This window comes from Rudaea sp., from assembly GCF_036560865.1.
Lineage (GTDB): Bacteria > Pseudomonadota > Gammaproteobacteria > Xanthomonadales > Rhodanobacteraceae > Rudaea.
In genome coordinates, this window is the sequence record NZ_DATBQK010000131.1 from 1 (window position 1) to 57,671 (window position 57,671).

At 62.4% G+C, this 57,671-nt stretch carries 54 protein-coding genes (1 of these 54 running past the window's edge); 36 read left to right on the forward strand and 18 right to left on the reverse strand.

Going from position 1 to position 57,671, the window contains the following annotated elements:
- Positions 1-450 precede the first annotated feature (450 nt).
- Both VIE67_RS12650 and VIE67_RS12655 read left to right on the forward strand, forming a co-directional pair.
- A complete protein-coding gene (locus VIE67_RS12650) occupies positions 451-1,224 on the forward strand; it encodes a hypothetical protein (protein ID WP_332026767.1) in 774 nt (257 codons plus the stop codon).
- An 81-nt stretch (positions 1,225-1,305) separates the two neighbouring features.
- On the forward strand, positions 1,306-2,361 hold the full coding sequence (locus VIE67_RS12655; protein ID WP_332026769.1) for a hypothetical protein: 1,056 nt from the start codon (positions 1,306-1,308) through the stop codon (positions 2,359-2,361).
- Here VIE67_RS12655 and VIE67_RS12660 read toward each other — a convergent pair.
- Positions 2,339-3,535, reverse strand: coding sequence for a metallophosphoesterase (locus VIE67_RS12660; protein ID WP_332026771.1), 1,197 nt, complete (start codon positions 3,533-3,535; stop codon positions 2,339-2,341). The genes VIE67_RS12655 and VIE67_RS12660 overlap by 23 nt on opposite strands.
- 326 nt (positions 3,536-3,861) lie before the next feature.
- Between VIE67_RS12660 and VIE67_RS12665 the strand changes: the two genes are divergently transcribed.
- Both VIE67_RS12665 and VIE67_RS12670 read left to right on the forward strand, forming a co-directional pair.
- A complete protein-coding gene (locus VIE67_RS12665; protein ID WP_332026773.1) occupies positions 3,862-5,268 on the forward strand; it encodes an alpha/beta hydrolase family protein in 1,407 nt (468 codons plus the stop codon).
- Positions 5,269-6,060: an iron chaperone gene (locus VIE67_RS12670; RefSeq protein WP_332026775.1), complete on the forward strand. Its 792-nt coding sequence runs from the start codon at positions 5,269-5,271 to the stop codon at positions 6,058-6,060.
- A gap of 166 nt (positions 6,061-6,226) precedes the next feature.
- On the opposite strand, the gene VIE67_RS12675 is transcribed toward VIE67_RS12670, so the two are convergent.
- Positions 6,227-6,961, reverse strand: coding sequence for an energy transducer TonB (locus tag VIE67_RS12675; RefSeq protein ID WP_332026777.1), 735 nt, complete (start codon positions 6,959-6,961; stop codon positions 6,227-6,229).
- Positions 6,962-7,242: 281 nt separating this feature from the next.
- Here VIE67_RS12675 and VIE67_RS12680 point away from each other — a divergent pair, with 281 nt between their 5' ends.
- The 5 genes from VIE67_RS12680 to VIE67_RS12700 all read left to right on the forward strand — a co-directional run bounded on the left by VIE67_RS12680 (position 7,243) and on the right by VIE67_RS12700 (position 11,743).
- A complete protein-coding gene (locus VIE67_RS12680; RefSeq protein ID WP_332026779.1) occupies positions 7,243-8,310 on the forward strand; it encodes a hypothetical protein in 1,068 nt (355 codons plus the stop codon).
- Between the two features lie 177 nt (positions 8,311-8,487).
- Positions 8,488-9,501 carry a D-alanine--D-alanine ligase family protein gene (locus tag VIE67_RS12685; RefSeq protein ID WP_332026781.1) on the forward strand — a complete coding sequence of 338 codons (1,014 nt, stop codon included), beginning with the start codon at positions 8,488-8,490 and terminating at the stop codon, positions 9,499-9,501.
- An 86-nt stretch (positions 9,502-9,587) separates the two neighbouring features.
- Positions 9,588-10,478 (forward strand): dienelactone hydrolase family protein, encoded by an 891-nt coding sequence (locus tag VIE67_RS12690; RefSeq protein WP_332026783.1) that lies wholly within the window; start codon positions 9,588-9,590, stop codon positions 10,476-10,478.
- A 28-nt stretch (positions 10,479-10,506) separates the two neighbouring features.
- Complete coding sequence (locus VIE67_RS12695) at positions 10,507-10,752, forward strand: hypothetical protein (protein ID WP_332026785.1); 246 nt, start codon at positions 10,507-10,509, stop codon at positions 10,750-10,752.
- Between the two features lie 70 nt (positions 10,753-10,822).
- Positions 10,823-11,743, forward strand: a complete 921-nt coding sequence (locus VIE67_RS12700; RefSeq protein ID WP_332026876.1) for a M14 family metallopeptidase — start codon at positions 10,823-10,825, stop codon at positions 11,741-11,743.
- 175 nt (positions 11,744-11,918) lie between these two features.
- Here the strand turns inward: VIE67_RS12700 and VIE67_RS12705 are convergent, their stop codons facing one another.
- Together VIE67_RS12705 and VIE67_RS12710 are read right to left on the reverse strand one after the other, a co-directional pair.
- Complete coding sequence (locus tag VIE67_RS12705) at positions 11,919-13,220, reverse strand: metal-dependent hydrolase family protein (protein ID WP_332026787.1); 1,302 nt, start codon at positions 13,218-13,220, stop codon at positions 11,919-11,921.
- A 143-nt stretch (positions 13,221-13,363) separates the two neighbouring features.
- Positions 13,364-13,909 (reverse strand): peroxiredoxin, encoded by a 546-nt coding sequence (locus tag VIE67_RS12710; RefSeq protein WP_332026789.1) that lies wholly within the window; start codon positions 13,907-13,909, stop codon positions 13,364-13,366.
- Between the two features lie 422 nt (positions 13,910-14,331).
- Between VIE67_RS12710 and msrB the strand changes: the two genes are divergently transcribed.
- The 5 genes from msrB (at position 14,332) to VIE67_RS12735 (ending at position 18,806) form a co-directional block, all read left to right on the forward strand.
- Entirely contained in the window at positions 14,332-14,781 is a 450-nt protein-coding gene (gene msrB / locus VIE67_RS12715) for a peptide-methionine (R)-S-oxide reductase MsrB (protein ID WP_332026791.1), read from the forward strand.
- Complete coding sequence (gene msrA, locus VIE67_RS12720; protein WP_332026793.1) at positions 14,778-15,302, forward strand: peptide-methionine (S)-S-oxide reductase MsrA; 525 nt, start codon at positions 14,778-14,780, stop codon at positions 15,300-15,302. Before msrB ends, msrA begins: the two co-directional genes overlap by 4 nt.
- A gap of 50 nt (positions 15,303-15,352) precedes the next feature.
- Positions 15,353-15,736, forward strand: coding sequence for a hypothetical protein (locus VIE67_RS12725; protein ID WP_332026795.1), 384 nt, complete (start codon positions 15,353-15,355; stop codon positions 15,734-15,736).
- Positions 15,737-15,886: 150 nt separating this feature from the next.
- A complete protein-coding gene (locus VIE67_RS12730; protein ID WP_332026797.1) occupies positions 15,887-17,914 on the forward strand; it encodes an amidohydrolase family protein in 2,028 nt (675 codons plus the stop codon).
- Between the two features lie 109 nt (positions 17,915-18,023).
- Positions 18,024-18,806, forward strand: a complete 783-nt coding sequence (locus VIE67_RS12735) for a lytic transglycosylase domain-containing protein (protein WP_332026799.1) — start codon at positions 18,024-18,026, stop codon at positions 18,804-18,806.
- Between the two features lie 48 nt (positions 18,807-18,854).
- Here VIE67_RS12735 and VIE67_RS12740 read toward each other — a convergent pair whose 3' ends face one another.
- A complete protein-coding gene (locus VIE67_RS12740; RefSeq protein WP_332026801.1) occupies positions 18,855-19,220 on the reverse strand; it encodes a hypothetical protein in 366 nt (121 codons plus the stop codon).
- The gene (locus tag VIE67_RS12745; RefSeq protein ID WP_332026803.1) at positions 19,217-19,750 is read right to left on the reverse strand and encodes a bactofilin family protein; all 534 of its coding nucleotides are present in this window, start codon (positions 19,748-19,750) and stop codon (positions 19,217-19,219) included. The genes VIE67_RS12740 and VIE67_RS12745 overlap by 4 nt, the downstream gene beginning before the upstream one ends.
- A 185-nt stretch (positions 19,751-19,935) precedes the next feature.
- Between VIE67_RS12745 and VIE67_RS12750 the strand changes: the two genes are divergently transcribed.
- Positions 19,936-20,202, forward strand: a complete 267-nt coding sequence (locus VIE67_RS12750; RefSeq protein ID WP_332026805.1) for a DksA/TraR family C4-type zinc finger protein — start codon at positions 19,936-19,938, stop codon at positions 20,200-20,202.
- Between the two features lie 28 nt (positions 20,203-20,230).
- Here VIE67_RS12750 and VIE67_RS12755 read toward each other — a convergent pair whose 3' ends face one another.
- Positions 20,231-20,668 carry a hypothetical protein gene (locus tag VIE67_RS12755; protein ID WP_332026807.1) on the reverse strand — a complete coding sequence of 146 codons (438 nt, stop codon included), beginning with the start codon at positions 20,666-20,668 and terminating at the stop codon, positions 20,231-20,233.
- 139 nt (positions 20,669-20,807) lie between these two features.
- Between VIE67_RS12755 and VIE67_RS12760 the strand changes: the two genes are divergently transcribed.
- Both VIE67_RS12760 and VIE67_RS12765 read left to right on the forward strand, forming a co-directional pair.
- Positions 20,808-21,506, forward strand: a complete 699-nt coding sequence (locus VIE67_RS12760) for an SGNH/GDSL hydrolase family protein (RefSeq protein WP_332026809.1) — start codon at positions 20,808-20,810, stop codon at positions 21,504-21,506.
- Positions 21,507-21,602: 96 nt separating this feature from the next.
- Positions 21,603-21,857: a DUF3297 family protein gene (locus VIE67_RS12765; protein ID WP_332026811.1), complete on the forward strand. Its 255-nt coding sequence runs from the start codon at positions 21,603-21,605 to the stop codon at positions 21,855-21,857.
- A 20-nt stretch (positions 21,858-21,877) separates the two neighbouring features.
- Here VIE67_RS12765 and VIE67_RS12770 read toward each other — a convergent pair whose 3' ends face one another.
- On the reverse strand, positions 21,878-22,861 hold the full coding sequence (locus tag VIE67_RS12770) for an NAD-dependent epimerase/dehydratase family protein (RefSeq protein ID WP_332026812.1): 984 nt from the start codon (positions 22,859-22,861) through the stop codon (positions 21,878-21,880).
- A gap of 255 nt (positions 22,862-23,116) precedes the next feature.
- Between VIE67_RS12770 and VIE67_RS12775 the strand changes: the two genes are divergently transcribed.
- A complete protein-coding gene (locus tag VIE67_RS12775; protein ID WP_332026814.1) occupies positions 23,117-23,965 on the forward strand; it encodes a gluzincin family metallopeptidase in 849 nt (282 codons plus the stop codon).
- An 83-nt stretch (positions 23,966-24,048) separates the two neighbouring features.
- Here VIE67_RS12775 and VIE67_RS12780 read toward each other — a convergent pair whose 3' ends face one another.
- The gene (locus VIE67_RS12780; protein ID WP_332026816.1) at positions 24,049-25,857 is read right to left on the reverse strand and encodes a DUF885 domain-containing protein; all 1,809 of its coding nucleotides are present in this window, start codon (positions 25,855-25,857) and stop codon (positions 24,049-24,051) included.
- A gap of 170 nt (positions 25,858-26,027) precedes the next feature.
- On the opposite strand from VIE67_RS12780, the gene VIE67_RS12785 reads away from it, so the two are divergent.
- The 10 genes from VIE67_RS12785 to VIE67_RS12830 all read left to right on the forward strand — a co-directional run bounded on the left by VIE67_RS12785 (position 26,028) and on the right by VIE67_RS12830 (position 37,067).
- On the forward strand, positions 26,028-26,885 hold the full coding sequence (locus VIE67_RS12785) for a PA4780 family RIO1-like protein kinase (protein ID WP_332026818.1): 858 nt from the start codon (positions 26,028-26,030) through the stop codon (positions 26,883-26,885).
- 225 nt (positions 26,886-27,110) lie between these two features.
- Positions 27,111-28,715: a TPR end-of-group domain-containing protein gene (locus VIE67_RS12790; RefSeq protein WP_332026820.1), complete on the forward strand. Its 1,605-nt coding sequence runs from the start codon at positions 27,111-27,113 to the stop codon at positions 28,713-28,715.
- A gap of 108 nt (positions 28,716-28,823) precedes the next feature.
- On the forward strand, positions 28,824-30,497 hold the full coding sequence (locus VIE67_RS12795; RefSeq protein WP_332026822.1) for a sialidase family protein: 1,674 nt from the start codon (positions 28,824-28,826) through the stop codon (positions 30,495-30,497).
- A gap of 101 nt (positions 30,498-30,598) precedes the next feature.
- The gene (locus VIE67_RS12800) at positions 30,599-31,357 is read left to right on the forward strand and encodes a glycine zipper 2TM domain-containing protein (RefSeq protein ID WP_332026824.1); all 759 of its coding nucleotides are present in this window, start codon (positions 30,599-30,601) and stop codon (positions 31,355-31,357) included.
- A 114-nt stretch (positions 31,358-31,471) separates the two neighbouring features.
- Positions 31,472-33,124: a M28 family metallopeptidase gene (locus VIE67_RS12805; RefSeq protein ID WP_332026826.1), complete on the forward strand. Its 1,653-nt coding sequence runs from the start codon at positions 31,472-31,474 to the stop codon at positions 33,122-33,124.
- Between the two features lie 111 nt (positions 33,125-33,235).
- Entirely contained in the window at positions 33,236-33,817 is a 582-nt protein-coding gene (locus VIE67_RS12810) for a hypothetical protein (protein ID WP_332026828.1), read from the forward strand.
- A 99-nt stretch (positions 33,818-33,916) separates the two neighbouring features.
- A complete protein-coding gene (locus VIE67_RS12815; RefSeq protein WP_332026830.1) occupies positions 33,917-34,702 on the forward strand; it encodes an N-formylglutamate amidohydrolase in 786 nt (261 codons plus the stop codon).
- Positions 34,703-34,779: 77 nt separating this feature from the next.
- Positions 34,780-35,058 (forward strand): GNAT family N-acetyltransferase, encoded by a 279-nt coding sequence (locus VIE67_RS12820; protein ID WP_332026832.1) that lies wholly within the window; start codon positions 34,780-34,782, stop codon positions 35,056-35,058.
- A gap of 28 nt (positions 35,059-35,086) precedes the next feature.
- Positions 35,087-35,551, forward strand: a complete 465-nt coding sequence (locus VIE67_RS12825; protein WP_332026834.1) for an OsmC family protein — start codon at positions 35,087-35,089, stop codon at positions 35,549-35,551.
- Positions 35,552-35,642: 91 nt separating this feature from the next.
- On the forward strand, positions 35,643-37,067 hold the full coding sequence (locus tag VIE67_RS12830) for a M20/M25/M40 family metallo-hydrolase (protein ID WP_332026835.1): 1,425 nt from the start codon (positions 35,643-35,645) through the stop codon (positions 37,065-37,067).
- 59 nt (positions 37,068-37,126) lie between these two features.
- On the opposite strand, the gene VIE67_RS12835 is transcribed toward VIE67_RS12830, so the two are convergent.
- Positions 37,127-37,846: a YebC/PmpR family DNA-binding transcriptional regulator gene (locus tag VIE67_RS12835; protein ID WP_332026836.1), complete on the reverse strand. Its 720-nt coding sequence runs from the start codon at positions 37,844-37,846 to the stop codon at positions 37,127-37,129.
- 171 nt (positions 37,847-38,017) lie between these two features.
- Here VIE67_RS12835 and VIE67_RS12840 point away from each other — a divergent pair, with 171 nt between their 5' ends.
- Positions 38,018-40,093, forward strand: coding sequence for a M13 family metallopeptidase (locus VIE67_RS12840; RefSeq protein ID WP_332026837.1), 2,076 nt, complete (start codon positions 38,018-38,020; stop codon positions 40,091-40,093).
- Positions 40,094-40,159: 66 nt separating this feature from the next.
- Positions 40,160-40,774, forward strand: a complete 615-nt coding sequence (thpR, locus tag VIE67_RS12845) for an RNA 2',3'-cyclic phosphodiesterase (RefSeq protein WP_332026838.1) — start codon at positions 40,160-40,162, stop codon at positions 40,772-40,774.
- A gap of 62 nt (positions 40,775-40,836) precedes the next feature.
- Here thpR and VIE67_RS12850 read toward each other — a convergent pair whose 3' ends face one another.
- The 6 genes from VIE67_RS12850 to VIE67_RS12875 form a co-directional block, all read right to left on the reverse strand.
- Positions 40,837-41,526, reverse strand: a complete 690-nt coding sequence (locus VIE67_RS12850) for a UDP-2,3-diacylglucosamine diphosphatase (RefSeq protein ID WP_332026839.1) — start codon at positions 41,524-41,526, stop codon at positions 40,837-40,839.
- Between the two features lie 68 nt (positions 41,527-41,594).
- On the reverse strand, positions 41,595-42,239 hold the full coding sequence (locus tag VIE67_RS12855) for a peptidylprolyl isomerase (RefSeq protein WP_332026840.1): 645 nt from the start codon (positions 42,237-42,239) through the stop codon (positions 41,595-41,597).
- Between the two features lie 59 nt (positions 42,240-42,298).
- Positions 42,299-43,831, reverse strand: coding sequence for an exopolyphosphatase (ppx, locus tag VIE67_RS12860; protein WP_332026841.1), 1,533 nt, complete (start codon positions 43,829-43,831; stop codon positions 42,299-42,301).
- Between the two features lie 155 nt (positions 43,832-43,986).
- Positions 43,987-47,112: an efflux RND transporter permease subunit gene (locus VIE67_RS12865; RefSeq protein WP_332026842.1), complete on the reverse strand. Its 3,126-nt coding sequence runs from the start codon at positions 47,110-47,112 to the stop codon at positions 43,987-43,989.
- Positions 47,109-48,302 carry an efflux RND transporter periplasmic adaptor subunit gene (locus tag VIE67_RS12870; RefSeq protein ID WP_332026843.1) on the reverse strand — a complete coding sequence of 398 codons (1,194 nt, stop codon included), beginning with the start codon at positions 48,300-48,302 and terminating at the stop codon, positions 47,109-47,111. Before VIE67_RS12870 ends, VIE67_RS12865 begins: the two co-directional genes overlap by 4 nt.
- Positions 48,292-49,866: an efflux transporter outer membrane subunit gene (locus VIE67_RS12875; RefSeq protein WP_332026844.1), complete on the reverse strand. Its 1,575-nt coding sequence runs from the start codon at positions 49,864-49,866 to the stop codon at positions 48,292-48,294. Before VIE67_RS12875 ends, VIE67_RS12870 begins: the two co-directional genes overlap by 11 nt.
- A 199-nt stretch (positions 49,867-50,065) precedes the next feature.
- Between VIE67_RS12875 and VIE67_RS12880 the strand changes: the two genes are divergently transcribed.
- Positions 50,066-51,322: a multidrug effflux MFS transporter gene (locus VIE67_RS12880; RefSeq protein ID WP_332026845.1), complete on the forward strand. Its 1,257-nt coding sequence runs from the start codon at positions 50,066-50,068 to the stop codon at positions 51,320-51,322.
- Here the strand turns inward: VIE67_RS12880 and VIE67_RS12885 are convergent.
- Positions 51,308-51,787, reverse strand: a complete 480-nt coding sequence (locus tag VIE67_RS12885) for a hypothetical protein (RefSeq protein ID WP_332026846.1) — start codon at positions 51,785-51,787, stop codon at positions 51,308-51,310. The two genes, VIE67_RS12880 and VIE67_RS12885, sit on opposite strands and share 15 nt — an antisense overlap.
- A gap of 56 nt (positions 51,788-51,843) precedes the next feature.
- Positions 51,844-52,449: a GNAT family N-acetyltransferase gene (locus tag VIE67_RS12890; protein WP_332026847.1), complete on the reverse strand. Its 606-nt coding sequence runs from the start codon at positions 52,447-52,449 to the stop codon at positions 51,844-51,846.
- Positions 52,450-52,740: 291 nt separating this feature from the next.
- Between VIE67_RS12890 and VIE67_RS12895 the strand changes: the two genes are divergently transcribed.
- The 5 genes from VIE67_RS12895 to VIE67_RS12915 all read left to right on the forward strand — a co-directional run.
- Entirely contained in the window at positions 52,741-53,901 is a 1,161-nt protein-coding gene (locus VIE67_RS12895; RefSeq protein ID WP_332026848.1) for a sensor histidine kinase, read from the forward strand.
- Between the two features lie 26 nt (positions 53,902-53,927).
- Complete coding sequence (locus tag VIE67_RS12900) at positions 53,928-54,569, forward strand: response regulator (protein WP_332026877.1); 642 nt, start codon at positions 53,928-53,930, stop codon at positions 54,567-54,569.
- A gap of 217 nt (positions 54,570-54,786) precedes the next feature.
- Entirely contained in the window at positions 54,787-55,842 is a 1,056-nt protein-coding gene (locus VIE67_RS12905) for a hypothetical protein (RefSeq protein WP_332026849.1), read from the forward strand.
- Positions 55,843-56,099: 257 nt separating this feature from the next.
- Positions 56,100-57,056: an ABC transporter ATP-binding protein gene (locus tag VIE67_RS12910; RefSeq protein WP_332026850.1), complete on the forward strand. Its 957-nt coding sequence runs from the start codon at positions 56,100-56,102 to the stop codon at positions 57,054-57,056.
- Positions 57,057-57,219: 163 nt separating this feature from the next.
- Positions 57,220-57,671, forward strand: the 5' portion of a protein-coding gene (locus tag VIE67_RS12915) for an ABC transporter permease (protein ID WP_332026851.1). 283 nt of this gene lie beyond the right edge of the window; the window shows 452 of its 735 coding nt (coding positions 1-452); the start codon lies at positions 57,220-57,222; its stop codon lies off the right edge, out of view.

Here is a 57,671-nt window from a genome sequence, read left to right on the forward strand (position 1 = left end):
TGCGTGCGAGCAGTGGAATGTATTGAATCACGGTCTTCTCCTCATAGTGGAAGGCGGGGTCCGTTTCTCCCCACTCCTTGAGACGGTCCTTTCGGACTCACGGAAGGCCGCTCAAAGTAGTTAATTCATCGAGGGCGCATCGAGGTTCATCGCCAGCGTATTCGGTTTATTTTGTGTTCAGCGCGCTGGGCTGCCAGCCCAGCTCACATCGTGAGGCACCAGCGCCGACCGCTTTTTAAAATGCTGGGCTTGGCAGCCCAGCCTACGTGCTGAAAAGCCCAGCGTTCGCAAGGATGCTCGGTGGGCGAGCTTCCACCCGCCGCTGTAGCTTCTCGCTTCCATGGACGAGACAGAAAACGCATTTTTGACCCTCTTTCGATGTAATCCTTGCTTGCGTTGCCTTAATCTAGGCAAAAGCTGACACTGTCGCGTTGAGGGGAGAAGTGTGCCGTGTCGGAATCTGTGCCGGAACGTAACCCAATACCCGCTGGAGCGCCTTCCGGCGGATTGCACGAACATCGCCTCGTCGGCATTCGCCTGTTCCGGCGCCTGCTCGTATACCACGCGCTACTTGCGACCTGCCTGGTGCTGGCCTCGGTCGCGTTTCCCGATTTCAGCCGTGAACTTCCGATTGGTGGCGTCAAGCAACTGGTCGAAGGGGGGGTGGTTGTACGCAAGAACGAGAAGACCGAGCTGGCCACGGGTTCCGCCGAAGCGGGCCACCTCGATGGCTCTCCTTCGGCCACCAATGCGGTGGACCGCTTCAGCTCCGCGCGTCAGCTGTCCATCATCCTTGTCGGAATCTGGTTGCTGATGTTGCCGGTCTCCTGGGTGCACAAGGGTATCCATCGCTCCAATGTCCACGATCATTCGCTCGACGAGGCCGTGCTGATTCTGCCGGGCATCGTCGCTGCCCTCGTGCTGGTCGTCCAGCACAGCCTGGCACTGGCCTTCAGTCTGGCGGGCATCGTTGCCGGTGTGCAGTTCCGACGAGCGCTGCAGGATACGTTTGATGCCCTCTTCATCCTGGTGGCAATCGGCGCCGGTATCGCGGCAGGAATACGGGCTCTGGAGATCGCCGCCGTGCTGACGGTTTTCTTCACCTACTCGACGCTCTATGTCAATTACTTCGGCGATGGCCTCGAGTCGGACTTCCAGGCCAGGAAAAAAGAGGAAAAGAAACGGCGCAAGCATGCGGATCAGCAGGACGACGACGCGGATTGATTGAGCCGCTTGTGGTCATCTCCGAAGGAACCGAAAAAAATGTACGCGATAGCTGAAGATCCGAAGTCGAAGATCGCCCTTGTGCTGGCCGGGTTGCTTTTCGCCGCACACCCGGCGCTCTGGTCGGGAACCGCATGCGCCAAACCCGCGGGCGCAGATCAGGAAAAACCGGCAAACGTTTTTGCCACCGACGCCACGCTGTCGCTGAAGCTTACCGGGCCGTGGCGGGATTTCATGCACGACAAGAGTGCGAAGAAGAAGTATTCGGGGACGCTCGAGTACGTCGATGAAAGCGGGGCGAAGCATTCCATGCCGGTGGCGTTCGAGGCGCGCGGCCACAACCGCCTGAAGGTCTGCAAGCTCCCTGGAATCAAGCTGATCTTCCAAAAAGGAGCCGTCGAGGGCACGCCGTTTCACGGCGAAACGTCGCTCAAGCTGTCGACGCATTGCAGCAGCGGTGAACGTTGGGAACAGTACGTCGTCAAGGAGATGCTGGCCTACCATATCTACAACCTGGTGACGGAGCGCAGCTTCAAGGTGCGGGCGTTATCGGTCTCCTACGTCGACAGCGCCGATCCCTCGCCCGACGCGCCGCATTTCGGTTTTCTGATCGAGCACGATTCCGCGATGGCCAAGCGCAATCACCTCAAGAAGCTCGACATGCCGAAAATTGCGCTGGACCAGCTGGAGCCGCTGGAGGCCAGCCGGTTCGCGCTGTTCGAGTACCTGATCGGCAACACGGACTTCGCGCAGCTGAGCGGTCCCACGCCCGACCGCTGCTGCCACAACAGCGTATTGATCGGCGAAAACCCGCAATCGAAGTTGTACACCGTGCCCTATGACTTCGACTCGTCCGGCCTGGTCGACGCGCAATATGCGGTGCCCAATGCGATCCTCAAAATCAGCAGTAACCGCGAACGCCTGTTCCGGGGATTCTGCGCCTACAACGCAACGCTGCAGACGGCGCGCGGCGAAATCCTGCGGCTCGAACCGAAGATATTGGAACTTGCGCGCGCGGAAAGTCGCCTCACGGCCGACAGCAGGGAAGCGGTGACCAACTACCTGACGAAAGGTTTCGAACTGTTGCGCGACGACGCGAAGTTCGCCCGCGACGTCACGGAGAAATGCCGCAAATAGGCAGTGCCGCCGCTGCCGGCGCGTTCGCCGGATCGGCGTCGGCCTGCGTGGTCTCTGGCGCGATGTTCGTGTCGTTGCCATGCGCCTGCTCCAAGGCCGACAGTTGCTTCTGCAGACCCGTGTTTCCCGGTTGCAGGGCAATGACCTGTTTCAGGTAGTCGATGCGCGAGGCATCGTCGGACGGCAGCCGGATTTTGCCTGACGCATAGCCGGCAAAGAGCCCGTCTTTTGTCTCTTCCAGCCAGGCCACATGACCTCCGTAGTAGGCGCTCATGCCAGTGTCGATCTGGATCACTCGTCCGGAGTAGCGCGGCCAGATCGCGCCAGCGGTCGGCGTGTGTGCGATCACCATATGTTTCGCGCCAAGATGATCAAGGATCGCCTGTACCGATTCCGGCGCTGCGACCGGCTCGAAACCGGCCAGGCCCCGATACCAGAGCGGGCCATTCGGATCGGTCAGCACGCTCGGCGTCGCCGGATCGCTCGCGCGCAACGCCGTGCGTGCCATCTCGGTCAGCGACGCCAGGCTGTTCTGGCAGTAGGCGCCACTGATGCCGCCGTGGAGAAAAACGAGGTCGTTGATCTGGATCGAAACGTCGTCCTGCAGCGCCCACTCGTAGTACTCGCCTTTCGGATTCCACTTCGGGTTCCAGGCGCGCTGATGCTCGACCCAACCGAGCGGGTGGCTGGCGTTCCACGTATCACGGAAATCGCCCGGCAACTGCGCAAATCGCTCCGGTTCGCGCGCCTTGATATCGGCCAGCATTTTCGCGTAGTAGGCGTCGCGCCATTCTTTCGAGTCGCGGCCGGCAAGTTCGGCGTAGTCGCCGGCGCTGACATAGCGCAAGTCGCCATAGGTGTTCATCGCCTCGTGGTTACCGAGCAACGTGTGTACCTGGCCGCCTTTCGAGCGCGCCTGCGCGACCAGCTTTTTCAGATGCGCAATGATCTTGGACGCGTCGTCACCGCGATCCGGAACATCGCCGAGCTGCACGAGGTGGGTCTCTCCAGCGATCCACTGGCCCCGCGCGTTGATGATGCCGGCGGCCTGCAGCACTTTAAGGTAGTTTGCGTAGTCGCCATGCAGATCGCCGATCGCGACGACGCGATCAACGTGATCCCAGTGGTAATCGTCGATCTTGGTCGGCGCCGCCAATAGGTTCTGGCACTGCACTGCCGCGCACAGCAGTACTACGGATGTGAACCATTGACCCTTTGCAAGCCGGGCCGACGCCTTCGCAGACGAACGAAAACACGAATGGCGAATGGTCATGGCGCCCTCTTGGAAAGCTGCATCGAGAGCACGCCGAAGCGATTTGCCTTGGACGGTTTATTTGGCATCTGCCGCCATGATACGCCCAACAACGGAGTCCGAGAGGGGAAGAGGTTGGACTCTGAATCGGGCGGCTACGATGCGGGCCCCGTGACCTTGTGCACTGGAGCAAGTCCTTGCGCAAAAGATAACGTAACGATCCCAGGTTGTTGTGTGGGATTTTTACGATGAACACGATCCAGTCATGGCGGCATCGCCGCTTTCGCACCTTCATCGCTCCGATGTTCGGCGTGATCGGTCTGCTGGCCACCGTGGCTTGCGCGCGGGCCGAGGCGGCGCGGGCCGGCGACGGCAAGCCCGACTGCCATGTCGGTATCTATCAATTGCGCGACGGTGGCTTCGTCGATATCGGCGCGTCCGACAACGATCACCTGCGCTGGCGGCGCAAGGATGGCACCACGGGCCTGCTCGCCGCGGACAAGGACGGAACCTGGACGAGCACGCTGGGGTGGACCGAACGGCCAGACGGCAAACACGTGTCGTTCGACGATTGCAGCACGGGACGGATCGCGTTCGACGGCGTGCCGGGCCAGCGCGTCGCGCTCGACGTGACCGAGACGACGTTCGACGGCGCGGGCGTGCGTCTCGCCGGGCGGCTCGTCATGCCCAAGGGCCACGGCAAGCTGCCCATCGTCGTGATCGTGCACGGCTCGGAAGATTCGTCGGCGCTCAACAACTACCCGATACAGCGTCAGTTGCCGACCGAAAACATCGGCGTGTTCGTGTACGACAAACGCGGCACGGGCAACTCGACCGGCGTCTACACGCAAAACTATTTGCTGCTTGCGAATGATGCGATCGCCGCGGTGAAAGAGGCGAAGCGCCTCGCCGGCAACCGAGCCGGCAAAGTCGGTTATCAGGGCACCAGTCAGGGCGGATGGGTGGCGCCGCTGGCGGCGAAGATTGATCCGGTCGATTTCATCATCGTCGGCTACGGCCTCGCCGTCTCGCCGATCGAGGAGGACCGCGAGGCCATCGCGCTCGACATGACACACGAGGGTTACGATGCGCAGGTGATGACCAAGGCGATGCAGGTCGCCGATGCCATCGCGAACATCATTCGCAGCGATTTTCGCGCCGGTTTCGACCGGCTCGCGGCGCTGCGCGACCAGTACGGCGGCGAAGCGTGGTTCAAGCACGTGCACGGCGATATCGCTTTTTATCTGATCGAGAACCCCGAGGCGCAGGTGCGCGAGAAAGGACCGGCGCTGCTCGCCGGCATCCCGGCCGACTACGATCCGATGCCGGTACTGCGCAATCTCGACATCCCGCAATTGTGGATACTCGGCGGAGAAGACCGCGACGCGCCGAGCGCCGAGACCGCACGCCGTCTGCGCGAACTGATCTCTCGCGGCAAGCCGATCACGCTGGCTGTCTTTCCGCACGCGGAACACGGCATCTACGAATTTGAAATGACGCCTGACGGCAAGCGCGTCGACACGCGCAATTCGGACGGCTATTTCGCGATGATGCGCGACCTCATCAGCAACGGAAAAGTGAGCGGCGCCTATGGCAACAGCACCATCGTCGCAGCCCACGCGGCGCTGCCGCGCTCAGCCAGCGCGCAGCCATGATTGAAAAAGAGTCGGGTTTATTTTCCGATTGCTGCGATCCTGCGAGCAATTTGCTCCGCGTCCGGGAGCGGGGCCGAGGTTTCACCGAGTTATCATGCGTCAACGGGAAGTTTTGAATCCGTTCGGGCTGAGCGTAGCGCTGCAGGCGCGAAGTCGAAGCCCGCTGGTGATGCACTTCGAATTCGCCGCTTCACGGCGCAGCCTGTCCTGAGCAAAGTCGAAGGGCTCAGTGCGAACGGTGACATCGAATCGCCGAATCGAACGGTAAAACTACAAATCACCGGATCATGTAAGGAGTTTCTTATGAGCCAACCAGCAAAGAAAAGCACGCGCAAATCCGTCAAGAGCGCCAGCGCGAGCGGCAAAACGTCCAAGGGATTCACGGACGCCGAGCGCGACGCGATGAAGGCGCGCGTCCAGGAGCTGAAGGCAGAGGCGCGCGCGAACAAGAACAAGGCGGAAGGGGAAAGCGCGGCACTCGCGGCGATCGCCGCGATGAAGGAACCGGATCGCGGCCTGGCGAAACGGGTGCATGCCATCGTCACAGCCAGCGCGCCAAACCTCTCGCCGAAAACCTGGTATGGAATGCCCGCGTATACCAAGGACGACAAGGTCGTCTGTTTTTTTCAGAGCGCACAGAAGTTCGGCACGCGGTACGCAACGCTCGGCTTCAGCGCCACGGCGAAACTCGACGACGGCGTCATGTGGCCGGTCGCCTTCGCGCTGAAGGAGTTGAACGCCGCAGAAGAGGCAAGGATCAGCGCACTGGTGAAGAAAGCCGTGGGTTCATAGGATGGGTTGAGCGAGGCGATACCCATCATATGCCTCAGTGTTGGGTATCGCTTCGCTCAACCCAACCTACAGTGCTCAATCCCTCCACGAATTTCATTTACGGCAACGCAGACGAAAACGGCGCGCCCGCTGGGGCGCGCCGTCGCATCCATCATCTGTCGAGTAACTACTGGTCGAGGCGATAGCTGACCGGCACCTGGACGCTGGCGACGATCGGCTGACCGTCATGCAGCGCCGGTGAGAACGTCCAGCGACGCACTTCGTTCGAAGCGGCACGGTCGAGAATGCTGTAGCCACTGCGCCGAACGACGCGCGCGTCGCTGACGTGGCCATTCACATCGACTTGTGCCAGCACCAGCACAGTGCCCTGTTCGCGCGTGCGCAGCGCCTGCGCCGGATAGACCGGCTGCGGACGCGTCGCGAGCACGACCTGGCGATCGATCTTCGCAACGACCGGGGCCGACTTCGCCGGCTTGGTGGCCTTCGCCAGCCTGGCCTTCGGCTTCGCGGCTGGCGCCCGCATTTGCTCGGGCTTCGGGTGCACGGTGACGATGATGTCGGGCTCGCTGTTGCTGGCGGTCTGCGCGACCGGCGTCGCGGAATCCGGGTCGCTGCCATTGGTGGCAAGCGAAGCCGATCCGTGCGTGGCCGCCTCGTTCGTCGCGGAGACCGGCGGCGAGGCCGCGCCCAGCGCGTCGCGTTGGCCCTGGTGATAGAAGAACCAGGCGCTCGCTGCGAACAGCAACGCCATCAGCACGGCGAGCATTGGGATCATTGCGGAGCGTTCGGCAGGCACGACATCATTGGCAAGTGCTGCACTATCGAGTGCAGCATGATTTGGTGAAGCACGATCGGCCGTCGTGGAACGCGCGGGCACAGTGGACTGTTTAAATTGAGCCATGTTGCCTCTCCTCAAGAAGTGGGATGCTGCTAACACGTCCTACCCCTGAGCGGCGAGCTTGGCACGGCGCCGGCTCGACAACGTTTGAATTTCGTTATGGCCGCGTGTTCAGGCGACGCTTGTTCAGGCTGCGGACAGCCCCAGGAGAAAGGGCCAGAGTGCGGTTTCTAGCTCTCGCTTATCGGAAACTGTAATCTGATCCCGGTTCTTGGCCCTGTTTTTGGTGTGCCCGAGCAGCAGCTGCCCCGCAGCCCTCGCCCAGGAGTGGAGGACGAAGCGAAATGCCCGACGGACAGGATGCTGCGAAGGTACCGATCGATCCGGCCGCGAGGCCGGCGCCCGATCTGGCGACGATCCCCGAAAACGAACTGCTTGGCTTGCGCCTGTCGGAGCTGCCGGTGCGGATCGAAGGCACGTGGCTCGAGGCCCGCGTCGCGCAGCTGCACCACGAGCTCAAGGCAAGAAACATCCTGTTCGAACCGCGCTGCTATCTGGCCGATGAATGGCTGACACCCGAGGGCGAGCCGGTGATCGGCGTTCCGTTCTATCTGGCGCATCCGCGGCTGATCGAGCTGCAGAAGAAGATGATGCTCGAAGCCGAAGGCGACACCAACGACTGGTGCATGAAGCTGCTGCGCCACGAAGCCGGCCATGCACTCAGCTATGCGTTTGATCTCAATCGCCGGCGCAGTTGGCAGCGCGTGTTCGGACGTTCGTCCGAAGCCTACGAGGAAACCTATCGCTTTCGCCCGTACAGCAAAAGCTTCGTGCGTCACCTCGACTACTACTACGCGCAGTACCACCCGGACGAGGATTTCGTCGAGACCTTCGCGGTCTGGCTGACACCGGGACTGGACTGGCGCAAGAAATACGCCGGCTGGAAGGCGCTCGACAAACTGATCTTTGTCGACAAGCTGATGGCGAGCATCGCCGGCAAGCCGCCGCTGCGCGCCAGCGGCCGCCAGTTGTGGAAGATCACGACCATCCGCAGCACGCTCAAGCGCTATTACCAGAAGCGCCGCGTCGCCGAAGCCGAGGATTTTCCGGATTTTCACGACGACAATTTACGCCGCATGTTCAGCGAGGGCAGGGCGAAGGGCGAAACACAGCGCCCGGTCGCCAAGTTGCTGCAGTCGCACCGCAAGTCGCTGCTGGCGACGGTATCGAGCTGGACCGGCGAGCAACGCTTCATGGTCAACGAGGTATACAAAGCGGTTCTCCAGCGCAGTCGGGCGTTGCGCCTGGTCACCGAGGATGCGGACACAGTGGCAGTGTTGCAGCTTGCGACCTATCTGACGACGCTGATGATGAACTACCGTTACACGACCCGCCTGCGAGGGAAGCTCTAGTGTGGTGTCCAACAAGAAACTCAACGATATCCGTTCGCCCTGAGCCCTTCGACTTTGCTCAGGACAGGCTGCGCGCCGCAGGCGCGAAGTCGAAGGGCATCAGCCGTTTCGACTTCGCCCGCTACGCGAGCTACGCTCAACGCGAACGGCAAACAAATTGCGGAACTCCGCACTGACATGGCCACGCGTGTGCTGATGGTTTTCGATCTGCCGTATGCGGTGAAGCCCGGCTACGACTACGCCGCGGAATTCGCCGATCCGGACGGAAGCTATACCGAGAACGATGTTTACCAGGCGCTGCTCGAATGCGGCTACGAGGTCCATCGTCTGAGCCTGTACGACGACGTGCGGCCGCTGCTCGACGCGGTGCGCGACCTCAGGCCAGAAGTGATCTTCAATCTCTGCGAGACCTTCCACGAGATCACGCATTGGGACAAGAACATCCTCGCGGTGATGGAGCTGCTCGGCATCCCGTGCACCGGCGCCACATCGAGTTCACTGTTCCTGTGCAACGACAAGGGGCTGTGCAAGAAGATCCTGCGCTTCCACCGTGTGCGCACGCCGCGCTTCCATGCCTTCTACCGCGGCCACAAGGTGTGGCTTCCGAAAACGCTGAAGTTGCCGTGCATCATCAAGCCGTTGACCGAGGAAGCCTCGCGCGGGATTTCGCAGGCCTCGATCGTCGACGACGAAAAGAGCTTTCTCGCCCGCGTGCAGATGATCCACGAACGCATGAATCTGGATGCGATCGCCGAGGAGTACATCGACGGGCGCGAGCTGTATGTCAGCATCATCGGCGACCACGCGCTGCGCATGCTGCCCGCGCGCGAGATGACCTTTGGGCAAATGGCGGAAGACGAACCGCGCATCGCCACGTACAAGGCCAAGTGGGACGACGCCTATCGCAAGCGCTGGGGCATCAACAACCATTTCGCGAAGACGCTGGAACCGGAACTGCAGAAACGCATCGCCGATGTCTGCAAGCGTGCCTATCGCGCTCTCAACATCCGCAGCTATGCGCGCTTCGACCTGCGCGTGACGGCATCCGGCCAGGTCTACGTGATCGAGCCCAACGTCAATCCCTGCATCGCGAAGGACGATGAGCTTGCTCAATCGGCGCTGAAGGCTGGCATCAGCTACCCAAGCCTGATCCGCAAAGTGGTCAATCAGGCGCTGCGCCGAAAGGGCTGAAGAAATATGGAGAACATTTCGTGCCTCTGCAATTTCCAACGGCAACACCCGGTCGCTTTCTATCGGGCACAGACCAGGAGTCGCCAATGACCCGCAAGACCGCCAACGATTTTCATCCGCAAGCGCTGAAGCTGTTCGATCAGTATGTGCATGGACAATTGTCGCGGCGCGACTTTCTGCAGCGCGTGGCAGGATTCGCCGCAGCGGGCGTGACGGCCGAGGGGTTGTTGGCGGCGTTGAGTCCGCGTTTTGCCGAGGCGACGCAGGTGAAGGTCGATGACGCGCGCATCAAGGCGCACTTTGTGGAATTTCCTTCGCCGAAAGGCTATGGCAAGGCGCGCGTCTACCTCGCGCAGCCGGCCAAGGCCAAAGGCAAACTGCCGACGGTGCTGGTGGCGCACGAAAATCGCGGGCTCAATCCGCATATCGAAGACATCGCACGGCGGCTCGCGCTAGCCGGCTTCATCGCATTCGCGCCCGATGCGCTGTTTCCTCTCGGTGGCTATCCCGGTGACGAGGACAAGGCGCGCGAACTGTTCGGCAAACTGGATCAGGCCAAGACGCATGAGGATTTCCTTGCGGCGGAGGATTATCTGAAACACCTGCCCGAAGGAAACGGCAAGGTGGGTGTGGTCGGTTTCTGCTACGGCGGCGGCATCGCCAATTTTCTGGCGACACGCGTGTCGGATCTGGCCGCGGCAGTTCCGTTCTATGGCGCGCAGCCTTCGGCGGAAGATGCCGCGAAGATCAAGGCGCAGCTGCAGCTGCACTACGCGGAAAAAGATGAGCGCATCACCTCTGGCTGGCCGGCCTACGAGCAGGCGCTCAAAGCCGCGGGCGTGAAATATCAGGCGTACATTTACCCCGGCGTGGAGCACGGCTTCAACAACGACACCACGCCGCGCTACGACGAGGCTGCGGCAAAGCTTGCATGGCAGCGCACGATCGAGTTTTTCAACAAGCATTTGAGAACCTGATTCCTTAGGTCGGGCTGACGAGCTCAGCTTGATCAATTCGAGTCTGCGTATCTGCCATCACCGAATGCTGGAATATCAGGGGTCAGAGTACGCGAAGCAGTTGACCGGAAGGTCGTTACAATGGCCAAGAACCTTCTACACGCTGAAAGGGGAGTCGATGCGCATCGCAAGCGTGGGTCATGCGGTCTTTGCGGCGACCATGATCGGCCTCGGAATCCTCGGCCTGATCAAAGGCGATTGGATTCCTACCGCGACGTGCCTTGGCTCGCCGTGAACAAGCGCTGGCACAAGTGCTCTGACCTCGTGCTAGATTCAAGATGCCTTCGATTTGCGAGCGAGAGATGATGACATCCGAAACCTATCCGATCGGCACGCATGGACAGCCGTGGGGACCTGCGGAAGTTGCTGTATGGCAGGCGCGTCAGTCGCGCAAGCGCAGCTACGCCGCTGATGTATTGACGGTGATCGATCGGCTGCGTGGGCGTTTCGATGTCGTCGAGTACGGACACCTCGACTATGCGCCGGATAGGTATCCGCTATTTGCGATCCGCAGCCGCAACTGGAACGATGCGCTGCCGACCGCGTTGATCACGGGCGGTGTGCACGGCTATGAAACGAGCGGCGTGCACGGTGCCTTGCAGTTCGTGGACTTGCACGCGGCGAGCTATGCGGGCCGCGTCAACCTGCTCGTCGCGCCGTGCGTCAGCCCTTGGGCCTATGAGCGGATTCACCGCTGGAATCCGCAGGCGCTCGATCCGAATCGTTCCTTCCGCGACAACAGCCCGGCGCTCGAGTCGGCAGCGCTGATGAAACTCGTCGCGCCGCTACGCGGCCGCTTCGTCGTGCATGTCGATCTGCACGAAACCACCGACAGCGACGAGTCCGAATTCCGCCCGGCGCTGGCGGCGCGCGACGGTAAACCCTACGAGCCCGGCGAGATTCCCGACGGCTTCTATCTGGTCGACGACAGCGAGAATCCACAACCCGAATTCCAGCAGGCGGTGATCGCGGCGGTGGCGAAGATCACGCACATCGCGCCGGCGGATGCCAAAGGCGAGATCATCGGCTCGACCGTGGTCTCGCCCGGTGTGATCCGCTATGCGTTCAAGCGGCTTGGCCTGTGTGCGAGCATCAGCGGCGCGCCGTACACGACGACCACCGAGGTGTATCCAGACAGCCCACGCGCGACCGCGGAACAATGCAACGCCGCGCAGGTGGCGGCGGTATGCGCGGCCATTGACTACGCGTTGGCGCGCAAGCAATAACAGGAGCCGGCCACGCTCGTTTTCGGTTTTCGCGTCAGGAAAATACCTGTAGGCTGGGCTGACAAGCCCAGCTTGTTTCGCAAAGCCGCCGATCGTAGTTGGCCAAACGCCGCGTGAGTGCTGGGCTTTGCAGCCCAGCCTACGGAACCCAGCCTGCGGGACCCAACGGTCGCCTTCAATCCATCCGTACCTTCGCGCCATGCTTCATCACCATCAACGGATGTTCCGTTGCGCGGATGTTCTTGAGCACATCGCCGGGCACGGCCACGATGTCGGCGTACTTGCCAGCTTCGAGGGTGCCGGTGTCGGCGTCGATGCCGAGCAGTTTCGCCGAGCCCTGGCTGCTGGTCATCAGCGCGGTGGCGGGCGTCATGCCGAGATCGACGTAGTCGCCGAACTCCTCGGCGTTCATGCCGTGCGGATACACCGCCGCATCGGTGCCGAACGCAATCAGCACGCCGACTTTCAGCGCGTTCTTCATCATCTCGCCGTGTGCGGCGGCGGCCGCGCGCGCCTTGGCGGCGATCTTCGGCGGATAGGTATCGGCTTTCTTGTTGACCCATAGCTGGGTCATGCGCGTCGGCACGAGGTAGACACCTTTCTGCTTCATCAGCTGCAGCGTCGGCACGGTGAGAAAGCTGCCGTGCTCGATCGAATCGATGCCGGCCTCGACCGCCTGCTTCGCGGCCAGATCCCCGTGCGCGTGCGCGGCGACCTTGCGCTTCCATGCGTGCGCTTCGCTCATGATCGCGGACAGTTCAGCGGGGGTGAGCTGCGGCACGTCGACCGGATCGGATTCCGACAGCACGCCGCCCGAGGCGCAGATCTTGATCCAGTCGGCGCCGTATTTCATCTGCTCGCGCACCGCCTGTCGACATGATTCCGGACCGTTGCAGACACCTTCGAGCGTACCCGACGGCTTCATGCGGTCGGGCGGCACGGGCGGGCTGTCGCAGTGGCCGCCGGTCGAGCCGATCGCGTGGCCGACGACGAACATGGTCGGACCTTCGGCGAGACCATCCTTGATCGCGTTGCGCAGGGCGACGTCGATGAAATCGCTGCTGCCGACATCGCGCACGGTAGTGACGCCCGCGCGCAGCGTCGTGCGCGCGTTGGCCCCCGCATGGAATGCCTGCTCTGGCACTGAGCGCAGCGTGTCCTCATAGAAGGCTTTCGCCCAGTTGTCGTCGTGGTCCGATGTGATATGGGTGTGCGCGTCGATGTAGCCGGGCACGAGCGTCGCATCGCCAAGATCGATTACTTTCGCGTCAGCAGGAATCGCCGCGTCCTTGCCGACCGCGACGATGCGCTCGTTCTTGACCACGAGGATGCCGGGCGAGGTGAGCGTGCCGCTTTTGCCATCGAACAGGTGCGCGGCCTTCAACACGGTGGTCGTCGGCGCCTTGATCGCGGGGCCTTCCGCGTGAGTCGCAACGGCCAGCATGAGACCTGCGGCAAGCGCGCTGATTCGCAGCATGCTTTTCCCCTCGTTCGAATGAGGAGAAAGTATAGGCGGAAACGCGCGCGCAGCGTCACGTAGGCCAGCTCGGGTGTGAAGGAATCGGGCCAGGCCCGATTCCGTTATCGATACGCCGAGAGGTCAGATCGCAATGCTGTTTCTTACTTCTTGAGCGCCTTCACTGCGCTCAGCATCTCTTTGACGTGACCGTCGGGGCTGAGCGACGAATACGCGTAGGCAATCGAACCCGATGGCGCGATCACATACGACGTGCGGTTGGACCAACCGGGCTTCATCGTCAGCAGGGAATCGTACTCCTTGGCGACTTTTGCGCCTTCGTCGGCAGCGACCGGGAACTTGCCGCTGCAGTGTTCGGTTTCCTTGGAGAAATCGGCCAGCTGATCGACATTGCCCGCGGTGACACCGATGACCGTGGCGTTTTCCGCCTTGAACTGATCGATGGCCTCGGAGAAATTGTGGGCTTCGATGTTGCAGCCGGACGTATGCGCGGCCGGGAAGAAGTAGACCACCACGGGACCCTTCTTCAACGCGTCCGCCAAGTTGAAGGTGAACGGCTGGCCGGCGAGATAGGCCGGCAACACGAAATCGGGCGCCTTTGTGCCGACTTTCAACTCAGCGCTCGCAGGCATCGAGAACGCAACGATGCCGAGCGTGGCGGCGGCAACAAGATTTTTCAGGTACTTCATGGTGGTGACTCCCGAGTGTGGATGGATTGGAACGCTACCGTGCGGGTTCGGAATGGGTGATCATGCAACCAGATACGTTATGTTTCCGCAATGGCCGTACAGAAGTGGCGAAAACCGGCCAGTGTGCCGTGACAACGTACCGAACGGCTGCACAGCGAAGCCTAAGACCTGCCTGAGCACAAAATTCTTGCAGTGAAAAAGTTGAATCCAACCCCATTTCAGAGTCCTGAACCGATTTCGGGAGAAAGAGTGCGTAGGCTGGGCTGCCAAGCCCAGCGATTCCCAGTGATCGTCGCCGGGAAGTGTCGCCATGTGAGCGCTGGGCTTGTCAGCCCAGCCTACGATCCGCGTGTGGGATTTATCGCAATGAAAAAAATTAATCCGGCCCTATTACGGACTTGGCCGTTCCAAGGAGAGAAGTCATGACTCAGTATAGAAAAACCGCAGAGGCGGTGGCGGCGCTGACGCCTGAGCAGTATCGCGTGACGCAGCAAAGCGCCACGGAGCGTCCGGGTACCGGCGCGCTGCTCGATAACAAGGAAGCCGGCATCTATGTCGACATCGTCTCTGGCGAGCCGCTGTTCGCGTCCTCCGACAAATTCGAATCCGGCTGCGGCTGGCCGAGCTTCACCAAGCCGATCGACCATGCGACAGTCAAGGAGCTGAAGGACTCGACGCATGGCATGATTCGCACGGAAGTACGATCGGCGGGCGGCGACAGTCATCTCGGCCACGTGTTCGATGACGGCCCGCGCGATCGCGGCGGTTTGCGTTACTGCATCAACTCCGCGTCGCTGCGCTTCGTGTCTCGCGCGGAAATGGAGGCGCAAGGCTACGGCGCGTACTTGGACCAGGTGGAGGACATCGCATGACTAGCGAACGGGCAATTCTCGCGGGGGGTTGCTTCTGGGGCGTGCAGGAACTGATTCGCAACATGCAGGGTGTGATCTCGACGCGTGTCGGCTATTCCGGCGGCGACGTCAAGAATGCCACGTATCGCAATCACGGCACACACGCCGAGGCGATCGAAGTGGTCTTCGATCCGGCGCAGATGAGTTACCGCCAGCTGCTGGAATTCTTCTTTCAGATCCACGATCCTTCGACGAAGAATCGGCAGGGCAATGATCTGGGCATGAGCTACCGCTCGGCGATCTACTGCACCTCGCCCGAACAGGAGCGCATCGCCGAAAACACTATCGCCGATGTCGACGCATCTGGTCTTTGGCCCGGCAAGGTCGCCACTGAGGTCGAACCGGCCGGCGATTTCTGGGAAGCCGAACCCGAGCACCAGGATTATCTGCAGCACTATCCGACCGGGTATACCTGCCACTTCGCGCGGCCCGGCTGGCGCCTGCCGGTGCGCGCCAAGGCAGCGGCTGCGGCAGGACAGTAAGACGGTTTTGGCTTCATTGCGCAAATGACCCTTTGACGGATCCTGCACCGATGGCGACCCGATCCGATGTTCGCAAGATCGCTCTGTCTTTTCCTGAAACGCAGGAAGGCGAGGGCCACTTCGCGTTCTCCGTGCTCAACGGCAAGAAGTACAAGGGCTTCGCCTGGGCGTGGATGGAACGCATCCATCCGCGCAAACCGCGCGTGGCAAATCCCGAGGTGCTTGCGGTGCGCGTCGCGAATCTCGACGCCAAGGAGATCCTGCTGATGGCGGATACGCAAAAGTTTTTCAACGAACCGCACTACGACGGATTTCCCGCGGTGCTGGTGAGGTTGAAGGAGATCGGCAAGCCTGAACTGCGCGTGTTGCTCGCCGACGCATGGGCAACGCAGGCTTCGAAGGCGCTTTTGGCGAAGGCGAAAGAGCTGGTGTAAGACCCCGGCTGAATAGTGAATGCAGGTCCGAACTCTTTCGGCAGATCGTTGGGACCCCATGACTCTCGCCACAGGCCCTGACCGGTGAAATCCGTCAGGCTGCGTTGTCGCAGGTATTCTCAGCTCGCCACCCTCATCACGGGACTACACATGAAAGTCATTCTCACTCTCGGATTGTGCATGTTCGTCGGTAGTACGGCGAACGCGGCGGAAACCACGCGCTACGTCGCGCTGGTCAACGGAGGCACGACCAAGGCGGGCCATGAATACGTCACGCGTACGGGAGACGGCACCACGCAGGTCGAATTCATCTTCAAGGACAATGGCCGCGGGCCGGAGCAGAAGGAGGAATTCAAGCTCGCCAAGGACGGTACGTTCACCAGTTATCACGTCGAGGGCCAGTCGACGTTCGGCGCTTTGATCAATGAAACGTTCACGCGCACGGGCGACAAGGCAGTGTGGAAATCCACGTCCGACAAGGGCGAGCAGGAAGTCTTCGGCACCGCGCTGTATACGCCGCTCGGCGGCACGCCGGAGGCGTTCTCGGTCGCGATCGAGGCGTTGGCCAAACGTTCCGACGGCAAGTTGCCGCTGATCCCGGGCGGCACGTTGACCTCGCGCAAGCTGGTCGAGAGTGAAGTGTCCAACGGAAAGGAAACACGCAAGGTGCAGTTGCTGGCGCTGACCGGCATCGGCTTCACGCCGAACTTCGTCTGGGCGACCACGGGCGAGTCGCCGCGCATGTTTGCGTATATTTTCCCCGGCGTCATCCAACTGCTAGAAGAAGGCTGGGAGAAAAACGGCGCCGAGCTGGAGACACAACAGAAGGCGGCGGAGAAGGAGCTGCTTCTGGCGATGCAGACGCGTCTCGCGCATCCGCTGCCCGGCAGAACGCTGATCCGCAATGCGCGCGTGTTCGACAGCGAAAAGGCGACGCTCGGTGCGGCGAGCGATCTGCTGCTGCAGGACGGCCGCATCATAGCGATCAGCAGTGCGGGCGACGAGAAGCGCAAGGCCGATCATGTGATCGATGCGGGCGGGCGCGTGCTGCTGCCCGGCCTGTTCGACATGCATGCCCACTTCAGTGCCTGGGATGGCGGCCTGCATCTGGCTGCCGGCATCACCTCGATCCGCGACATGGGCAACGACAACGCCACGTTGCAACAGCTGATCGCACAGGAAGAGGCGGGCACCTTGTTCTCGCCGCGGATCACACCTGCCGGGTTCATCGAAGGCGAAAGTCCGGACTCGGCGCGCAACGGCTTCGTGATCAAGAACCTCGACGAAGCCAAGCACACGATCGACTGGTATCACGAGCATCACTATCCGCAGATCAAGATCTACAACTCGTTTCCGAAGGCGATCCTGCCGGAGACGACCGCCTACGCACACAGCAAAGGCATGCGCGTGAGCGGGCACATTCCCGTGTTCCTGCGCGCACACGATGCGGTGGAAGACGGCTATGACGAGATCCAGCACATCAACCAGGTGCTGCTCAATTTCCTGGTCACCGACAAGACCGACACGCGCACGCTCGAACGCTTCCAGTTGCCGGCCGACAAGGTGGCCGGTCTGGATTTCGACGGCAAGCCCGTGCAGGATTTCATCGCGTTTCTGGTGCAGCACAAGACGGTGATCGATCCGACTTTGGCCACCTTCGATTTCATCCGCCAGAAAGACGGCGAGCTGTCGCAGGCCTACGCCGCGGTGGCGGACCACATGCCGCCCGATGTGCGCCGCGGCTTCTACCAAGGCACGATGAAGATTCCCGATGACGCCGCAGCGGCGCTGCACGAAAAATCCTACGCGAAGATGATCGAGTTCACCGGTCGCATGTACAAGGCCGGCATTCCGCTCGTCGCCGGCACCGATGCGCTGCCCGGCTTCACGCTGCAGCGCGAACTGGAACTGTACGTGCAGGCCGGCCTGACGCCTGCGCAGGTATTGCAGGTGGCGACGTACAACGGCGCCAAGTACGCGCGCGTGCTCGACGATCGCGGTGTGATCATGCAGGGCAAGCGCGCCGATCTGATCCTGGTCGACGGCGATCCGACGCAGAATATTTCCGACATCCGCAAAGTGGCCTTGGTCGTGAAGGGCGACAAGGCTTACTACCCGAGCGAGATCGATGCTGCGTTAGGGATCAAGCCATTCGCGGAGCCGCTGACGGTTAAATAATACCGAGGCATCAGCGGGTATGGCCAACTCCGCGGTTGAGAACAGCCACGCCCGGCCCAACTTATCCGTTGCGTACGTTATGCGCGCTTATGAGTCCGACTGAATAAGAATGAACCTGCGCCATTTCCTGCTCGCGATTCTCCTGCTCTGCGTGTGCGTGGACGCGCAGGCGCGCACGGTGTGGCGTTGCTTGCGCGATGGCACGGTCAGTCTTGCGACCGCGCCGGAGCCGGGTTCGCAGTGCAGCGCGAAAACGCTGGACGACGATGCGGCCGCGTTGCCGAATTTGTGGGGCGCGATTGGTGTGTTCAGTGGCACCTTGTATCAACGCGAACAGGACGGCCACATCGTCTATGGCACGCGCAATCTGCCCGGCTCCACAAAAGTACAGCAGTTCAGCGTCGCGACGCCTGCGGCTTCGCCGGCACACGTAGGCGTTGGCGCGGTCGGCAAGCCGCAGCTCGGCGTGTATCGCAGCGAGTTCAAAAGCGCCGCGCGCGCGACCGGTGTCGATGAGGCCTACCTGCGCGCGATCGCACATGCCGAGAGTGCGTACGCCGCCGATGCAGTGTCGACGAAGGGTGCGAAAGGCGTCATGCAGTTGATGCCGGATGTGATCAGCGACTACGCGGTGAAGGATCCATTCTCGGCGAAGCAATCGATCATAGGCGGTGCGCGATACTTGCAGGCGCTCGAAGCCCGTTACGGCGGCGACAACATGCTGGTCGCGGCAGCGTACAACGCCGGCATCGGCGCGGTCACGCAATACGGCGGCGTGCCGCCATATGTCGAGACACAGGAATACGTCGCCAAGGTCGGTGAGTTGTATGCGCGTTATCGAAAAGCGATGGGACTTGCGCCGCGCTCCGTCCAACTGCAGCCGGCGTCTTAAACGACGGACCTGTAGGGTTTTTCGCAGTCAGAGACGACGTGGATCAGCTCAATGCCGCGTTCCGCGCTTGCTCTTGTCGCTGGCCGGCACCATTTCGACGCTCAGGGTAAATGTTCGTTGTTCTTCGGGTTGGATCGCGCCGACGCCAACCAGCCGGCGCGCGATCTCTTCACCACGTTCGTTGCGGATCGTGAGCACCATCGAGTATTCCCAAGTCCCGCCTTGGGCGGGATTGCGGAAGTTGCCTTCGACGCGCAGTGGTGTGACCGTGTCCGGCACCGAGCCAGGCACCAGCGGCTCGAAGCGCAGATGATGGCGGCAGGACGGACAGACCGCCGCGCTCTCCAGGATCGTTTCCCGGCAGTGCGGACAGCTGCGCGTCGCGCCGGGCGTACCCGTGCGCGGTGCGGTCACGTGGTGAGGCCGTGACTCACGCCGTTGCCGTTCGCCGCCTTCCGCATGCCGTCCGCGATTCTGCTTTCGTCCCAGCCGAACTCGGCCTGGCCGCGCATGCGCGAACCGGCCGCGACGGTGAGCGATCCGGCTTTCAGATCGCCGGTCAATGCGCCGCTCTGCATCAGTTCGACGTGCGAGGCCGCTTCGATGTTGCCGATCAACTCGCCGGCGATGATGACCTTGTCGGCGCGCACGCTGCCGGTCACCGTTGCACCGGACTCGATCGTGAGATCGCCGCGCACATTGACGTCGCCCTTGAAACGGCCGGCGATACGCACGTGACCCGATCCTTCGATCTTGCCTTCGATCGCGATGTCGGGCGCGATCAGCGATTCTGATCTCGCCTTGTCGCGCGCCGGGGCACGCATGCTTGTCGCCGCCGGGGTGACGATATCCGGCTTGAGCTCGGCGATCGGCGCTACATCGAAACGCGCGGGACTCGTGGCCTCGGAGGAAGAGGGCTTGGTTTGGTCTTTCCACAGGGCCATGACGGCGTTCCTGTTCTGCCTAGGGACTTGGGAGATTACGCCAAAATTCGTGTGACAGGTGACTTAACGATCACTTCGCATAATGGTGAAATATCTGAAGTTTGTAGCTCGAACGGGCCAGGCCTTTAATTTGCGCGGCCGCATCGCATGTATAAGCTTGGTGATAGGCAGTTACGGAGACAAGCATGGCCACCGGTTGGGCCAACGACGGCGCGGTACAGGACCAGATCGACGCGACGATCGACGACGCGATCAAGCGCGCGCGCAGTCAGGCGCCGAAAGGTCCGAGTCTGAAGCGTTGCGAGGAATGCGGCGCGAAGATTCCCGAAGCACGGCGCAAGGCCGTGCCGGGCGTGCGCCTGTGCGTGTCCTGCCAGGAAGCGCGCGACAAGGAGCAGGCCGCGTTCAGCGGTTACAACCGCCGCGGCAGCAAGGACAGTCAGCTGCGGTGAGCACTGCCGCCGCGCGTGCCTGGCCGAATCAGGCCGCGCCCGCCAAGAGCCGGTCCCTGCTTCCGCGCGGCGTTGGCTGTTTCAACTCATGCAACTCGCGCAGCATGCGCAGCACATTGCGGTGCTGCTGCAGCAGGCCGGGTTGGGGCGAGTCGCGTGTCTCATGCAGCACGACCGCAAGCCACAGCGCGATACCGACCAGACGTACTTCGACATTCTCCGAGTGCGCGCGGCTGTAGCCGGTCTCGGATCCCTGACCCCATGCGGCATAACGCCGATCGGGCGGTGTGCCGTACAAATGCGGAAATTCGCATTTTTCGGACCGGGATATTTCGTTCTTGGCCAGCAAGTCCAGTTTCAGGCGGCAGGGCAGAGACAACGACTGGATGCTGCGTTCGATGAAGGCGAACTGACGCGCCAATTGATAGCTGCGCGTGAACGCGATAACGCGAGTGACAATGTGCACGGATACCCCGTCGACGAAGCATCCCCTGTGCGACCGAGTATACACGTATAATGTACTTTGCAAAGTCCCTCTATCGCATTGAATTGCCAACTCCGTCGCACCCGTCATCTCCAGATTTGTCTACCCCGGCGCATTCGTCATGAGCAACCGATTACGGTCGTTTTCCCTGGGCTTGCTCGGACTCGTGTTGGCGTTCGCGAGTGTGGGTGTTGTCTTCGCCCAGGACGCGGCCGATCCCTGGCAAAAGGAAATCGCCGCGCTGGTCGCCGGCGATGCGGCAAATCCGCCGCCGCAGCATGGCGTGTTGTTCGTCGGCAGTTCGTCGATTCGATTGTGGACGACGCTGGCGCAGGACTTTCCCGGCATACCGACCATCAATCGCGGCTTCGGCGGTTCGAGGATCGCCGACTCGACGCGTTATGTCGGGCGTATCGTCGCGCCGTATCAGCCGAACGTGATCGTGCTGTACGCGGGCGACAACGACATTGCCGAGCAGCGCACGTCCAGTCAGACGATCGACGACTTCAAGGCCTTCGTCGCGCGCGTGCGCCGCGATCTGCCACAGGTGCCGATCGTCTTCATCTCGATCAAGCCCAGCGTTTCACGCGCGGCATTGTGGCCGCAGATGCGCGCGGCGAACGAGGGTATCGCGGCGTGGGCGAAAACACAGGCAAAAGTCATTTATCTTGACGTTGCGTCGAAAATGCTCGACCCCGACGGCAAGCCGCGCCCGGAACTCCTGCGCGAAGACGGTCTGCACATGACACCAGCCGGCTACGCGATCTGGATCGCGGCGCTGAAGCCGGTGCTGGCGCAATTCGGTTTTGTATCGCGCTAGCGGTTGCCGCCGCAGCGCAGGCGCAGTCCACGCTCGCCGCATGTCCGTAATCCGGCTACGATTGCAGCCCTAGCGCCACGCAGACGAGTTCCACCCATGACCGACACTCCTCCCGATCGCCTGTCCAACGATCCCAGAAGCAAGTTCCATGATGAAGCGGCACTGGCGCGGGGTATCGGTATCCGCTTCAACGGAGTGGAGAAAACCACGGTCGAGGAATACTGCGTCAGCGAAGGCTGGGTGCGCATGGCGGTCGGGCGTGCGCTGGATCGTCGCGGCAGGCCAATCACCCTGAAATTCAACGGCGAAGTGGTGCCGTATTTTCTCGATACGGCCGCACCGGAAAAATAAGCGCCGCGGCAAGTACGCGCCTATTCGACCGGATAGGGGCCTTCGGCAAAGATTTCCTCGTGATAGCCCTTTGAGCCGATCGCCTGTGCGAGCGGGCTGCGAAAATCCTCGCCCGCGCGCAGGCGCTCGAGCACGCAGGCGAAGTCGACTCGCGGCTGCCAGCCCAGTTCGGCCCGTGCGAGCTCGTTGACATAGACGCGCTCAATATCGGGAAACATTTGCCAACCGCGGCGCGCGTATTCGTCTGCGTAGGTGGGGAATAGCCGTTTAACCACGGCGGGTGCATTGCCGCGCAAGGCAGACAGATCATCGCGCGTGAACGGCGTGGTCGCGCTGATGATGTAGCGGCGAAAACCGATCGCAGCGGCTTTTTCGATGGCCAGCAGATGTACGTCGACGACGTCCGCGACATCAACGCGGCGATACAGAAATTCATTCGCCTTGGCGTTGGCATCGGCGTAAGCCTCGCGGATTGCCTTGCCATCGTCCTCTTCGGGAAAGAAGCGCGAAGTGCGCAGCACCAGGCACGGCAATCCGAATTTGCGTCGAAACAGTTCGCACAGATTCTCGGCGGCAAGTTTGGTCACGCCGTAGATATTCTTTGGCAGTGGTACCACGTCTTCGGTAACCCAAGCGGCTGGCGCATCGGCCGGTGGCCTGAGCGCATCGCCGAAAGTGCTGGTGGTGCTGGTGAAAATGAAGGCGCCGGTGCCAACCGCCACCGCTTCTTCGAGCAAATTTAAAGTGCCGGTGATGTTGACGTCGACAAAATCCTGGCGCGCATGCGTCGCCACATGCGGCTTGTGCAAGGTCGCCGTATGCAGCACGGCATCGACACTCGGCATGCAGCGGCGCACGAAGTCGCGATCGACGATCGAACCAACTTCATTGGTGAACGCCGAGGCGAGAATATCGATGCCGATCGCCGCGTGTCCGGCGTGGCGCAGCGTCCGCATCAATGCCTCGCCCAAATGACCGCTGCTGCCGGTGACAAGAATTTTCATTCCGATTTTCTTTTCTGACGTGGAAGAGCGAGCTGCACAAAGCAACCTAACATGGCATGCGGTATCTTGGTATAACTGGGTGATTCCCCAGGACGAAGTGAATTCTCAACGGCGGCGATATTGATGAACCCATCGAAGCGTCATTGGAGATGCGCTACCGCGCTTGTTGTTGGGCTGTTGCCAGCGCTTGCATCGGTAGCGGAGCCGCCGGCGGAATTTCTCGGCGGGCACATGCCCTATGACGCATTCGATCGAATGCCGCACACCGCTATCAAGGTAGGTGGTGCGACGCTGCAAGTCGGCTTCGCGCCGGGTCAGCTTGCGCTGTCCAATGAGCGCGTGCTTGCCTGGGTCGAGCATTCGGCTATCGTGGTGTCTGACTATTACGGCCGCTTTCCGGTCGCTTCCGCGCGTATTTTGATCGTGCCGGTCGACGGGCGCGGCGTGCGCGGTGGGACCACATGGGGTTATCGCGGCGGCGCGATCCGCCTCGTGCTGGGCAGTCAGGCGACTGAGGAAGACTTGAAAGACGATTGGAAGATCGTGCACGAAATGGTGCACCTCGCGCTACCCGATGTGGATGAGCGGCAGCACTGGCTTTCCGAGGGGTTGGCGACGTATGTCGAGCCGATCGCGCGCGTGCAGGCTCACGATTTGACCGAAGAGTCGATCTGGGCAGCGATGGCGCGCGACATGCCGAAAGGCATACCGCAATCCGACGATCACGGCTTGGACAATACGCCGACCTGGGCCAGCACCTACTGGGGTGGCGCGCTGTTCTGTCTGCTCGCCGACGTGGAGATCCGCAAGCAATCCGGCAATCGCCTCGGCCTGCAGAATGCGATGCGTGGCGTGCTCGCCGCCGGTGGCAATCACACGCTGGATTGGCCGATCGAAAGCGTTCTTTCCGTGGCCGACAAGGCGGTTGGCGGGCATGCACTCGCCAAACTGTATGCACAGATGGGTACAGCGCGGTTCGCGCCGGACCTCGACGGACTCTGGCGCGAGCTGGGCATCAAGCTTCAGCCCGATGGCACGGTTGCCTTCGACGACAAGGCGCCTTTGGCGCGGATCCGCAGGGCCATCACGCAGCCGCAGAAGTAAGTGCGCGAACGTGCGCGCGAATTCCTTGGTGCTCGTCGCAAGAAAAATCTCCCCACGTTATCGCACGCGCTTCAACTCGACTGTCAGTGCGCTTCCTTGGCGCCTTGCGCGCGGATGAAACCCGTCTCGACCGCCTCGGCCAGTTGATCCGGTGGCAGCACGCCCTGGCTCAGGATGAAGTCGTTGAGCGCCGCGAGGTTGAAATTCCTGCCCAGCGCAAGCTCGGTGTGCATGCGCAGCTCGAGCAGCCGCGAATAGCCATAGAAATACGCCGTCGCCTGACCGGGCGCGCGGAACGTGAAGCGGTCGAGTTCTTCGCGCGCCAGCGCCTCGGACAGGCCGACGTCGTTGACCATCACGTCGTGCGCGCGTTCGGGTGTGATGAGTCCGAGGTTGAGCGACGGATCGAGCACCGCGCGCGCGGCGCGTTGCAGGCGCATCTGCAGCGCAATCATCTGTCCCGCGGGCGGCTCGTACGGCAGCATCATGAATTCGGAATAGAGCGCCCAGCCTTCGGTATTGACGCTGTTGCGCGCGAACAGTGAGCGCGCCAGCGACACGCCGTGTTCGACCATGCCGGCGAACTGCAGTTCGTGGCCCGGCCGGCCTTCGTGCGCGGTCAGCGTCCACGCGCAGGCCTTGCAGGTGAAGTCGTCGTAGACCTCGCTGTTGCCGCTGCCGTTGGGCGGATTGCCGAGCGGCAGAATGAAGCTGCCGCGCTCGCCGTGGTTGTTGATCAGCGGCGGCGGTTGCATATGTGGTGCCGGCTGCGAGGCGCTTTCGGCTTCCGACGCAAGACGCATGATCATCGCGCGCTGTGGCAGGCTGACCAGCCCATGTTCGCGGATGATCGCCTCGATCTTGCCGATGACCTCGTGGTAGTACGGTTCGATCGAATCGCGATCGAGCTGTTGCTTCTTCAGCGCCTTGAGCACATCGCGGTAATCCGCCGCCGTGATGCCTTCGGCCTTGGCGACGACCGGCGCCAGCATTTGCATCTGCCCCTGGGTTTCCTTGAATTCGAGTTCGGCTTTCTTGATCAGTTCCTGCGGACTGATATCGAGGCCGACATTCCTGAGATTGTTCGCATACAGTTCCGGCGGCAGACGAAAATCCGTGCGTGCATGGGTGAGCACGATGGTTCTGACCCAGGCATCGTGCGCTTCGAGTTGTTTCTGCAAGGCGTCCAATGAGGGACCGGCGCCGTCGATCTTGTACTTCGTATAGAGCTTGCGCACGCCGTCGATGTAGCGTGCCGAGTTGGCGAGATGCTGCTCGACCTCGGCCTTGTATGGTCCAAGCAGCTTTATATCGCGCATTCTGTTTTCGAACAGCGCCTCGGCCTGTTTGGTCAGGGGTGTGCAGCCCGGGGCCATGCCGACATAGCATTGCAGGCGATTGAGCGCGAGCGCGCGGCGCTCGGGCACGACCTGATCCTGCAGCAGGGCGAATTCGCCCTGGAAGATCGTCTCGCCGATGTCGTCATAGGGCAGCAGATATTTTTCCTCCAGTCGACTCGATTCGATACGCCGGTCCGCCGCCTTGATCATGATCGCGAGATCCTGACGCACATTCGCGTCGGTCGCGGTGGCGAGCTTCTTCTGCAGTTGTGTGCGCGCGGCACCGAGGGCAGCGCGTTCGCGCGCATCCACACCGGGTTTCCGGTCGATCACCTTGTCATCGTAGCCGGACAGACCGACCCGCGAGGCGAATTCCGGATGAAAATCCGCAATGGTCTTGAGCAACGGCTGTGCATCGGTGTTGCTTTGCGCAACCCATGCGGGCATCTCCGGTGCGCTCGCTGGCGGTGCAGCAGGTTCAGCCGCAGACGCGCCCGCGACGATTGCCGCGAGTGCAGAAGAGGTGAGGGTGACAATCCAGCGCTTGCGCATCGCGAGTCCTCTCAATGTGAAGCGCGAAATATACCCGGGATTGCAGGAGGAGAACCGCGACGGAGGAACTGCGCAATGCTGCGCGGTTCGCAAATCAATCAGGCGATGCAACGGAAAAGCCGCCAATCGACGATAATGCCTCTCACACTCTCCAGGCAATTTCCGATTCGATGAAAATCCCCAAAGGCCTGCAGCCGCTGATCGACGATGGCGTGATCGACGCGGTGCTGCGGCCACTCAAGAGCGGCAAGGAAGCTTCCGTCTACATAGTGCGTGCCGGTAACGAGGTGCTTTGCGCAAAGGTCTACAAGGACATGGCTCAGCGCAGTTTCCAGGCGCGCGTGCAGTATCAGGAAGGCCGCAAGTTTCGCGGCAGCCGTCAGGCGCGCGCGATCGCCAAGGCGACGAAATTCGGCCGCCGCGAGCAGGAAGCCGAGTGGAAGAACGCTGAGGTCGACGCGCTCTATCGTCTGGCCGAAGCCGGCGTGCAGGTGCCGCATCCGCGCGGCTATTTTCACGGCGTGCTGCTGATGGCCCTGGTCGTCGATGAGCATGGGCAGCCCGCGCCGCGTCTGGGTGAAGTGGAACTCGTACCCGAACACGCGCGTTCGTTGCATGCGCGGCTGATGCGCGATGTGGTGCGCATGCTCTGCCTTGGACTGATCCATGGCGACCTGTCCGAATACAATGTGCTGGTCGCGCAGGATGGCCCGGTGATTATCGATCTGCCGCAAGTGGTCAGCGCCAGCGGCAACAACGCGGCACGCAGCATGCTGCTGCGCGATGTACACAACCTGCGCGACAGCCTCGCGCGCTTCGCACCCGAACTTGCGCATACGCACTACGGCGAGGAAATGTGGGCGATCTACGAGAAGGGCGAGCTGCAACCGGACTCGAAGCTGACCGGCAACTTCGTTTTCGACGAGCGCAGCGGCGACGTGCACGCGGTGATGCTGTCCATCGAGGAGGCGCGCAAGGAAGCGATGATTCGCCAGCAGGGACGCGAGGAAGCCGCCCTGCAAGGATGACCCGGGGCCGGCTGGTGCCGGCGTGCGGGTCTTGTGGGTCGAAACCACGCCCTTGCTCCGGCACCGGCCTCTGTCGCCGCTGCCGTGCCGCACCATGCCTGAAGCGGTGTAGTACACTCAATCGGCTGGCAAGTTCAGCGGCATAGGGGATGTGGCCTTGACCGTACACTCCAATCGCGAGGGCAGCCTCAGCGGCCTCGCGTCCGGATTTCTGCGAGATCGCCAATGAGCGGGCAGGGCAGCGACTCGCCGTTTCACAGCCTCTGGGGCGAGTTGCGCCGTCGCCGCGTAATTCGTGTTGCGGTCGTGTACGCCATCGTTGGCTGGGTCATCATTGAAGTAGCGTCCACCGTGCTGCCGCCGCTGAACCTGCCGGACTGGTCGGTCAAGCTGGTGATCGTGCTGATTGCGCTGGGTTTTCCGATCGCCGTCGTCATGGGCTGGATGTTCGATATCGGTCCGCACGGCGTGGAGCGCACTGCGCCGGTGGCGGCGGCGAAGAAAACCAGGGTCGCGGCAGCGCAGCCCGTCACCGACGAAGAAGGCCGCCGCACGATCGCCGTACTGCCGTTCGTCAACATGAGCGGCGATGTCGACAACGAGTATTTCAGCGATGGCATCTCCGAGGAAATACTCAATCTGCTGACCAAGCTGCCGCAGCTGAAAGTCTCGTCGCGCACCTCGTCGTTTTTCTTCAAGGGCAAGGAGATCGACATCCCGATGGTCGCCGCCAAACTCGACGTCGGCACGATCCTCGAAGGCAGCGTGCGCCGCGCCGGCGGCCGCGTGCGCATCACCGCGCAGTTGATCGACACCCAATCCGATTCGCACCTGTGGTCGGAAACCTACGACCGCGAGATGAAGGACGTGTTTGCGATCCAGGACGACATCGCCAAGAGCATCGTCGAGGCCCTGCAGGTCACGCTGAGCCCGAAGGAGCGCCGCGCGATCCAGTACGTCGCCACGTCCAATGCGCAGGCCTACGATTTTTACCTGCGTGGGCGCAAGTATTTCTACGGCAACAGCCGGCGCAATTTCAATCACGCGATCGGCATGTACGAACGAGCGATCGAGCTGGATCCGAAATATGCCCTCGCCTGGGCGGGCCTGGCCGACACATATTCGTTCATGTATCGCTATGTGGACGCCAGCGTGGCAATGGTGACCAAAGCCAGGGAGGCCAGCGAACGCGCCGTGCAACTCGATCCCGAACTGGCCGAAGCGCACGCCTCCAAGGGACTCGCGCAGTCGATCGACGTCAAGAGCACCGAAGCCGAGCGGCACTTCGAAACCGCGATAGCGCTCAATCCGAATTTGTTCGAGGCGTATTTGTTCTACGCACGCTATTGCCTGTCACGCGGCAATTTTGAGAAGGCGGCAAAATTGTTTGTGCAGGCCTCCGAAGTCAATCCGGCGGATTACGAGCCGCTGCTTTATCTGTCGATGTCGTATAGCGCGATGGATCGCAAGGGCGATGAAGGCGATGCGCAGCAACGCGCGCTGCAACTGATCCAGCAACACTTGCAGATGAACCCGGACGATGCGCGTGCGCGCTACCTGGGCGCGGTCAGTTTTGCGAATCTGGGCGAGAAAGACAAAGCGATCGAGTGGGCCAACCAGGCACTGTCGGCGGGGCAGGACGAGCCCAATGTGCTCTACAACGTGGCCTGTACGTTTGCGCAAGTCGGCGAGCATGAGCGCGCGATGGATCTGCTCGAGCAAGCCGCCAAACTCGGCTGGGGCGATCGCGCATGGATCGAGAACGACAGCGATCTGGTGCCGCTGCGGGACAACGCACGCTTCAAGGCTCTGCTGGCGCGCCTTGGCTAGGCGCCCAGTCTGCGACACGGCGCTCTTCGGGAATCCCGGCACTACGAAAGTCATCGTGGTTGAGCTAGTCTGGTAGCGCTCCACTCGTTCTGGGAGAAGGAATCTGCGATGCGTACCGCAACGGCTGCGGCTGGATTGATCCTGGGTGGCATCGCACTCGCGCTGGCAGGCTGCGGCGGTGGTTCGTCGAACAGTCCGGCAATGACGCCCGCGCCGGCGCCGCCTCCACCACCACCACCTCCGCCGCCTCCACCGTTCGATCCGCTCCATCTCGCCTCGGCCGCATCGCCATTCGTCGCGAATTGCGACGGCGTGGCGACGGTCGGCACGCTGTATCCGAACGCGGAAGTCGAGCCTTCGCTGGCGATCAATCCGACCGATGCGAGAAACCTGGTCGCGTCGTGGCAGGAGGATCGCTGGTCGAGCGGCGGATCGCGCGGGATCATCGTCGGCGCGTCGCACGACGGCGGCACGACGTGGACGCAACACGCATTGCCGTTCACGCGCTGCGCCGGCGGCACAGCGGCCAACGGCGGCGACTACCCACGCGCCAGCAATGCCTGGATTTCGATGTCGCCGACAGGTATCGCCTATGTCGCCTCGCTGACCTTCAGTGGCGCTGTGCTGACCGCGGGCTCGGTCAGTGCGGTCGTGGCCAGCCGCTCAACCGATGGCGGCGCAACATGGAGCCCGACCGCGACGCTGATCCGCGACGTCGACAATTTCTTCAACGACAAGGTTGCGATCACCGCCGATCCGGTGACGCCGCATTTCGTTTACGCGGTCTGGGATCGCCTGACGCTGCTCAACACCGGCCCGAGCTATTTCGCGCGCAGCACCGACGACGGCACGACCTGGGAAACGGCCAAGCCGATCTTCGATCCAGGGGTGAACAATCAGACGATCAGCAATGTTCTCGTAGCTCTGCCGAACGGCACGCTGGTCGTGTTTTTCGTCGACATCCGCGGCGGCGCGAACAACAACTTTACCTCGTCCCTGGCGGTGATACGTTCGACCGACAACGGCGTCACATGGTCGAGCGAGGTGAAAATTGCCGACAACCTCGCGGTGGGCACGCGCGATCCCGATACCGGCCAGCCGGTGCGCGACAGTTCGCTGGTGCCGGCGATCGCGGTCGGTGCCGGCGGCAGCTTGTTCGTGGTCTGGCAGGATTCGCGTTTCAGCAGTGGCGCGCGCGATGCGATTGCGTTGTCGCACTCCACCGATGGCGGATTCACCTGGTCGGCGCCGGTCCGCGTCAACAGCAATGCGGCGGTGCCTGCGTTCACTCCAATCGTGCACGTGCGTGCCGACGGCATGGTCGGTGTGACCTATTACGATTTCCGCGCGAATACATCCGACGCCAACACCTTGCTCACCGATTACTGGCTGGCGCGTTCGATGGACACGGCGACGTGGCAGGAAAATCAGGTCGCGGGGCCGTTCGATCTCGCCATTGCGCCGGTCTCGGCGACGGCCGGCGCGGCGGGTTATTTTCTCGGCGACTATCAGGCTTTGCTGAGCAGCGGCACGACGTTTATTCCGATGTTCGCGCAAACCAACAACGGCAACTTGGGCAATCGCACCGATATCTTCGACGCGCCCGCGGTTTCGCTGGCGACTGTGGCTGCCGTTGCGGCGGAGAGAAAATCGCCGCCGGTCGCAGCAGACAACACCATGCAGATTTTCCGCGCCTCGCCGCAATGGCAGCAGCGCGTGCACGACAACATTGTCCGCCAGAGGCAGTACCGAATGCCCGGCGCGCACGCGGCGATCCCATAAGGCAAGCACCTGCGGGAGACATGTTTTTCTCGCGAACGGGCTTCAGCTTTCATACACGCGCGCTGATTAGTATCGTGATCGGAGGCCGCGAGGAGTCTGTCATGTCCGTATTCAATTTTTCCGTGTCGTCCCATGTAGCGAAGCCTGCGGCACTCGTCGCCGCCATGTTGCTGAGCGCTTGCGGTCAACAGTCGTCCGGCACCGCGCCACCGGCGGCAGCGGCCAATGGTCAGCCCGCCGCCGAACAGGCGCCGGCTTCCACGCAACCAGCGCCTGCGTCAATGTCGGTGGCTGAATTGACCGGTGCATCAGCGCCGGCCACAGCACCGGCGAATTCGGCGCAGACGCCGGTCGCGTCTGCCCCTGCGTCCTCGGCAACGACAGGCGCCAACTCGACCACGACTGCCTTCACACAGCTTGCCTCGGCGCAGCCGCTCGACGAGGGTCAATTCGCGCGCGTGGTCAGCGTGCAGGCGCTTTCTCAACCGCAGCGTGTCTGCACACCGCAGACCGTAACCGAACGACGCCGGCCGGAGGACCGTCATCAAGTCGCCGGCACGGTGATCGGCGCGATTGCCGGCGGTCTGATTGGCAGCAAAATTGGCCATGGTAGCGGTCGCGGTATTGCGACGGTCGGCGGTGCAGTCGGCGGCGGCTTCGTCGGCAAGAAGATCCAGGAAGACCATCAGGATAACGACACCGTCACCCGCGTCGTGCAGCGCTGCCATACGGTGACACCGGGCAGGGACGGCGTGGCGCTGTATGACGTGGTCTACGCCTATCAGGGCCAGAACTTCCATGTGCGCCTGGATCACGATCCGGGCGAGCGGATCGAGTTGCCGGTGCGCGGTATCCAGTAACGCGCTAAGCGAGGGGCATCTGCGCTGCCTATGACGAGGAGCACGCATCGCGTCTGGACGCTTCCGCGTCACCTCACTATGATCGCGGTTCGATTTTCCCAACGGGAGCGCCCCTTGAAACGTTTGCTTGCGACTGCGATCGTCCTGTCCATTTCCTCCATCGCGTTTTCGGCGCCCGCGCCGACGTTCTCTGCGAAGCGGCTGTCCGATGAGGACAAGACCCTGTCGTCGGACGCGTTCGAGGGCCGCGGTCCGGCGACAGCGGGCGAAACCAAAACGGTCGCGTATGTGATCGAGCAGATGAAGGCTGCCGGTTTGCAGCCGGGCGGCGATCTCAAGAGCGGCAAGCGCGCGTGGACCCAGGCGGTGCCGCTGGCGCGCGCGGAAATCGTCGGCACGCCGAAGTTGTCGCTCAATGTGGGCGGCAAGTCGCAGAGCCTGACCCAGGGCAACGAGATCTCGGTGCGCGCCGCGCTGGATGGCTCCAAATCCGTCGCCATCGCCAACGCGCCGCTGGTCTTCGTCGGCTATGGCGTCAAGGCGCCCGAGCGCAATTGGGACGACTTCAAGGGCATCGATCTGCACGGCAAGATGGCGATCGTGCTGATCAACGATCCGGATTTCGAGACCGGTGTCGGCGACTTCGGCGGCAAGGCAATGACCTACTACGGCCGCTGGACCTACAAGTACGAAGAGGCTGCGCGCCGCGGCGCCGCTGGCGTGCTGATCGTGCACGAAACCGCGCCAGCCTCTTACGGCTGGGCGACGGTGAAGAATTCCAACACCAACACGATGTTCGATATCGTGCGCGACAATCCGTCCGCCACGCATCCGAAGATCGAGGCCTGGATTCAGCGCGATCTCGCCGTCTCTCTGCTCAAGAGCGCGGGGCTGGATTTCGAGGCGCTGAAAAAGCAGGCGCAGACCCGTGAATTCAAGCCGGTCGAGCTCAAGGGTGCGACGTTTTCCGCCGACTACGCGGTCGACCAGCAGGTGATCACTTCGCAGAACATCGTCGGCCGCGTCGTCGGCAGCAAGTATCCCGACGAGACAGTGATCTACAGCGCGCACTGGGATCATCTCGGCGTCGGCGAGCCGGATGCAAAAGGCGACAAAATATACAATGGCGCAGTCGACAACGCGACCGGCACCGCGGCCCTGATCGAGCTGGGCCGCGCGTTCGCGCATGCGCCGAAACCGCTGCGCTCGGTGATCTTCCTCAACGTCACCGCCGAGGAAAAAGGCCTGCTCGGTTCGGAATACTATGCTGCGAATCCGTTGTATCCGATCGGCAAGACGGTCGCCGACATCAATATGGATGCGCTCGATCCGATTGGGCCGGCGCGCAATTTCTCGCAGTCCGGCAGCGCGCAATCGCAGTTGCTCGACGACCTGATCGCCGATGCGAAAGCCGCCGGTCTGGCCTTTGCCGCCGATCCGCTGCCGGAAGCCGGACACTTTTTCCGCTCGGATCACTTCTCATTCGCCAAGCGCGGCGTGCCGGCGCTGTCGTTCGAGTCGGGCAACGATCTCGTCAACGGCGGCATCGCCGCGGGCGACGCGGCGCAGAAAGAGTACACGGCCAATCACTACCACCAGCCGGCGGATGAATGGCAGGCGAATTGGACCTTCGCCGGCATGGCGCACGATCTGGGCGTGCTGTACAAGCTCGGCAGCGATCTGGCCAACTCCAGGCAGTGGCCGGAGTGGTCGAAGGATTCGGAGTTCCGCGCGACCCGCGATGCGACCGCTGTCGAGCGCAAATAGTAGGCACATCGTTTCCCGCCATTCCCGCGCGCGCGGGAATGGCAAGCTGCCACAGCGAACGTTCATCGAGCGCGACGCATACTGCGCTCCTCGCCATCGCTGGACGTTGCCTTGAAACTTCTTTTCCTATTGTTGCTTTGTACACTCGCCGCCACGCCCGCGCATGCGGACCCGCGCGCGGATGTGCAGAGTGCGTTCACGCAGGTGCTGGCCGCGGGTGGCTTTCGTGCCTATGCGCAGGGCCATGTGTTCGGGCCTGAGTTGCCCGCGATGTCCGGCGATGTCGATGTCGTATTTCCCGACCGTATCCATGCGCGCACCGACGAGATGGAATTCATCGCGTTGCCGAATAGGGCATGGATCAGGACCTTCGGCATCTGGACCGCGGCCGATCGTTCGCTGTTGCCGGTGACGAGTTTCGACGGCGCGGCGATGCGCCAGGCGATTGCCTCGATACATGATGCGCGCATCGAAGGCGCATCGAAGACCAGCCAGTGCGCGGCGCACGTATACCGGTTCCGCGCAAGCGGCAAGTTGCCGGGCGCGAGCGCCAACGGCGATCTGCGCGCATGGCTCTGCGACGGCAGCGGTCGTATTGCGCGTCTGGAGGCGACCGATGCGGGTACGAGCGAGCGCGTGATTCTCGATTTTGATTGGTCGCGGCGCGCCGCCGTTGTCCCGCCGCGCGATTGATACTCGAACGGGAAACGTCGGCTACCATTTCGGCGCAGGCGAGGGCGATGGAAGGACGAACGGTAAAGTGCACAGCCACTATCGAAAGAATCAGCGCCGATGGCGAATGACACGGTGAAACTGACGCTGCTGGCGCCGGACGAGCCGCCCGCATTTTCCGTCACGCGCGCCGAGGCTGCATCGCCGTTCCTGCTGATTTGCGATCACGCCGGGCAGCGCATTCCGCGCGCGCTGGGCGATCTGGGCGTGGCGGCCAGCGAATTGCAGCGGCATATCGCCTGGGATATCGGTGCGCTTGGCGTCGCAGCGCAGCTGTCGCACCTGCTCGACGCGTGCCTGATCGCGCAGACGTACTCGCGCCTGGTGATCGACTGCAATCGCCCGCTTGATGCAGCGGGTTCGATCGTCACGCGCAGCGAGCGCACCGACGTGCTCGGCAACCGCGATCTTGCGCCGGCCGCAGCGGCCGCGCGCGTGCGCGAGATTTTCGCGCCTTACCATGCGCGTATCGCCGCCGAACTGGATCGGCGCCTCACAGCAGGGTTGCTGACGATCCTCGTGTCGGTGCACAGCTTCACGCCCGAATTCATGGACACCGCGCGGCCGTGGCATCTTGGCATGCTCTACAACCGCGACGCGCGCGTCGCGCACGCGCTGCTGGCGATGATCCGCGCCGAAGGCCAATGGATCGTCGGCGACAACGAGCCGTATGCGGTGAGCGATGTCACCGACTACGCGATTCCGGTACATGGCGAAGCACGCGGCCTGCCGCATCTGGAACTCGAAATCCGCCAGGACTTGATCGCCGATGCGCAAGGCCAGGCCGAATGGGCCATGCGCGTGGCCGCGTGGCTCGAACGCGTGCCTGCAATGCTTGGCTTGTAGCATTACCTCATTCGACGTCGTCACGGGCAGTCGCGCGCACGGCGTATGATGCATGCAACTCTCAGAGGAAATCGGGCATGACAGACGGAGTAGTGGACAACCGCGTACACAATCGCTATGAGCTCACCGTTGACGGCGCGACCGCATTCGTCGCCTATGCGCGCGAGCCGGGCGTGATCACCTTCATCCACACGGTCGTGCCCGAGGCACTGGCCGGTCGCGGTATCGGCTCGATACTCGCCACGCACGTGCTCGACGACGCGCGCGCGAATGGCGAAAAGGTGATTCCGCAATGCCCGTTCATCGCCGCGTATATCCGCAGGCATCAGCAATACCAGGACCTGGTCGTCGCCTGATCCTTGCCGCAATCAAAAAGGAAAAGCGATGAGCGATTCCGCTCGATTCGAAGATCCGCAAGTGGTCCCCGGCACGATAGTCGTCGCGGAAACGGGCGCGGGCAAGTTCAATCAGATCGTGCTCGATGGCCGCCATCGGCTGTCGGCCGACGAGCCGGTTGCGGTTGGCGGCGACGACACAGGCCCCGGCCCGTACGAATTGCTGCTGATGTCGCTCGGTGCCTGCACCTCGATGACGCTGCGCCTGTACGCGACGAAGAAGCAGCTGCCGCTCGATCGTGTGATCGTGCGCCTGAAGCACGCCAAGCGTTATATCGCGGATTGCGCCGACTGCGCGGGAAAACCCGTCATGCTCGATCATATCGACCGTGAAATCGAGCTGGTTGGCACGTTGAACGCCGAACAGCGGGCGCGGCTGCTCGAGATCGCCGACAAGTGTCCGGTGCATCGCACGCTGACCTCGAAAATTCTGATCGGTACGCGATTGGTTTAGCGTATCGTTGTGCCAATCCGTGGCGGGCTGCACTTGATCTTCGCGCCGCGTCACTGCACGCTTGCGATTCTGTCCAGCCTTGGGATTTTGCATGAGCGCACGCGCACGATTGGCCATTCTGTCAGCGGCGGTCGCCGCGTTTTTCGCAACGAGCGCTGCCGCGCAGACACCAGCGCCTGACGAAGCGGCGTTCCGCGATCTGTACAAGCAACTGGTCGAGATCAACACCACGCGCTCGGTCGGCAGTTGCACACAGGCGGCCGAAGCGATGCGCGCGCGCCTGCTCGCGGCGGGGATTCCCGCTGCAGACACGCAGATACTCGCGCCGCCGGATCGCCCGCAGGACGGCGCGCTGATCGCTGTGCTGCACGGTCGCGATCGTCTCGCCAAGCCCATCCTGCTGCTTGCGCATATCGACGTGGTCGAGGCCAAACGCGAGGACTGGGAACGCGATCCGTTCAAGCTGGTCGAGGAAAAAGGCTGGTTCTATGCACGCGGAGCCAGCGACGACAAGGCGATGGCCGCGGTATTCACCGACAATCTGATCCGCTACCGCAAGCAAGGCTTCGTGCCACGACGCGATATCAAACTCGCGCTCACCTGCGGCGAGGAAACGCCGGACGTGTTCAACAGCGTGAAGTGGCTGACCGCGACCAAACCCGAAGTGCTCAACGCCGCGTTTGCGCTCAACGAGGGTGCCGGCGGCGAACTCGACAAGAACGAAAAGCCGGTCGCACTGCAGATTCAGGCAGGCGAAAAGGTATACCAGGACTTTGCCCTCGACGCGTCCGACGTCGGCGGGCACAGTTCGCGGCCGACCAAAAACAATCCGATCGCGCGCCTGAGTGCGGGACTGGTCAGACTCAACGCCTACAATTTTCCGATTGCCTTGAATCAGGCGACGCGCGGCTACTTCGAAGCGCAGGCGAAACTCTCATCACCCGAAGTCGCCGCGGACATGCGCGCCGTGCTGAAAAGTCCGCCGGATGAAGCGGCCGCCGAGCGTCTCTGGGCGATCAACCCGGGCTGGAACGGCTCACTGCGCACGACCTGCGTCGTCACCGAGATCAGCGGTGGTCACGCGACCAACGCGCTGCCTCAGCATGTGCGCGCCAATGTGAATTGCCGCATCCTGCCTGGCGTGCCCATGACGGAGATACAGCAGCAGATCGTCAACGTGCTGGCCGACGACAAGATCAGCGTCGCGCCGACGGGCGAGCCCGGCCGGCAATCGCCGCTGCCGCCGCTGTCGGAACAGATCATGGAACCAGTGCGCAAAGTCGCCGACACGATCTGGCCCGGTGTTGCGATCGTGCCGACGATGTCGACCGGCGCGACCGACGGTCGCTTCCTCAACGCAAGCGGCGTACCGACCTATGGTCTCTCAGGCATGTTCCACGATGCCGAAGGCAGCCACGCGCACGGACTTAACGAGCGCATCCGCGTGAAGTCGCTGATGAATGGGCGCAGGTTTCTGTACGAGGTGGTGAAGCTTTACGCGAACAGCAAAGGCTGAGCGCTTGCGTATCGGTTTGTGCAGGCCAGAGTTGCGCGAGGACCACGTGGCGCAACGCGTTACTCTTGCGCGAGCGCCGCGTTGTGATAAACCTCCTGCACGTCGTCGAGATCCTCGAGTCGATCGAGCAGGTCGCGCAGGGTTTCCTCGGTCTCGCCGCTGACCGGCACGCGGTTTTCCGGGCGCCATACCACGTCGGCGCGTAGCGGCTGCAACTTGGCGGCGGCAAGCGCTTTCTTCACCGCTTCGAAATTCGCCACGCTGCACAACACGGTGGTTTGGCCGTCCCGGGTTTGCACGTCGTCGGCGCCGGCATCGAGTGCGAGTTCGAGCACTCGCAGTTCGTCCAGCGCACCCGGCGTGGCGAATACCAATTCGCCGATATGCTTGAACTGGAACGCAACCGAGCCGGTGGTGCCGAGATTGCCGCCGTGCTTGGCCAGCGCGTGACGCACATCGGCGACGGTGCGCTGCGCGTTGTCGGTCATGCAGTCGATGATCAGCGCGACGCCGGCGGGGCCATAACCCTCGTAGCGCAATTCCTGCATATTGTCGGTGCCCTCGGCGCCGGACCCACGCCGGACCGCGCGCTCGATCGTGTCCTTGGTCATGTTCGACGACAAGGCCTTGTCGATCCCAGCGCGCAGACGCGCGTTGGTCGCGGGTTCCGCGCCGTTGCGCGCGGCGATGGTGATCTCGCGAATCAGTTTGGTGAAGATCTTGCCGCGTTTCGCGTCCTCGGCGTTCTTGCGGCCTTCGATGCTGGGGCCTCTGCCCATAACGATTCCTGTGCATGGATGATGTGAACTGGCAGCCCATGGCCGCATCGCCAATTGTAGCCTGCAGGCCCTGCCGATTGCCGTTTCGGAGGCGGGGTCGGTGTCTTCCGGCATATGGTGGACGCGGCCACCGCGTGTGAACATGGCGCAAACTCAAGCTTGGGGAATGCGATGAAAAAACGCCTGATGGCGGCGCTCTGCGCCAGCACGCTTACGGTCTGCGCCGCGTTCGCGCAAGATTCGGCCGGGAGCAAACCGCAATACGGCGCCTGGGGCTTCGATCTGACCGGCGTCGACAAGGCGGCGGCGCCGGGCAACGATTTCTTCCGTTACGCGAACGGCGCATGGATCGACAAGACCGAAATTCCCGCGGACAAGGCGGGCATCTCGCTGCGTCTGGCGATGAGCGATCAGGTCGAGCAGCGCCTGCACGATTTGATGGAAGCTGCGGCGGCACAAACTGGGCACGAGCCGAACACGCTCGATGGCAAGGTCGGTGCGTTCTACAAGTCCTTCATGGACGAGGCGCGCATCGAAGCCGCCGGCGGCAAGGCGATTGCGCGCCAGCTTGACGTCGTGCGCGAGGCAAAGAGCCGCGACGATCTCGCCGCGCTGATGGGGCGCACGAATACTGATTTCGAAGCTTCGCTGTTCAGTCTTGGCAGCGATGTCGATCTGAAGGATCCGAAGCATTACGCGATGTATGTCAACCAGAGTGGTTTGGGTCTGCCGGATCGCGACTATTATCTGAAAGCAGATTTCGCCAGCCAGAAAACCGCGTATCAGGCCTATGCAGCGAAGCTGCTCGGCCTGATCGGCTGGCACGATGCCGATGCAGCGGCGAAAGACCTCGTCGCGTTCGAAACGCAGATCGCGCAAGCGAGCTGGAGCAAGGCCGAGCAGCGCGATCCAGTCGCCCTCTACAACCCGATGACGATCGCCGAGCTGTCGGTATTCGCGCCCGGATTCGCCTGGCAAGGATTTCTCAAGCAAGCGCAGCTCGGTGATCTAAAACGCATCGTGGTCGGCGAGAAAAGCGCGTTCCCCAAGCTCGCTAAGATCTACGCGCAGACGCCGATCGACACGCTCAAAGCCTGGCAGGCGATGCATATCGCCGACAACGCGGCCTACTACCTGTCGGCGCCGTTTGCCGAAGCCTATTTCAATCTGCACAACAAGACCCTGCTCGGTCAGCAGGCGCAGAGCGCGCGCTGGAAGCGCGGCGTGCATGCGGTATCCGGTGGCGACTACGGCGTCGGTGAGCGCATCGACACCTTCGGCAATCTCGGCTGGGCGGTCGGGCAGTTGTATACCGCGAAATATTTTCCGCCCGCGGCCAAGGCGAAGATCGAAGTGCTGGTCGTGAATCTGAAAGCGGCCTACCACGCACGCATCGAAAAACTCGACTGGATGAGCGCGGCGACAAAGAAGCAGGCCTTGAAGAAACTCGACACCTACACGATCAAGGTCGGCTACCCGGATCATCCGCGCGATTACTCCAGGCTCGCCGTGCGCGACGACGATCTGGTCGGCAATGTGACGCGCGCGGCGCAGGCCGACTGGAATTTCTTCGTCGCACGCCTCAACGGTCCAGTCGATCGTCTCGACTGGTCGATGACGCCGCAAACCAACGACGCCTACAACGGATCCCTGCGGGACATCGTGTTCCCAGCCGCGATTCTGCAGCCGCCGATCTTCGATGCGAACGCCGATCCGGCGATGAATTACGGCGCGGCCGGCGGCGTGATCGGCCACGAACTGACCCATGGTTTCGACGACGAGGGCCGCAAGATCGATGCCGACGGCGCACTGCGCGACTGGTGGACGGCCGACGATGCCAAGGCGTTCGAGGCGCGCGCGAAAAAACTCGGCGCGCAATATTCGGGCTTCGAGCCGTTGCCCGGCGTACATATCAATGGCGAGCTGACCATGGGCGAGAACATTGCCGATGCGGGCGGCTTGACGCTCGCACTCGACGCCTATCGCGCGTCGCTGCACGGCAAGCCCGCACCGGTGCTCGACGGACTCAGCGGCGATCAGCGCGTATTCCTTGGTTGGGCGCAGGCCTGGCGCGGCAAGGTGCGCGACGACGCGGTGCGCCGCCAGGTCGTCAGCGATCCGCATTCGCCGCGGCAATTTCGCGTCAACGGCGTCGTGCGCAATATCGATGCGTGGTATGCCCTGTTCGGTGTGAAGCCAGGCGAGAAGCTCTATGTGGCGCCGGAAGAGCGCGTGCATATCTGGTAAGGACACAGCTCGCAGGAGTCATTCGATTTCCTGCGAGGATCTTTTCGACGGCGTACGCTTGCGCGCATGAGATCGAGACGCGAAAACGTTGTGCAGCAACCGACGCTGCTTGGCGCAGAGCACGACGTACAAGCGGCAGAGCTGCACAACTTGTTCTTCGCCCTCTGGCCGGATGACGCAACACGTCAGCGGATTGCCGCGACCGCTGCGGAACTGAAGCAGCGGCATCAGCCGCAAGGGCGCTGGATCAAGCCGCATCGCTACCATCTCACCCTGAAGTTTCTCGGCGAGTACGCGCCGCTTCCGCCAAGTCTGATCGAGCAGGCGAGTGTGGCCGCGAGCAAGGTCCGCTCCGACACATTCGTGCTGAACCTCGATCAGGCCGGCAGTTTTGCGAACCGCGCGATTCCGTGGTGGTTGGGTTGCTCACGACCTGCGGATGGCTTGGATCGATTGTCGAGCGAATTGCATGACGCCTTGTGCCGCGCCGGGATACGTATGTTGAGCAGCCACCTGATTCCGCACGTGACCGTGTTGCGCGATGGCATCGCGTCGCTGGTGACGACGCCAATACCAGCGATTCAGTGGTCGGTCGATGAATTCGTCTTGATCGATAGCCTGCTGGGTGCGCGTGCGGAATATCGGGTCGTCGCGAAATTTGTGCTGCACGCCGATCGTTGAACACCATCGCCGATGGTGTCGAGTTTGCTCCCGAGCTCCGATCAACGCGCTCCGGCGTCCCACTAGGTGAGCCGCAGCACGCTGTCCTGTTCGTACCAGTCGCCGAGGACGATGCGTTCAACGCTGTGGCCGTCCAGATCGAAGCGGTGCGTGGCGGGTCGGTGGGTGTGGCCGTGGATCATGCGGCGCACGCCATGCGCGCGCATCGCCGCAGCGACCGCGGCAGGATTCACGTCCATGATCTCGGGCTTGGCCATCGCAGTGTGCTTGCGGCTCTCGCCGCGCGCGTGCGTGGCAAACGCGCGCCGCTCGGCCAGCGGTTTGGCGAGGAATTGCCGTTGCCAATCCGGATCGCGCACGAGCGTGCGGAATTTCTGGTACTCGATATCGTCCGTGCACAACGTATCGCCATGCATCAACAGCACGCGCTCGCCGGCGATTTTAATCAGAGTCGGATCGGGCAACAGGGTCATGCCGGCGCGCACGGCATAGTCCTCGCCGAGCAGGAAGTCGCGATTGCCATGCATGAAATACACCGGCACGCCGCTGTCGCGCAGCGCACGCGTGGCCTGCGCAACGCGTGCGGTCAGCGCGGAATCGTCGTCGTCGCCGACCCAGCTTTCGAACAGATCGCCGAGGATATACAGCGCGTCCGCTTCACGCGCGCCGCCGCCCAGCAACTTTGTGTACAAGTCCACAATGTGCGGGCGCGCCTCGTCCAGGTGCAGGTCGGAGATGAACAGTATCGACATGCGCTGGGCGACGGCCGCGTGGCTTGAGCGGCACTCCGCCGGTTGCGTGCGGAGTGCCGTCGGCGGAGTTACTGCTCGATTTCGACTTTGTCGATCACGATCGGCGTCGTCGGCACGTCGGAGGGCAGCGGGCCGGAGGCGCCGGTCGGTGTCGCGGCGATCTTGTCGACCACATCCTGGCCCTTGATCACCTTGCCGAACACCGCGTAGCCCCAGGTCAGGCCGTTGGTATCAGCCGTGTAGTCGAGGCGCTTGTTGTCGACGAGGTTGATGAAGAACTGCGCAGTGGCCGAATGCGGGTCGCCGGTGCGTGCCATCGCGACGGTGTATTTGAGATTGGACAAGCCGTTGTTGGCTTCGTTGCGGATCGGCGCGCGCGTGCGCTTGAGCTGCAGGTCCTTGGTGAAACCGCCGCCCTGGACCATGAAACCGGCGATCACGCGATGGAACACGGTGCCGCTGTAGAAGCCGTCCTTCACGTACTGCAGGAAGTTGTCGACGGATTTGGGCGCCTTGTCGGGATACAGCTCGATCTCGATATCGCCCTGACTCGTATGCACGATCACTTTCGTTGCGGCCGCCGCGGTTGCGGGCGCGCTGGCGGCGGGCGCCGGTGCGGCGGCCGGTTTGGCGGCAGGCTTGGCCGGTTGCTGCGCGAGCGCGAGCGGTGCGACGAGGAACAAGGCAAGGGACAGCAGCGCGTGCTTGAGCATGAATTTCTCCGCTATGCAAAATCGTGAGGTGAAATGATACCGGGATCGGCGCCCGCGCACTACGCCGCGAGCTTCTCGCTGGCCTTCACCTGCAGCTTGATGTCGATGTGCTTGAGATAGTCGCGTTCCTGATCCAGATCGGTACGCGTGAGCGGATGCTCTTCGAGCCAGGTCTGCGGCAGACGCAGTTGCAGCGCCTTGTCCTCGATTCTCAGCTCGAACGACGGCAAGGCCTCGACACCGCGTGCGCGTTGCAGCAGCACCGCTATGCGCAGCAGTGCGGTCACGCGCGCGGTGGAGCGGCGCAGGCGCTCGGCGACGATATTGATGATGCCGATATCCGGTTTGCGCCGATGGCAGCGCAGGACCACCGCCAGGGTCAGTTGTTCGTGACGCGCGAAGCCGGCGAGGTCGGAATTCTCCACGATGTAGGCGCTGTGGATATGGTGTTGGCTGTGCGCGATTGCCAGACCGATCTCGTGGATGCGCGCCGCCCATGCCAGCCAGTCACGTTCGTCGGCGCCTAGCTGCCAATCGGCAGCGATCGAATCGAACAGGGTCAGCGCAGTCGCTTCGACGCGCGCCGCGTGCACGCGGTCGACGCCGTAGCGCTGCGCGAGCGCATCGATGGTCGCCGTGCGCGGATCGCGATGTTCGGCGCGGCCGACCATGTCGTAGAGCAGGCCTTCGCGCATCGCGGTTTCGCACACGCGCATCTGGCGTATGTCGAGCGCGACGAAACTCGCTTCGAGGATGGCCACGCCGCCGGCGAACACACCCATGCGGTCTTCGGCCAGACCGGGCAGGCGCAGCTTGTCGATGCTGCCGCAATCGATGATCGCATCGCGTATGTGTTCGAGCGACGTGCGCGAGATGCCGGTTTCGCACCAGCCGGCCGCCTGGGCGACGTTGCCGATCGCCTTGGCCGTACCCGACGAGCCGATCGTTTCGCTCCAGCCCTTGGTGCGGTAGTCGGCGGCGAACTGCTGCAACTCGACCGCGATTTCGGTCTGCGCACGCTGCCAGCGTTTGGCGCTCAACTTGCCGTCCTCGAAGAAGCGCAGAGTGCTGGCGACGCAACCCATCTGCAAACTTTCCTTTTCCAGCGCCTCGAAATGCTGGCCGATGATGAATTCGGTGCTGCCGCCGCCGATGTCGATGACCAGGCGGCGCTCGGGCGAATCGGGCACGCCGTGCGCGACGCCGAGATAGATCAGGCGCGCTTCCTCGCGCCCGGACACGACTTCGATCGGATGTCCGAGCGCATCCTCCGCGGGTCCGAGAAAATCGGCAGGTACGCGTAACCGGCGCACCGTGTTGGTCGCCACCGCGCGTACGCGTTCGTTCGGCAACACGTGCAAACGCTGGCCGAAACGCGCCAGGCAGGCCAACGCCTTGTCGCGGCGCTCTTCGTCGAGGCCGCCATCTGCGCGCAGACCAGCGGCAAGCCGCACGCTGTCGCGCAGGCGATCGATCACGCGCAGTTCGCCGTGTTCGTAACGCGCGACGACGAGATGAAAACTGTTGGAGCCCAGATCGACGGCGGCAAGCAGTTCGCCGTTGCGGATTTCCTTATGACCGTCGTTCGTCACCGCCGACTCCCGCCACGTGATGGCCTATTCTGCCATGCGCGCGTGACGCTGCACGAGAGCATGCGGCGACGTACTTGACCGAACCTGTCCGCGTGCGTCCTTGTCCTGCGCTGGCGGGGTGCGAATGGCGGTTGCCCGCGGCCCTTGATGCGGCGTTACACTTCCAATCGATCGTCCGCACGCGCCACGAGCGCATACAGCGCCGGCATCAGAAAAATGCTGATCAAAAGCCGCGTGAACATGCCGCAGACGATGACCAGCGCAAACGGTCTTTGCGAGTCGGTGCCGACACCGGTGGCCAGCGCAGCTGGCAACAGGCCCAGCGCAGCAACCAGCGCAGTCATCATGATTGGACGCAGGCGCAGGATCGCGCCTTGGCGAATCGCCTCGCTCAGCTCGGTGCCACCGCGGCGAAGTTCGTTGACGTAGGAGATATACACCACCGCCGTCAGCACCGAGACGCCGAACAGGGCCAGGAAACCGATGCCCGAAGATACCGAAAACGGCGTGCCGGTGATCCACAGTGCCACGACGCCGCCCACTGGCGCCGACAGCAGCACGCCGAGCACGGTGATGAACGGGAACTTGAAGTTGCTGTAGAGCGCGAACAGCAGCAGGAAAATCAGGAACAAAGTCAGCGGCAGGATGATGTTCAGTTGCGCGCGCGAAGCCGTATATTCGGTGTATTCCCCGCCCCAGTCGATACGGTAGCCTTGCGGCAGGACAACCTTTGCGCCGACCTGCGCAATGGCATCCTCCACGGCACCGGCCAGATCGCGCCCCTCCACCGAGAACTGGACACCGATGTAACGCGAATTGTCCTCGCGGTAGATGAACGCTGCGCCATTGGTAACCTGGATGTCGGCCAATTCCTTGAGCGGAATCTGTTGTCCACCGGGTGTCGCCACGAGGATATTGCCGATTTCGTCGGGGTTGTCCCGATACTGGCGATCCAGACGGACCACGAGGTCGAATTCCTTTTCCCCTTGCACCACCTGGGTGGCGACGTTGCCGCCGATGGCGGTCTGGATCAGGCCGTTGATGTCATCAACGTTCAATCCGTAACGAGCAGTTTTTGCACGGTCGATATTGATGCTCAGGCTCGGCTGGCCGAGCTCCTGTACCAGGGTCACGTTGGCGATGCCGCGGACGCGCTCCAGCACCTGTTTGATGGCTTTGCCCTTCTTCTCCAGGGTTTGCAGATCGGAGCCGAACACCTTGACCGCCAGTGCGCTTTTCAATCCCGTTTCCGCCTCGTCCACCGCATCCTCGGCCGGCTGGGTGTAGTTGAACGTGATTCCGGGAAAGGCTTCGAGCTTGTGGCTGATGGCCGCGATCAACTCGGGCTTGCTGCGATACGGACCGGTCCACTGCGCGTAGGGTTTCAGGCCGATGAAGAACTCGACGTTGAAGAAGCCGGTCGGATTCGTACCGTCGTCGGGCCGGCCCAGTTCCGAGGTGACCGTGGTGACTTGAGGAAAGGCACGCAGGATTTCGCGCACTTGCGGGGCGATCTTTGCCGACTCGTCGAACGAAATGGTGTAGGGCATGGTGGCGCGCATCCACAACGCGCCTTCATCCAGATGCGGCATGAATTCGGCGCCGATTCGGGGGATGAGCAACATCGAGCCGACCAGCAGAATGGCCGAGACGCCGGTCGTCCACCATGGGTGCGCCAGGCTGAGGTCGAGACCTTTCACGTAACCTGATTTGATCGCTTCGAAGGCTGCATTGCGCCGCTCGCGCACGCCGTTGCGCATGAACCACGAACACAGCACCGGCAGCAACGTCAGCGTGACGATCAGGGAACCGACCAGGGCGAAGATCATGGTGTCCGCCATCGGCTTGAACAGCGTCCCCGACGGCCCCGACAGCGCATAGATCGGCAGGAAGCTCGCCACAATCACGGCGACCGCATAGGACAGCGGACGATCCACTTCCGCCGCTGCATAGCGGATGATCTCCATGATGTTGAGCGGCGTTCCCTCGCGCGCAGCGATCTGGCGGAAGATGTTTTCCACCATGAATATCGCGCCATCGACCAAGATGCCGAAATCCACCGCGCCAATGGACAACAGGTTGGCCGACGCGTTTTGCATGTCGAGACAGAAAAATGCGAACAGCAGCGCCAGCGGGATCGTCACCGCAACAATCAGCCCGGCACGAAGATCGTAGAGAAAGAATACGAGGACGACGACGACCAGCAGCATGCCGCGCCACAGGTTGCGTTCCACGACCTGGGTCGTCTGCTCGATCAGGTTGCTCAGGTCGTAGAACGGATGAATCTTCACATCCGAAGGCAGGATGCGATCGTTGAGCTCCCTCGTCTTGGCCTCAACGCGACCGAGCACGTCCTGGGTTTTCTCGCCCTTGCGCACCTTGATGACGCCCTCCACGGCGTCATCCTGCTTTTCGTAGCCGAACTCACCGAGGCGCGGCGCGGTACCGATCACCACGCGGCCAACGTCCTTGACCAGCAACGGAGTGCCGTCGTGAACCGCCAGTACCACGTTGCCGATGTCGCTCAGCGTTTCCATGCGTCCCGCGCCGCGCACGTAGTAGAACTGACCGCCCTGCGAATAGAATCCGCCGCCGGCGTTGGAGTTGTTCGCCGCCAGAGCGGCCTCGACCTGCTGCACCGACAAGCCGGCCCCGGCGATCCTGGCCTGATCCAGCAGTACCTGGTACTGCATCGTGCCGCCGCCGAAGCCCGAATCGTCCGCCACGCCGGCAACGGAGCGGTACAGTGGCTCGACGGTCCAGTCTTCGAAGGTCTTGAGCTCCATCGGCGAGCGGTCGGGACTTTGCAGCACGTAACGATAGACCAGCCCCGAAGGCGCGGTCAGTGGAGATACTGATGGAGTCACGCCACTCGGCAAGCTGATATCGCCGAGCCGGTTGAAAACCTGCTGGCGCGCGAAGTAGTTGTCCGTACCATCGCCGAACGTGAGGATGACATCGGACAGTCCGTACAGCGAGATCGAACGCATCGTGGTTGTACGCGGGATGCCGCTCATGCCCCTTTCGACGGGCACCGTGATCAGCCGTTCCACTTCTTCCGCGGCGTGCCCGGGCCATTGGGTGATGATCTCGACCATGGGCGGCGAGAGATCGGGATAGGCATCCATCGGCAGGTGTTTGAGCGACCACCAGCCGGCGCCGGCCAACACGCAGGTCAACAGGACGACAAGAAATCGCTGCGCCAGCGACGACGCCACGATCCGGTTGATGATCGAAGGCGTTGCCGGCGGCGATCCGTTCGGCGGTGTTTGCTCGCTCATTGGCTTTGCGTGAACTGAACGAAGATGCCACCTTCGACCACGACCTGATCGCCGGACTTGAGCCCGTCGACGATGTCGTACTGATCGCCGGAACGATAGCCCAGAGTCACATGCTGGCGTGCGAAGCTGCCGTCGGGTTGGACAACGTATACAAATGGCAGATTCTCGTCGTCGCGCAGAATCGCCGGAACCGGGACGAGCAGGCCGCTGCTTTCCTGGCGAGAATGAATCAGCACGCGCACATACATCTGTTTCTTCAGAAAATCTCCCGGATTGTCGACGACCACGCGCACGCCCACCGAGCGCGTGGTGGGATCCACCAAGGCCGAGATGTTGGTAACTTTTCCGCTGAAGTTTTTTGCATCGACGCTGGTCACGATATCGGCGGAGTCGCCGAGGCTTATCGACGCAAGACCGGAACCAAAAATTTGCGCGATGACCCAGACGCGCGAAAGATCGGCAACGGTAAAACACGGCGTGCTGCCGGCCTGCAGAAGCTGTCCGGGAGTGATGAGTTTTTCCACCACGGTTCCGGCGATCGGGGATCGAATCATGCTTTGGATATGCGAAACCGGCCGGCCCACCTGAATATCCTTGATCGCCTGCGGATTGACCTGCAGCGAGACCAGCGCTTGCAGGGCGGCGTCGCGATCGGCCTCGGCATTGGCGGCGTCGGTTTGCGCCTGTTCTTCCTCGCGCTGGGAAACGCCGTTGTGCTGGACCAGATCCTTGTCGGTGTTGGCGATCCGGCGTGTGTTCACTGCGCTTGCAAGTGCCTTGCTGTAGGCACTGATGGCTGTCGCAAAATCGGGTGAATCCACGATCGCCAGCGGATCCCCTTTCTTGACGTGGTCGCCCGGGGAAACGAGCAGCCGCGACACCGGACCGGAGAAAGGCGCCAGCACGCTGGTGGCCTGATCGTTGTCGAAATCGACCACGCCGGTTGTGTCGATCGTCTTGTGAAACTTGGACGGCGCGGCAGTGTAAAGGTTGATGTGCTGGCGCTGCGCCGCGGTCAGAGTCACATTGGTCGCGGTCGCCGCTGCTGCCTTTGAGTTGTCGTCGGTTTGCGATGAGCAACCCGCCAGCGACGCGAGAATTGCCATCGCCATCACGGCAGCTGCGAGTCCGCGCGGAAATTTGACCTGAGGTTGCACCGGCGGTCTTGCGTAACACGAATTATTTTTCATTTTTATCCTGGGCTAAATCCGCGCGGTGCCACCAGCCGCCGCCAAGCGCCTGGAACAACGCCGCCGTATCGGCATAACGATTGGCCTGGGCTTGCACCAGATTGATGCTGGCCTGCTGATAGGCTTGTTCAGCGCTCAGCAGCGAAAGATAGTTGGCGTAACCGTCCCGCCATTGGCGTTGCGACAAATCCAACGTCACCTTGGCGGCATCGGCAGCGGCTGCGGCCGCCTTCAAACCTTCCGCGTCCTGCTCAAGCGCGGCCAAGGTGTCGGCGACATTTTGAAACGCGGTCAGTACCGTACTGCGATATTGTTCGGCCGCTTGAACGTAAGCTGCCTTCGCGGCGCGTTCCTGGTGCAGCAGTTTTCCGCCCTGGAAAATGGGCGCGGTCAAATCCGCACCCAGACCCCAAAATCCCAAGCCCGACTTGAACACCTGACCAATGGCCAGCGCCGTGCTGCCGGCATTCGCGGTCAGCTCGATATTCGGCAGCCGGTTGGCAATGGCGACGCCGATCTGCGCGCTCGCGGCGTGCATGTTGGCCTCGGCCTGGAGTACATCCGGACGCTGCGCCACGAGTTCCGAAGGAAGGCTCAGCGGCAATTCCTGCGGCAACTGCAGACTTGAAAGTTCGAATTTCTCAGCCGGTGCCTGGCTCGGAAACACGCCGGCGAGAACGGCCAGAAGGTCGCGCTGCTGGGCCAGTTGCTTGAGCAGCGGCGGCAACGCGGCCTTGACTTGCGCGAGCTGCGATTCCTGCGCGGCAACATCAAGTCCGCCGACGGAACCCTTGGCAAGCTGGTATTGCAGGATTTGCAGCATGTTCGAATTGATGTCGATGAGCTGGTGAGTCGCGTCGATCTGCATCTGCAACGAGCCGATCTGCACGGCCGTGAGCACCACGTTGGCGGTCAACGTGGTCTGCGTCGCGATCATCTGGAAACGAACTTGCTCTGCCTGCGCCTGCAGCGACTCGACGGTGCGACGATTCAGGCCGAAAACGTCGGGCACATACGACACGCTGACCTGCGGGGTGAAAAGGTTGTATAGAAAGGCGTTGTTGTTGGGCACGGGCGCGAGCGACCCCGGCTGCTTCTGCCGACTGGCCGAAAAACTTCCGGTGACACTGGGATAGTACGCACCGCGTTGCGCAAGGACATTCTCCCTCGCCGCAGACAATGCCGCTTGCGCCGACTTGAGGTCGGGATTTTTTGCCAGCGACTGTTCGATCAGATCATTGAGAGGTTTGGAATGAAACAAGGTCCACCAGTCAGCGGAGATGTCGACGCCTTTGGCGAAGCGCTGGGCGTCGCCACCGGCGACGTTCGCGCTGGCGACCGTGGTCGAGAGCGGGTGGGCTGTGTAGTCGCTGACATCCGGCGCGGTCGGCTTCTCGAAGTCGGGTCCCATCGCGCAACCGGCGAGCAGCAGGCAGGCCATACCCAAGGCCGCGATGCAAGGCAGCACGTTCAATGACAAACTGGCGATAGACGAGATTTCTGCTGTCGTCTCATCTCTCGTTGCATCGGTGCTGACCGGCAAATCGACCCACGTCTCATTCATGCAAGTGCATCGTCGTACGAAGAACAAGCACGTTATAACGTTACAGTCCTGAACGTCAATGGTCGCAAGTCATGGGTTACGGCCAGCACGGCAAGGGCGCACGCCGCACTGGGCATATCGCGGGCGCGCCACGCGGATTCTGCGTATGATGCCGGCGAGTGGCGCAAGAGACGCTGCGCATCGCTCTGCGACCATCCCGATGTCCCGACAAACCATCCCACACCGCACGGCACTGGCGGGTCTGCTCGCCGCGCTGGCGATGTTCGGACCGTTCTGCATCGACGCCATTTTCCCCGCGTTCCCGGCAATAGCGCAGCAGTTCAATGCGAGCCCGCTGGCGATGCAGCAGACGATCAGCGTGTACCTGTTCGCGTATGCGGGGTTGTCGCTGTTCGTCGGCGCCTTTTCCGATGCCTGGGGCAGGCGCGCGGTGATCCTCGGCGGCCTCGCCGTGTTCCTGCTTGCGACGATCGGTTGCGCGCTGGCGCAGTCGATGTCCGAGCTGCTCGTGTTCCGCGCGGCACAGGGCATGAGCGCCGGCGTCGGCTTGATCGTCGGCCGTGCGATCGTGCGCGATTGTTTCGATGGCCATCTTGCGCAAAAACTGATGGCGCAGATCAGCATGATTTTCGGCGTCGCGCCGGCGCTCGCGCCGGTGATCGGCGCGTGGCTGGTTGCATGGGGCGGCTGGCATGCCTTGTTCTGGACGCTCGCGGCATTCACGCTTGCGTTGATCGGGCTGTGTCTGATCGTGCTGCCGGAGACGCATCCGGTTGCGCAGCGTCATCGGTTCTCGCCGGCAAATCTGCTCGCCAGCTATCGCACGATTCTGTCCGACAGCCAATTCCACGCGCTTGCGCTTGCGCTGACATTCAACTCGGCAGCCTTGTTCCTGTATGTCGTCTGCGCGCCGCCGTTCATTCTGTCCATCCTGCATCTGGACCAGAACCATTTTCCATGGCTGTTCGTGCCGGCGATCAGCGGCCTGGTGCTCGGTGCGATCCTCGCCGGACGTCTGGCCGGGCGCGTCAGCATGCGCGTGCTGGTCGGCGCCGGCTATTCCATCATGCTGCTTGCGGCGCTGCTCAATATCGGCATCGCCGAATTCGTGCAGCCCGCGCGCGTGCCGTGGGCGGTGCTGCCGATCGGTCTCGGCGCAATCGGCATCAATCTGATCGCACCGACGCTCAACCTGCTCGTGCTCGACCGCTTTCCACGCTATCGCGGCGGCGCGTCATCGGTGCAGGCGTTCATCATGCTGACCTTCAGCGCGCTGCTTGCGGGCATGCTCGGTCCTTTGCTCGCGGACAGCGCGCTGCATCTCGCGCTTGCCTCGGCCGCGTTCTGCGTGCTTGGCTTTGTCGGTTGGCGCTGGTATCGCACGATTTCCAAGCGGGATTCCGCCGTTGCCGTCGACGCGGAAATCGTGTCCGTGGTCGGATCAAACAGCGATTGACGCTGGCGGGACCCCGATCGGCAGCAGTCCGCGCTCACCCAGCCACGCGCGCGCGTCTTGCGCATCGTGGTCGAACCACTCGCTGGCGCTGCCAAGACGGAACGTGTAGCCCCATTCATCCATATCGCGCATCAGGCTCTCGCGGCCGACACCGGGAAAGAAATCCGCAAGTACGATCTGCAGATAGCAGACTGCGTCTTCCTCGGCCTGCGAATCGGATGCGTCGGTATGAATCCGGTCACGCCGATCCGCCGGCGCCACGATCAGATGGCAGGCCTCGTGCAGCAGCGAATGCAAGGGCGTATCTCTGCGTGCGTATACTTTTTCACCAATGACGCCGGCTTCGGGCTCGCCCCAGTAGCTGCCGGGAATCGCCAGGTCGTCGCCGATGTGCTCGACCGCGATGCCGTAGCAGGCGAGCAGGGCGGCTGCCGCATCGGAATCGATATCGCCAAGCGTCAGCATACGCAAACCGCTATCGCGCCGTCAGACTCGCGTTGTGCGCAGCGAACAGACGCAGATCAGGCGCTGCGCGCTTGTGGCGTGCTGATGCCGTGCGCGCGCTCGGCAAGCCAAGGCTGGCTGGGCAGCCCCGTCGTGGCGCTGGTGAGATAGGTATCGCGCACGTAAGTGAAGCTGCACATATCTCTGGCGAGCAGGCTGACGCGACGCTCGACGTTCGCCATGGTCTGCTGGCCGACTTCGTGAAATCCGTAAGTGCCGTGAAAGAGCAGGGCGATATCGTCGCGCGGCTCAAGAAATACTTCGCAGGCGAGCAGCGGCACGCGCACTTCGGCGAAGCTGGTCACGTCCGCATAGAACACGCGGCCGAGGCCCGCACCACGATAGGGGCGGGCGACCACGATGCGGTCGATGTAGAGGAATTCCGGATAGTGGTCGCGGAACCACAGAAAATTGTCGCTGCCGTAATCGGCATTCTCGCGCAGGCCGATGAGAAAGCCCGCGAGGTGATCCTCAGCTTCGGCAACGCGGAAATAAGCCGCCTCGTCGTAAAACTTGCGCACGCTGGTCGAGTCCAGCGGCAGGATGGTGGAGCCGGCGGCGTTGTTGAGCGCGAGTACCGAATCGAGTTCGTGTTCGCGGACATCGCGGATGGTTATGGACATGCAGGTACAGCTCCACTGTGCGGGCGCGCGCCGCGGATGCGCACGAAATAATGGCGCATATTATTGCATGCGTCGGTGCGCGTGGCCATGACGAAGCGATGGCTGTTTTGTTAAGGAAAAGTGAGAGCCGGCGCGAGCCTGCCGCAGTCGATTCGTGAAGCAAGACGCACGCCGCCAGTGAAGTTTGCGCGGCAAGCCGCCGCGATCGGTCAATTGTTCGCGCTACAACCGCCCTGGTCGGGGTGACTTGCAGCATGGTGCAGCGCGGGCAATCGGTTCTATCATGCGCGCATGCGCCTGCCCTTGCTCAACCACATCCAGTTGCTGCGTTATGCGGGGTTGTTCACCTTTGCCTGCACCGGTGTGCCGCTGCTGAGCGTGTACTGGCGCGCGCCGGAAATCGAAACCGGATCGAACGAGCACCTCGCCTGGTGTCTGGCGTACTTCGTGTTCGGCGTGGCGTATTGGCTGGCGACACGCGATCTGGGCAAGCGCAACGCCGGCATGCGCCGCATTCCGTATCTGGTCATCATGAATCTGGCCACGTTCGCGATCGGCTGGTTCAGCCATAGTGGCATCAGTGGCGTGCTCATGCTGCTGATCGCCGGTGTCGTGCCGTGGATGCTGCCGTTCTGGTCTGGTGTCGCCTGGGTGTTCCTGCAGAGTTTCACCCTGATGCCGGTCTTCGTCGCCTGGCTCGACTCAACGCTGTTCCAGTCGGTCGTGCAGTCCGCGCTGTATCTGGGCTTTTCCGGTTTCACCTATGTCACCTCGCTGGTCGCCAAGCAGCAGGCGGATTCGCGCGAGGAGCAGCGCCGCCTGAATTCCGAATTGCGCGCGACACGCACCTTGCTCACCGAATCGAGCCGCATCGCCGAGCGCGTACGCATTTCGCGCGAACTGCACGATCTGGTCGGCCATCATCTGACTGCGCTGAGCCTGAATCTCGAAGTCGCCAGCCACATGGTCAACGGCACGGCGCAGGAGCATGTGCGCCAGGCGCAGACCGTGGCCAAACTGTTGTTGTCCGACGTGCGCGAAGTCGTCAGCCAGCTGCGCGAGGACGACAACATCGACCTGACCGAGGCGTTGAAAACCCTGGTCGAAGGCGTGCCGGGTCTGGCGATCCACCTCGACCTGCCGCCACGCTTCGCGGTCGACGACCCGCTGCGCGCGCAGGTGCTGTTGCGTTGCGCGCAGGAGATCATCACCAACACGGTGCGTCACGCCGGCGCGCGCAATCTGTGGCTGTGCTGCGAACGCACCGAGGCGAACGAACTGGCAATTCATGCACATGACGACGGCCGCGGCGCGCTGGCGATCCAGCAGGGCAACGGCCTCAATGGCATGCGCGAGCGCCTGGCCCAGGTCGGCGGGCGCCTCAACATCAAGACCGCGCGCGATCAGGGTTTTGCGCTCGACGCTTGGCTGCCGCTGGAGGCCGCCCGATGACTTCGGTACCCATGCAATCGACGAAAGTGATTTCGGTTTGTCTGGTCGACGACCAGACTCTGGTGCGCCAGGGCATTCGTTCGCTGCTCGAATTGTCCGACGAAATCCGTGTCGTCGGCGAAGCCGTCGACGGCGCGCAGGCGGTCGAGATCATTCCGCAGGCGAAGCCCGATGTGGTCCTGCTCGACATGCGCATGCCCGGCATGTCCGGGCTCGATGTACTCAACGCGCTGGCGGCGCGCAACGCCCTGCCGCCGACGATCATCCTGACCACGTTCGACGACGACCAGCTGGTGCTCGCAGGCCTCAAGGCCGGCGCGCGCGGCTATCTGCTCAAGGACGTGTCGCTCGATCAACTGGTCGACGCGGTGAAGGCGGTCGCGGCCGGCGGCTCGCTGGTGGCGCCGGTGGTGACCCAGCGCCTGCTTTCGGGCCTGGAACGCATGCACAACGATTTCACCAGCCTCGACCGACCCGACCCGCTGACCGAACGCGAGACCGAGATCCTGCGCCTGATGGCCGGCGGCTACAGCAACAAGGAAATCGCCAATTCGCTGAACGTGGCCGAAGGCACGGTGAAGAATCACGTCTCCAATATCCTCTCCAAACTCGGCGTGCGCGACCGTACCCGGGCCGTGCTCAAGGCCTTCGAGATCGGCATCGTATAAGGCCAGGTTAGGGGCGGGGAGGGCAGCGCTCGCTACCGGTTTCCCGTTTCCCACTTTGGCGATAGCCATTGCGGAAATTTGCAAGTAACATTCGGTCGACGTCCAAGGCAGACAGTTGGCCCGTGCTGCGGTTCCCCGCTCTGGTCCGAATGCTTGGACGGCTGCGCTGCGCCGGGGTGCAACGCAGTTGGCCGGTTCAATTTTGGAGAGAAATAGGATGATACGCCTGGTTGAGATTTTCGTTGCCCTCATCATCGTTTTTGTCCTCGCGATCGTGTTCGCCATCGCACTGCCCGATCATCGGCATACCGATCGCGCCATCACATTGAGCTCGCCGGTGCGGCAGATTTACGATGTGCTGGACGGCTTCCGCACTTATCCTTCCTGGGCCGCGGTGCGCGCTTACGATCCGCGCGTGCGTTTCGATTACTACGGTCCCGAGCGCGGCTCCGGCGCCAAGATCAACTGGGTGAGCGGCGATGGGCGCGTCGGCAACGGCAGCCTCACGATCATTCCCGACCCGGTGCAGGACAAGCAGGTGCGCTGGGCAATCGACAACAACTGGAAGGGCACCAACAAGATCTACACGTTCGATATCGAGCCGGCGGAAAACGGCAAGACTGTCAAGGTCACGCTCGGCTACGACGTCGACTACGGCTGGGATCTGCTGGCGCGCTATTCCGGCCTGTATCTGGGCGGCGATCCGGCCACGCAGATTCAATTGCACCTGACCGAACTCGAAAAACTGCTGACGACGATCCCCAACGTCGACTACAAGGATCAGAACTTCGAACTCAAGGATGTGGCTGCAAGACCCATCCTGTTCGTGTCGACTCAGGCCAAGCGCACACTCGACGATGTCGCTGACGCGACCGACAAGGCGCTCACCGCGATCCAGGCCGCGGTCAAGAAAAACAACCTCAGCGTCACCGGTCCGCGCATGACCGTGACCACAAACTGGGGCGACGAGAACTACGAGTTCGATATCGCGCTGCCGGTCGATCGCAACACCGATCTTACGCTGGTCGACCCGGTCAAGACCGGCCAATCCTATGGTGGCAAGGCACTGACCAATTCGTTCACCGGCTCGCCCGCGCAGTTGCCGCTGGTACGGCTGCTGCTCAAGGCGTATGCGTATACGCATGGCTACATCTTCGATGAAAGTTCGCAGGGACCGGGGCGTTTCTACGACGAACTGACCACGCCCGATCCCCAAGCGGCCGAGGACAACCAGTCGTTCGTCGTCTATCTGCCGGTACAGATCCAGCAGTGATCTTTCGCCGCGGCGCGGACACGGGTCGACCCTGTCCGCGCCGCGCTGTCCTTGGCGCCTCGATTCGCCGGCCACGCGCTGCTCAGGGAACTTTTTCGCGCCTCTGCGGTATTTGTCGCTGGGCCTGCGTTTCGCACGCAACCTGAAAACTCCTGTCGTCTCGTCGTGAGAGGATGCGCGCCACGTTGCACTGCGCATGTCCCACCCGAACGGCAGGACTTTCTCGAACCCGACTCAACGAAAAATGGAATTAGCGCATGATTGAAACCCGTCAATTGAGCAAACGTTACGGCGACCTCGCCGCCGTGAACGGCATTTCCTTCAAGGTGGAGCCGGGCCAGGTGCTCGGCTTCCTCGGCCCGAATGGCGCGGGCAAGTCGACCACGATGAAGATGATCGCGGGCTTCCTCGCACCCACCTCGGGCAGCGCCAGCGTCTGCGGCCACGATGTGGTGAACGAACCGCTCGCAGCCAAACGTGTGCTGGGCTATCTGCCCGAAGGCGCACCCAGCTATGGCGAGATGACTCCGCGCCGGTTTCTCAATTTCGTCGCCGATGTGCGCGGACTCTCCGGCGCTCGGCGCGCGCAGCGCGTCGAGGATGTGATCGAGCGTCTGCACTTGCACAGCGTGCTCGAGCAATCGATCGAGACTCTGTCGAAGGGCTTTCGGCGTCGCGTCGGCCTGGCTCAGGCTCTGGTCCACGATCCGGCCGTGCTGATTCTCGATGAGCCGACCGACGGTCTGGATCCGAACCAGAAATTCGAAGTGCGCAGCCTGATCAACGCGATGGCCAAGGACAAGACCATCGTCGTGTCCACGCATATCCTCGAGGAAGTGCAGGCCGTGTGCAGCCGCGCAGTGATCATCGCGCGCGGCAGGATACTCGCCGACGCCACGCCGGCCGAACTCGAAGCGCGCTCGCGCTATCACCAGGCGGTGTCGCTGACCACGAGCAATGTCGCCGCGGCGAAGGAAGCGCTGTCGCGCATCGCCGATGTCGCCGCGGTCGAGATCGACGCGCAGACCCATCGCCTGACCGCGATTCCAAAACCGGGACGCCACATCTTCACGCCGATCAGCGAGCTGCTGCGCGCGCAGGGCATCGAAGTCAGCGAACTGCAACTCGAATCCGGGCGCATGGACGAAGTGTTCCGCACGATCACGCACGGCGATCTGGGCGAAGACGTACCGGCCGAGGAGGCGCGCGTATGAGAGCGGCGATACTTGATATGGGCGATGTTGGGCATCCTGCCACAACATTGCCCAGCACGAGCCCGGCCAAGCCGGGCTACGTGCTTGCGACGCAAGCGTATCCGCTTGCACGGGCGGCACATCCTTGTGCCGCGATTTCGACACGCGCGACCGGAGGTGAAGCGTGAGCGCGATAGTTACTGTGTTCAAACGCGAGCTGGCGAGCTACTTTGCCACGCCCGTGGCCTACGTTTTCATTGTGATCTTCCTGCTGCTCGCGGGCGCCTTCACGTTTTATCTGGGCAACTTCTTCGAGCGCGGCCAGGCCGATCTGCTGTCGTTCTTCAATTTCCATCCGTGGCTGTATCTGTTCCTCGTGCCCGCCGTGGGCATGCGTCTATGGTCGGAGGAACGCAAGAGCGGCACGATCGAATTGCTGCTTACCTTGCCGCTGACGATGTGGCAGGCGGTGGCCGGCAAGTTTCTCGCGGCGTGGGCGTTCATCGGCATCGCGTTGACGCTGACGTTTCCGATCTGGATCACAGTCAACTATCTCGGCTCGCCGGACAACGGCGTGATCTTCGCCAGCTACCTCGGCAGCTTTCTGATGGCCGGTGCATTTCTCGCGATCGGTTC

Coding starts and splice junctions, on each gene's coding strand:
- VIE67_RS12665 (WP_332026773.1), top strand. CDS start 3,862: ATGAACACGATCCAGTCATGGCGGCATCGCCGCTTTCGCACCTTCATC.
- VIE67_RS12675 (WP_332026777.1), bottom strand. CDS start 6,961: ATGGCTCAATTTAAACAGTCCACTGTGCCCGCGCGTTCCACGACGGCC.
- VIE67_RS12680 (WP_332026779.1), top strand. CDS start 7,243: ATGCCCGACGGACAGGATGCTGCGAAGGTACCGATCGATCCGGCCGCG.
- VIE67_RS12685 (WP_332026781.1), top strand. CDS start 8,488: ATGGCCACGCGTGTGCTGATGGTTTTCGATCTGCCGTATGCGGTGAAG.
- VIE67_RS12690 (WP_332026783.1), top strand. CDS start 9,588: ATGACCCGCAAGACCGCCAACGATTTTCATCCGCAAGCGCTGAAGCTG.
- VIE67_RS12700 (WP_332026876.1), top strand. CDS start 10,823: ATGACATCCGAAACCTATCCGATCGGCACGCATGGACAGCCGTGGGGA.
- VIE67_RS12705 (WP_332026787.1), bottom strand. CDS start 13,220: ATGCTGCGAATCAGCGCGCTTGCCGCAGGTCTCATGCTGGCCGTTGCG.
- VIE67_RS12710 (WP_332026789.1), bottom strand. CDS start 13,909: ATGAAGTACCTGAAAAATCTTGTTGCCGCCGCCACGCTCGGCATCGTT.
- msrB (WP_332026791.1), top strand. CDS start 14,332: ATGACTCAGTATAGAAAAACCGCAGAGGCGGTGGCGGCGCTGACGCCT.
- msrA (WP_332026793.1), top strand. CDS start 14,778: ATGACTAGCGAACGGGCAATTCTCGCGGGGGGTTGCTTCTGGGGCGTG.
- VIE67_RS12725 (WP_332026795.1), top strand. CDS start 15,353: ATGGCGACCCGATCCGATGTTCGCAAGATCGCTCTGTCTTTTCCTGAA.
- VIE67_RS12730 (WP_332026797.1), top strand. CDS start 15,887: ATGAAAGTCATTCTCACTCTCGGATTGTGCATGTTCGTCGGTAGTACG.
- VIE67_RS12735 (WP_332026799.1), top strand. CDS start 18,024: ATGAACCTGCGCCATTTCCTGCTCGCGATTCTCCTGCTCTGCGTGTGC.
- VIE67_RS12745 (WP_332026803.1), bottom strand. CDS start 19,750: ATGGCCCTGTGGAAAGACCAAACCAAGCCCTCTTCCTCCGAGGCCACG.
- VIE67_RS12750 (WP_332026805.1), top strand. CDS start 19,936: ATGGCCACCGGTTGGGCCAACGACGGCGCGGTACAGGACCAGATCGAC.
- VIE67_RS12760 (WP_332026809.1), top strand. CDS start 20,808: ATGAGCAACCGATTACGGTCGTTTTCCCTGGGCTTGCTCGGACTCGTG.
- VIE67_RS12765 (WP_332026811.1), top strand. CDS start 21,603: ATGACCGACACTCCTCCCGATCGCCTGTCCAACGATCCCAGAAGCAAG.
- VIE67_RS12770 (WP_332026812.1), bottom strand. CDS start 22,861: ATGAAAATTCTTGTCACCGGCAGCAGCGGTCATTTGGGCGAGGCATTG.
- VIE67_RS12775 (WP_332026814.1), top strand. CDS start 23,117: ATGCCGCACACCGCTATCAAGGTAGGTGGTGCGACGCTGCAAGTCGGC.
- VIE67_RS12780 (WP_332026816.1), bottom strand. CDS start 25,857: ATGCGCAAGCGCTGGATTGTCACCCTCACCTCTTCTGCACTCGCGGCA.
- VIE67_RS12785 (WP_332026818.1), top strand. CDS start 26,028: ATGAAAATCCCCAAAGGCCTGCAGCCGCTGATCGACGATGGCGTGATC.
- VIE67_RS12790 (WP_332026820.1), top strand. CDS start 27,111: ATGAGCGGGCAGGGCAGCGACTCGCCGTTTCACAGCCTCTGGGGCGAG.
- VIE67_RS12795 (WP_332026822.1), top strand. CDS start 28,824: ATGCGTACCGCAACGGCTGCGGCTGGATTGATCCTGGGTGGCATCGCA.
- VIE67_RS12800 (WP_332026824.1), top strand. CDS start 30,599: ATGTCCGTATTCAATTTTTCCGTGTCGTCCCATGTAGCGAAGCCTGCG.
- VIE67_RS12815 (WP_332026830.1), top strand. CDS start 33,917: ATGGCGAATGACACGGTGAAACTGACGCTGCTGGCGCCGGACGAGCCG.
- VIE67_RS12820 (WP_332026832.1), top strand. CDS start 34,780: ATGACAGACGGAGTAGTGGACAACCGCGTACACAATCGCTATGAGCTC.
- VIE67_RS12825 (WP_332026834.1), top strand. CDS start 35,087: ATGAGCGATTCCGCTCGATTCGAAGATCCGCAAGTGGTCCCCGGCACG.
- VIE67_RS12830 (WP_332026835.1), top strand. CDS start 35,643: ATGAGCGCACGCGCACGATTGGCCATTCTGTCAGCGGCGGTCGCCGCG.
- VIE67_RS12835 (WP_332026836.1), bottom strand. CDS start 37,846: ATGGGCAGAGGCCCCAGCATCGAAGGCCGCAAGAACGCCGAGGACGCG.
- VIE67_RS12840 (WP_332026837.1), top strand. CDS start 38,018: ATGAAAAAACGCCTGATGGCGGCGCTCTGCGCCAGCACGCTTACGGTC.
- thpR (WP_332026838.1), top strand. CDS start 40,160: ATGAGATCGAGACGCGAAAACGTTGTGCAGCAACCGACGCTGCTTGGC.
- VIE67_RS12850 (WP_332026839.1), bottom strand. CDS start 41,526: ATGTCGATACTGTTCATCTCCGACCTGCACCTGGACGAGGCGCGCCCG.
- VIE67_RS12855 (WP_332026840.1), bottom strand. CDS start 42,239: ATGCTCAAGCACGCGCTGCTGTCCCTTGCCTTGTTCCTCGTCGCACCG.
- VIE67_RS12865 (WP_332026842.1), bottom strand. CDS start 47,112: ATGAGCGAGCAAACACCGCCGAACGGATCGCCGCCGGCAACGCCTTCG.
- VIE67_RS12870 (WP_332026843.1), bottom strand. CDS start 48,302: ATGAAAAATAATTCGTGTTACGCAAGACCGCCGGTGCAACCTCAGGTC.
- VIE67_RS12875 (WP_332026844.1), bottom strand. CDS start 49,866: ATGAATGAGACGTGGGTCGATTTGCCGGTCAGCACCGATGCAACGAGA.
- VIE67_RS12880 (WP_332026845.1), top strand. CDS start 50,066: ATGTCCCGACAAACCATCCCACACCGCACGGCACTGGCGGGTCTGCTC.
- VIE67_RS12885 (WP_332026846.1), bottom strand. CDS start 51,787: ATGCTGACGCTTGGCGATATCGATTCCGATGCGGCAGCCGCCCTGCTC.
- VIE67_RS12890 (WP_332026847.1), bottom strand. CDS start 52,449: ATGTCCATAACCATCCGCGATGTCCGCGAACACGAACTCGATTCGGTA.
- VIE67_RS12895 (WP_332026848.1), top strand. CDS start 52,741: ATGCGCCTGCCCTTGCTCAACCACATCCAGTTGCTGCGTTATGCGGGG.
- VIE67_RS12905 (WP_332026849.1), top strand. CDS start 54,787: ATGATACGCCTGGTTGAGATTTTCGTTGCCCTCATCATCGTTTTTGTC.
- VIE67_RS12910 (WP_332026850.1), top strand. CDS start 56,100: ATGATTGAAACCCGTCAATTGAGCAAACGTTACGGCGACCTCGCCGCC.